Source organism: Burkholderia sp. LS-044, assembly GCF_004803625.1.
Taxonomy (GTDB): domain Bacteria; phylum Pseudomonadota; class Gammaproteobacteria; order Burkholderiales; family Burkholderiaceae; genus Burkholderia; species Burkholderia cepacia.
Window position 1 is genome coordinate 342,967 of sequence record NZ_SSWO01000001.1, and the last position, 57,006, is coordinate 399,972.

Here is a 57,006-nt window from a genome sequence, read left to right on the forward strand (position 1 = left end):
CTCGCCACGATCCGCACGCTGGCCGCCAGCGCGCACGTCGGGGATCTCGTGTTCATCCGCGTGCCGGCGAGCGCGCCGCGCGACGCAGCGGGCACGATGGGCACGACGGGCACGTGGGCCAATCGCTTCGGCATCGTCGTCGATACGTCGGGCGACGAGCCCGTGATCGCCGAATCCGGGTTTGCGTGGACGAAACTCACGCCGCTGTCGCGCTTCGTCGCCCGTACCGACGGCGGGCGCATCGCGCTGGCACGCCGCGTCGCGGCACCGACCGCCGACGCGCAGCGCCGGGTGCATGCAACGGCGGAACAGCGGATCGACGCGCTGCTCGGCAACCGCTTCAACCTGCGGACGCGGCGTGCGTTCTGCGCGGACTACGTGAACGACGTGCTCGGCGCCGACCGGGACGCGACACCTGCGGCACTGCTGCGCGGCGGCACGCTGTCACTCGAATTCGACGGGATCGTGTTCGATCCCGGCCGCCAGTCATGACGGGCGCGCTCAGGGAGGCCGGATAACAACAAGAACGAAAACACAAAAAGCAGCGACGGGCTGGCTGGAGGGCCGTGCACGGGGTCGTCACCGACGACGCGAAGCCCGATCGCTTTTTCCGCCGGACAGGCATCCTGTCCGGCGGAATTTTCATTGGCGCGTCGAACATAACGAACGGTTATGCGATTCGCGAAAAAAGGTCATTTTGCATAACTTTCCGGATTGGCTAAAGTCCTGCCATCCACTTCGCGAAATACCTATCAGGAGACGCCCGATGGATTCCCCCACGATCCTCACGCCGCGCGACTGGCCGTCGCATCCGGCCTATATCCACCCCGAGTACCGTTCGTCCGTGAAGCGCGGCCCGACCCGCCCGCTGATCCCGCTGAAGGAAAAACTGCGCGACCAGTACGCGCCCGTCTACGGCGCCGAGGATCTCGGCGCGCTCGACCACGACCTGACGAAGAACGCCGTGAAGAACGGCGAGCCGCTCGGTGAGCGCATGGTCGTCACGGGCCGCGTGCTCGACGAAGGCGGCAAGCCCGTGCGCAACACGCTCGTCGAGGTGTGGCAGGCGAACGCGGCCGGCCGCTACGTGCACAAGGTCGACCAGCACGATGCGCCGCTCGACCCGAACTTCCTCGGCGCGGGCCGCTGCCTGACCGACAACGAAGGCCGCTACCGCTTCCTGACGATCAAGCCCGGCGCGTATCCGTGGGGCAACCATCCGAACGCGTGGCGCCCGAATCACATCCATTTCTCGCTGTTCGGCGATTACTTCGGTTCGCGTCTCGTCACGCAGATGTACTTCCCCGGCGACCCGCTGCTCGCGTACGACCCGATCTTCCAGGGCACGCCCGAGGCCGCGCGCGACCGCCTGATCTCGCGCTTCTCGATGGACATCACCGAAGAAGGCTATGCGCTCGGCTACGAATTCGACATCGTGCTGCGCGGCCGCGACGCTACCCCGATGGAGCGCTGAACCATGACGACGCTGAAGCAAACCCCTTCGCAGACGGTCGGCCCGTACTTCGCGTACGGCCTGTGCCCGCAGCAATACGACTACGACCTGAAGAGCCTGTTCACGCCGACGATCGCCGCGGCACACGCCGAAGGCGAGCACGTGCTGCTCGTCGGCCAGGTGTTCGACGGCGACGGCAACGTCGTTGGCGACGCGGTGCTCGAATTCACGCAGGTGGACAGCGCGGGCCGCTACCCCGCGTCGCGCGACGACATCGCGAAATCCGGCTTCACGGGCTTCGCGCGGGTCGGCACCGGCACCGACGCACAGCAGCGCTTCGTCGTCGAGACGGTGAAGCCGGGCCGCATCACCGCCGGCGAGGCGCCGCACATCAACGTGACCGTGATGATGCGCGGGATCCTCACCCATGCGTTCACGCGCGTGTATTTCGACGACGAAGCCGCCGCGAACGCCGCCGACCCGGTGCTGAACGCGGTGCCCGCCGAGCGTCGCGCGACGCTCGTCGCGAAACGCGACGCGCAACCGGGCCGCCCGGTCGTCTACCGCTTCGACATCCGCATGCAGGGGCCCGACGAAACGGTGTTCTTCGACGTGTGACGCGCGAACCGGCGCACGCCGGCTTCGCCCGCTACCGCAAACCGCAACGCCGCGTGGCGCGATACCGACAGGCATCGCGCTACGCGGCGTTTTTCGTGCTGCGGCGCCATCATTTGATGCTGCATCGCAGCACACCAGGCCGCGGGCATCGATGCCCGGTGCCAGGGGCTGCCGCCCCCGCATCGAACGCGCGATTGAAACGCATGCTGCGACTGCACATGAATCATCGCCCCGGCAGGATATCGTTTGCGCGTTATGCGGCGTATCCTGCGTTATCCGCAACGTTCAAACGGAATTAAATCAGGATCGGCAACAATTACGCATGTCATGCGCGACATCGACCCGCCGGGCCGTGCGCGCATTTTTTCTGACCGAGTGCCTTTAAGCGCGTCTGACCGAAGTTGGCAGACGCGTATTTTTTTGCGGCGACCGGCACATCGGCGTAGTGCGCTCGGACGCCTTCCGGTCAGCGCCGAATCTCCAGATAGCGGCTCGGCGTATCGCCCAGAATGCGGCGAAACGCCGACGTGAACGCGCTGGCGCTCGCGTACCCGAGATCGAGCGCGACACGCGTGACCGGCTGCCCGTCGCTCAGGCGGGCGATCGCCGCGAGCATGCACACCTGCTGGCGCCATGCGGCAAAACTCACGCCCGTCTGCGCGCGAAACTGCCGCGTGAACGTGCGCCGGCTCACGCCGGCATCGGCGGCCACCTGGTCGAGATCGGCCGCGATCGACGGCGACGCGAGCAGGTGCCGGCACACCTTCGCCAGCCTCGCGTCGGCCGGCAGCGGCGCATGCAGCGACAGGCGCGGCATCGTCGCGATTTCCGCGACCAGCAGCGCCATCAGCTTGCCCGCGCGCCCGTCGACGTCGTACAGGGCCGGCAGGTCGATCGCATCGTCGATCAGTTGCCGCAGCAGCGCCGATACGCCATAGACGCCGCACTGCTCGGGCAGGCCCGCCTCGAGCGCGGCGTCGCCGGACACGAACGTGTTGAGCATCGTGACCGGCCCGGTCATCGTCATCTCGTGCCGCACGCCGGCCGGCACCCAGCACGCGCGCTGCGGCGGCACCAGCCAGCGCCCGTGCGGCGTCGACACGCTGATCGTGCCGCGCGACGCGAACGCGAATTGCCCGCGCACGTGCGCGTGTTCCGGAAACGTCGTACCCGCCGCGTAGTCGTTCGCGGTCACGACCACGCTTCGCGGAATGTGTTCGTAGGGATCTAGCAGCGTATTTCTCACGGCCCGAATTCCATCATCAATGACCCGATATCGAAGGCGGGTCTCCTTCGCGCGATCTACGATCCGCTCCACCCCTTGCGCGACCTCGCGGCCGCAAGACCCGTCGGCCTGATCGGCCGGATTACCACTGCATCGGAGCGGACATGCCGAATACGTTTCATCGCGTGGGGGACGGCCCCCACCCTGTTCTTGTACTGCCCGGCTGGTTCGGCGACGCCCACGCGTTCGAACCCGTCGAAGCGTGGCTGTCGCGTGAGCGTTTCAGCTATGTGTTCATGGACTACCGAGGTTACGGCCGCATGCGCGACACAGCCGGCGACTACACGATCGACGAGATCGCCGCCGACGCGCTCGCGCTTGCCGACACGCTCGAATTCCCGACCTTCAGCGTCGTCGGCCACTCGATGGGGGCGATGGCGGCCGAGAAAATCGCCGTCATCGCGCCCGACCGGGTGCGCGCGCTCGTGCCGGTCACGCCCGTGCCTTGCGGCGGCCTGCCGTTCGACGCGGAGAAACGCGCGCTATTCGAGCGGGCCGCCGACCACGTCGCCGATCGCCGGACCATCATCGATCGCAGCACCGGCGGCCGGCTGCCCGCCGCCTGGGTCGCGTGGAAAGCCGCGTATTCGGCAGCCCGTTCGTCGCCGCCGGCGTTCGGCGCGTACTTCCGCGCGTGGGCCGATACGGATTTCAGCCACGAGATCGCCGGCACCCATCCGGTGAAAGTGCTGATCGGCGAGCACGATCCGGCGTTCGACGCGGCGCTGATGGCCCGCACTTACCTGCGGCGCTACCCGCGCGCCACCGTCGACGTGTTGCGCAATGCGGGCCACTATCCGATGAACGAGACGCCGCTCGCGCTGGTCGCGGCCATGGAAACGTTCCTGCTTGCCGTGACAGCGAGCCCTGCAGCCGCCCATTGACCGGTCGCACGCCGGCGACATCGCCGCGGCACGCATCACCGCAGCATGAACGACATCGCAGACAGGCTGTTCAACGTGCGCACCACGTGCTCGACCGAAGGCCCGTCGAAGCGCAGCGTCACCGCATCGACGCGCTCCAGCGACGGCAGCACGCAGAACAGGTCGGCCAGCGCTGCCGTCTGCACACGCAACGTGCAGGCGGCCGGCGCGGGCCGACGGGTGCCGGCGCGCACGCCTGCCGACAGTGCCTGTACGACCGTCTCGCGCGCAGCGGCTGCGATCCGCGCACACGATGCGGACGGCGTGAGCGTATCGCCGCTCGATGCGCCGCCGGCCGTCTTGACCGTCTCGAAATGCGCATCCGGAAACAGCGGCTGCGTTTCTTCCGCGAACACGTCGTCGCCGGTGGCCAGCGCGACGTGCGCGCCATATTCGCGGGCCAGCGCGCCGTACAGCCCGGCTTCGCCGAGCTCGACGCCGTTCAGCCACACCTGCGTGAACGCGAAGCTGTTGATCGTGTGCGCGAGGATGCCGCGCGTCTGCGATTTCGCGTGATAGCCGATCATGAACACGAGGTCGGGCTGCTGTTCGAGGCCCGTCATCATCCCGAGCGTGCGCGGCTTGCCGAGCACGACGCGCGCACGCGCATCGAGCCCGTCGGGCAGCAGGTTGCGGAAACCGCCGTGCGAATCGTTGACCCACACGGCCTGCGCGCCGCCCATGAACGCGCCTTCGATCGCCGCATTCGCCTCGGCGGTCATCCAGCGCCGCGCGCGTTCGTATTCCGGATTGCCGGCACGCGTCTGCTCGGTGGCGAACACGCCGGCGACGCCTTCGATGTCGGTCGAAATCAGGATCTTCATGACTGGGCAATACGTCCTTCGTGACTTTCGTTGAACAGGCGATCGAGATCGGGCACCGCATCGCGCAGCGATTGCCGCACGTGGCCGTCGCGCCCGGCCACCGTCACGGCCTGCAGCAACGCATCGGCGATGGCGTGCTCGACGCTTTCGGCGGCAGCCATGAACAGCGGATCGAGCGCCGCATCGGCGACGAGGGCCGGTAGCGCGATGGTCGACGCGTCGTGCGCGATCGTATAGGCGGTGGAGAAGGCGAGCGCGATGTCGCCGCTGCCGTGCCCGTAGACCGAGCCCGTGCGGGCCAGCCCCGCGCCCGCACGGCGCGCGAGCCGCGACAGTTGCCGCGCGTCGAGCGGCGCATCGGTGGCCAGCAACAGGATGATCGAGCCCTGTTCGGGTGGCACCGCGTGCGCGGCCTCGGCCGCCCGCCGTTGCGCGACGATGCGCCCGAGCGGCACGCCGCCGAGCGTCAGCATCGGCAGCCGGCCGAAATTCGCGAGCACGAGCGCGCCGACCGTATAGGGCCGGCCGGCCGCGACGGCAACGCGCGACGCCGAACCGATCCCGCCCTTCAGGTCGAAGCACGACATCCCGCGCCCGGCCCCCACCGCGCCGCGCGCGACGTCACGCGACGCCGCGCGGCACGCGTCGTCGTAATGCGCGGCCGTGACCGCGAACGCCTGGATATCGTTCAGATAACCGTCGTTGCACTCGAACACGAGCGGGTTGACGGTCGGCCAGTCGCGGCCGATCTGCGGATTCGCGGCGATCGCCGCGCGGATCTGCGCGTGCGCGAGCACGCCGACGCCGAACGTATTGGTCAACGCGATCGGCGTCTCGAGCGTGCCGAGCTCGTCGATCTGCACGAGCCCGACGCTCTTGCCGAAGCCGTTGATCACGGCGGCCCCCGCCGGCACCTTGCTGCGGTACACGTCGCCCGGATGCGGCTTCACGACGGTCACGCCCGTCTGCACGTTGCCGGCATCGAGCGTGCAATGGCCGACCGTCACGCCCGGCACGTCGGCGATCGTGCCGCGCGGCCCGGCCGGCAGCGTCGCCGGCCACATCGGTGCGATGCGCATCAGCGGCGCTCCAGCTTCGGATCGAGCGCGTCGCGCAGCCCGTCGCCGAGCAGGTTGAACGCGAGCACGGTCAGGAAGATCGCGAGGCTCGGGAAGATCGCGATGTGCGGCGCCGTCACCATGTCCGCGCGCGCCTCGTTGAGCATCGCGCCCCACTCCGGCGTCGGCGGCTGCGCACCGAGCCCGAGGAACGACAGGCTCGCGGCCGTGATGATCGACGTGCCGATCCGCATCGTGAAGTAGACGACGACCGACGACACGGTGCCCGGCAGGATGTGCCGCATGATGATCGTCCAGTCCGATGCGCCGATGCTGCGCGCGGCCTCGACATAGGTCATGTGCTTGAGCATCAGCGTGTTGCCGCGCACGAGCCGCGCGAACGCCGGGATGCTGAAGATCGCGACCGCGCAGATCACGTTGACCATCCCGTTGCCGAGGATCGCGACCACGCCGATCGCGAGCAGGATGCCCGGGAACGCGAACAGCACGTCGGCCACGCGCATCGTGATGCGGTCCCACCAGCCTTCGTAGTAGCCGGCGAGCAGCCCGAAGAACGTGCCGATCACCGCGCCGAGCGCGACGGAGAAGAAACCGGCCGCGAGCGAGATGCGCGTGCCCGTGATGATCCGGCTGAAGATGTCGCGGCCGAGCGAATCGACGCCGAACCAGTGCACGGCCGACGGCCCCGCGTTCAGTGCGTCGTAGTCGAAATAGTTCTCCGGATCGAACGGCACGACGTGCGGGCCGACGAACGCCAGCACGACGAGCGCCAGCACGAAGCCGCCCGCGACGAGCGCGACGGTCTGCTTGCGGAACTTGCGCCAGAATTCGCGCCACGGCGTGCGGATCGCGGTCGGTGCGGCCGGCGCCGCGGTCTGGACAGTCGCGTTCATGCGCGCCTCACTTGAACCGGATGGTCGGGTTGATGACCGCATACAGCACGTCGACGGTCAGGTTGATCAGGATGAATTCGAGCGAAAACAGCAACACGATCGCCTGGATCACGGGGTAGTCGCGCATCGTCACGGCATCGACGAGCAGGCGCCCGAGCCCCGGCCAGTTGAACACGACCTCGACGACGATCGAGCCGCCGAGCAGGAAGCCGAACTGCAGCCCCATCATCGTGACGACCGGGATCATCGCGTTGCGCAGGCAGTGCTTGAGCACCACCATCGGCTCGTGCACGCCTTTCGCGCGCGCGGTGCGCACGAAATCCTCGTTCAGCACCTCGACGAACGACGCGCGCGTGAAGCGCGCCATCACAGCCGCGACCGCGGCGCCGAGCGTCAGCGACGGCAGCACGTAGCTTCGCCACGAACCGTCCGGCACGACGGGCAGCCAGCCGAGCTTCACCGAGAAAATTTCCATCAGCAGCATGCCGAGCGCGAACGCGGGAAACGAGATGCCCGACACCGCGAGCGTCATGCCGAGGCGGTCCGGCCAGCGGTTGCGCCACACCGCCGACGCGATGCCGATCGCCATGCCGAAGGCCGTCGCCCACGCCATGCTGACGAGCGTCAGCATCAGCGTCGGCATGAAGCGCTCGCCGATCTCGGTCGAAACCGGCCGCTTGCTGCGGGTCGACAGGCCGAAATCGCCGTGCGCGATCTTCACGAAGAAGTTCACGAACTGCGCGGGCAGCGGCTGGTCGAGGCCGAGATCGGTGCGCACCAGCGCGACCGTCGCGTCGTCGGCTTCGGGCCCGGCCGCGAGCCGCGCCGGATCGCCCGGCAGCAGGTGGACGAACAGGAACACCAGCACCGCGACGATCGCGAGCGTGGGCAGCAGGCCGAACAGGCGTTTGACGAGAAAATTCAGCATGGGGCACCGATCGAATCAGCGTGCCGGCGGCTTGCGCCGCCGGCACCGCGTGGCGGACGAACCGCCGTCATCACCACTGTCATTTCAGCGAGATTTCGTCGAAGTTGAACGAGCCGTCCGGCATCACGTACGCACCCTGAAGCCGCTTGCTGCGCGCATACACGATCTTCTCCTGCACGAGGAAGATCCACGGCGCATCGGCCCAGATCTGCTTCTGCGCATCGGCGTAGAGCTCGGCCTTCTTCGTGCGGTCGACCGTCTCCAGTGCCTTCGAGAGATCGCCGTCGACCGTGTCGTTCTTGTAGTACGCGGTATTCAGGAGCTTCGGCGGCGCCGACGAGCCGGCGAGCAACGGCGTGATCGCCCAGTTCGCCTCGCCGGTCGACGACGACCAGCCGATGTAGTACATCCGCACCGGCGCCTTCGCCGGATCCGGCGCGCTCTCGACCTTCGCGACGCGCTCGCCGGCTTCCAGCGCCTGCACCTGCACCTTCACGCCGACCTGCGCGAGCTGCTGCTGCACGAACTGGATCGCCTTCTGCGACGTCGAGTTGTTATAGGCGGACCACAGCGTCGTCTCGAAGCCGTTCGGGTAACCGGCCTCCTTCAGCAGCGCGCGCGCCTTCGCCGGGTCGTACGGCCACGGGCCCGGCTTCGTCGCGTAGTCGACGCCCTGCGGCACCACGCCGGTGGACGGCGTCGCGAAGCCGGCGAACGCGACCTTCGCGAGCGCTTCCTTGTTCACCGCATAGTTCAGCGCCTGGCGCACCTTCGGGTTGTCGAACGGCTTCTGCTGCAGGTTCAGCGACACGTAGCGCTGCACGATCGACGGCCGCTCCACGACGTCGACCTTCGGGTTGCCCTTCAGGTCGGCAGCCTGCTCGAACGGAATGCGGAACGCGAAATCGGCCTCGCCCGTCTTGATCAGCGCCGCGCGCGTGTTGTTGTCGACCACCGGCTTCCAGTCGATCGCGTCGATCTTCGGGTAGCCCTTCTTCCAGTAGCCGGCGAACTTCTTCACCTTCAGGTCGTCGGTCTGCTTCCATTCGACGAACTCGAACGGCCCCGTGCCGACCGGATGCAGCGCGATGTCGCGGCCCCACTTCTTCAGCGCGGCCGGCGAGATCATCACGGCCGACGGGTGCGCGAGCGTGTTGATCAGCGCGGAGAACGGCTCGCGCAGCGTGATCTTCACCGTGTACGGATCGACCACTTCGGTCTTCTCGATCACGCGGAACATGTTGTAGCGCTTCAGGTGGTTCGCGGGATCGGTCACGCGGTCGAAGTTCGCCTTCACGGCCGCCGCGTTGAAATCGGTGCCGTCGTGGAACTTCACGCCCTGGCGCAGCTTGATCGTGTAGGTCTTCGCATCCGGGCTCGCGTCGTAGCCGGTTGCCAGCACGTTGACGAGCTTCATGTCCTTGTCGAAGCCGAACAGCCCCTGGTAGAACGACTTGACGACGGCCTGCGACACCGTGTCGTTCGCGTCGTACGGGTCCATCGTCGTGAACGTCGAATCCACCGCCATCACCGCGGTCTGCTGCGCGAACGCGGGCACCGCGGCCGACAGCGCGAGCGCGCCGGCACCCGCTGCGAGCAGTGCGCGTGGACGGAACATCGGGAACGAATACGGCTTGTTCATCTTGCTGGGCTCCTGTGGGTGATTCGATAACGCGTGGTGAGAGTCGCGGCGGGACGGCGCCCGCTCGGGGAAAATGCGTCGTTGCCTCGCTCGTGCGCAGCTGCGGTCCATGGCAACCTGCGCGCGTTCAGTACGCGCCGCCGACGCGGTGCGTCGCGACGTAGTGATCCGGGCCGACCGCGACGAGCGGCGCGACGACCGGCTCGTCGCCGGCCGCGCGGATCGGGCTCGGGATTTCGTCCGCCGCGAGCTGGCGCGGGGCGTGCCGGCGCGCGGGGTCGGCCACCGGCACCGCGCTCATCAGCTTCTTCGTGTACGGATGCTGCGGCGCCTCGAACACCGCGCGGCGCGGGCCGATCTCGACGATCTGGCCGAGATACATCACCGCGACGCGATGGCTGATGCGCTCGACGACGGCCATGTCGTGCGAGATGAACAGGTACGCGACGCCGAGTTCGCGCTGCAGGTCGAGCATCAGGTTGACGATCTGCGCCTGCACCGACACGTCGAGCGCCGACACCGATTCGTCGGCGATCACGACCTTCGGGTTCAGCGCGAGCGCACGCGCGATCGCGATCCGCTGGCGCTGGCCGCCCGAGAATTCATGCGGATAACGACGCGCGGCCTCGGGCGGCAGGCCGACCTTGTCGAGCAGCCAGTCGACCCGCGCCTGCGCTTCGCGGCCGCTCGCGACACCGTGCACGAGCAGCGGCTCCATGATCGAGAAACCCACGGTCAGGCGCGGGTTCAGCGATGCGAACGGGTCCTGGAAGATGAACTGGATGTTCCGGCGCAGCGCCTGCAGGTCGGGGCCTTTCAGCGCGCTGATGTCGCGGCCGTCGAACTCGATCGAGCCGCTCTGCGATTCGACGAGGCGCAGCAGCGAGCGGCCGGTGGTCGACTTGCCGCAGCCCGATTCGCCGACCAGCGCGAGCGTCTCGCCCGCGCGCAACTCGAAGCTCACACGCTCGACCGCATGCACGTATTGCGATACACGGCCGAACACGCCGCTCTTCACCGGGAAGCGCGTCACGAGATCGCGCACGCGCAGGATCGGCGACGCGGATTGATCGAAGCCCGGCTGCGCACCGTCGTTCGCCGCCGATGCGGGTGCCGGCGATGCCGCCGGTGCTGCCGTGTTTGCACCCTCCACCTTCAGCAGCGGGAATTTCTCGGGCGCGTCGGTGCCCTGCATCGAGCCGAGCTTCGGCACGGCCGCGAGCAACGCACGCGTGTAGCGATGCGCGGGCGCCGCGAAGATGCGATCCGATTCGCCCTCCTCGACCTTCTCGCCGCGATACATCACGAGCACACGGTCGGCCACTTCGGCCACCACGCCCATGTCGTGCGTGATGAAGATCACGCCCATGTTCATTTCGTCCTGCAGCCCGCGCACCAGTTGCAGGATCTGCGCCTGGATCGTCACGTCGAGCGCGGTCGTCGGCTCGTCGGCGATCAGCAGCGCGGGCCGGCACGACAGCGCCATCGCGATCATCACGCGCTGCCGCATCCCGCCCGACAACTGGTGCGGATAGCGCGCGAACACGCGGCGCGCCTCCGGAATGCGCACGAGTTCGAGCAGCCGCAGCGTCTCCGCGCGCGCTTCCGATGCACTCTTCGACTGATGCAGCGCGATCGCCTCGCTGATCTGGTCGCCGACCGTAAACACCGGGTTCAGCGACGTCATCGGCTCCTGGAAGATCATCGCGATGTCCGCGCCGCGAATGCCGCGCATCGTCGCACCGCTTGCCTGCGCAAGATCGACGAGCGCGCCGCCGCGCCGGCGGAACGCGATCCGGCCGTTCGTGATCGCGCCGCCGCCGTGCTCGACGAGCCGCATCAGCGCGAGCGACGTGACCGACTTGCCCGAGCCCGATTCGCCGACGATCGCGAGCGTCTCGCCGCGATCGACGTGAAACGACACGTTGCGCACCGCGTCGAACGTCGCGCCTTCGCGGCGGAACGTGACCGACAGGTCGTCGACGGCCACCACGCGCTGCTCGGGCAGCACCAGGCCGGACGGGTTACGGCTCGAAGTCATCGTGGATTTCCTCTTCGTGCTGGCCGGGATCAGGCCGTGTCGTCGTCGCGGTAGATGCCGACCACCGGCGCTTCACCGACGCGCGCGTAACCGCGGTACATCCCTTCGGTGTTGAACGGCATCGCGACGTTGCCCTGCGCGTCGACCGCGATGATCCCGCCGCGGCCCGCGAGGCGCGGCAGCTTGTTCATCACGACGTCGTGCGCGGCATCGGCGAGCGACGCGCCGCGATACGCGATCTGCGCGGCAACGTCATGCGCGGTCGCGAGCCGGATGAACATTTCGCCGGTGCCCGTCGACGACACTGCGCAGGTCGCGTCGTCCGCATAGCAGCCTGCGCCGATGATCGGCGAATCGCCGACGCGCCCCGGCTGCTTGTTCGTGATGCCGCCCGTCGACGTCGCCGCCGCGATGTGGCCGTGCCGGTCGCACGCGACCGCGCCGACCGTGCCGTGCTTGCGGTCCGGATCGAGCGGCTCGGCCGGCTGCGATTGCGACTGTGATTTGCCGAACGCGAACGTCGCCGCGTCATGGTCGAGCATCGCGCCGGCTGCCGTGCGCGCCTTGACCCACTGCGCGTGACGCGCTTCGGTGTCGAAATAGCCGGGCTCCGCGAGTTCGAGCCCCTGTGCGGCCGCGAACGCATCGGCCCCCGCGCCGGCGAACAGCACGTGTTCGCTCGCCTCCATCACGCGCCGCGCGGCGAGCACCGGATTGCGCACGCGCGTCGCGCAGCAGATCGCACCCGCGCCGAGCGTCGCGCCATCCATGACCGCCGCGTCGAGTTCGTGCTTGCCTTCGGCCGTATAGACGGCACCGCGCCCGGCGTTGAACAACGGACAGTCCTCGAGCATCCGCACCGCGACGGTGACGGCGTCGAGCGCGCTGCCGCCGTCGGCCAGCACCTGCTGGGCGGCCGTCAGGATCGCGGTCAGCTCGGCACGGTACTGACGTTCGGTATCGGAATCCATCGCATCGCGCAGGATCGTGCCTGCGCCGCCGTGAATCGCAACGATCGCGGGTGAAGTCATGTTTTTTTCGGACGGTGGGAAGAAGGGTTGGCGGCCGGCTGCGTCGCTTGCGGCTGCATGAGCCACGGCAGCAGGAATTCGGTCATCTCGGCGGCGGATTTCGCGGACCGGTGCGTGCGCAGCGCGACCGCGTCGATCAGCGCCTCGATCATCGTGAGCACGGCGGCTTCCGACGTGGCCGCGAAGCGCCGTTCGGCCTTGACGTACAGGTTCAGCGACGCGATCGGCGACAGCGGCGATTGCGGGCCGTCGGAGATACCGAGTACGCGTGCACCGCGCGCCGCCGCGCGGCGGGCCAGTTCGATCGTGTCCTTCACGTAGCGCGGAAACGCGAGCGCGATCACGAGATCGCGCGAGTCGGCCGTATAGAGCCGCCGTGCCGCGTGCGACGGGCCGCCGAGCAGCGCGAGCGACTGCACGTTGTCGTGGCAGACGGACAGCCCGTGCTCCATCAGCCCGGCGAGGAACGCGCTCGACCCCGCGCCGAGGATCAACACGCGCCGCGCGCCGACGATCGCCTCGACCGCGGCCTCGACGTCGGCCGCGTCCAGTTGCGCGCGCGTGTTCTCGATGTTCGCGACGGCCTGGTCGAATACCGCGTCGATCCATGCCGCACCGCGCACCCCGGACTCCTGCTCCTGCGCGGAACGCAGCCGCTCGACCGGCCCGAGCGTCGCTTCGAAGCCGCGCACGAGCGCCGCGCGCATCGCCGGATAGCCGTCGAAACCGAGCGCCTTCGCGAAACGGTTCGCGGTCGCGATCGACGCATTCACGGCCTGCGCGAGTTCGTCGATGCGCATCGTCGCCGCGCGGAACGGATTCGCGAGCACGAACTCGCCCATGCGCCGGTGGATCGGCGTCATCAACGGCATCGCCGACGCGATCCGTTCGGCGATCGCGGGTTCGTCGTGACTGGCATCGTGCGGAGCGAGAGGCGTCATGCGAAGGGTTGTTGAAAGAATGATGGAAATGAATTTACACAATCCCAATTACGAAAAGAAATAAATTTTCATCCGGGTTGTGACGTCCCGTTCCCCCGCCCCGCGATCGCCCGACGCCCGCACAGCCCCGCCGCACGGGCCTTTGGCATGTGATCGCCGCGGGTCCGCACGTGCGTCGCCTGCGCCCGCCCATGGGGAAAACCCCAAGCAAGTTCGTTCGAATGCAATTTCGCGTTGACCGGATTCGAATTCGAACATAGGATGTTCGAAAATGATCAGTCGTCCGATAACTTCAGCCTCCGAGAACGGCGAAGTGTTCGCTTGAACGCCATCATTCCGCGTCAAACCGGGAAAACTGGCACCCATCAAGATCGGACATCGTACGAATAAAGCGAAACAGGCCATCCCGAACGGATGGTCGTCATGGATCGGTCCGGCGCCGCGCGCCGGCCCTGCCCGACAGGAGACAGCAGTGAAGACAGTCAAGGCGTTGCGCTGGTGGATCATCGTGCTCGTATGTCTCGGCACGATCCTCAACTACCTCGCACGGAATTCCCTCGCGGTGCTCGCCCCCGAGCTGAAGCACGTGTTCGCGATCTCGACGCAGCAGTATTCGTACATCGTCGGCGCGTTCCAGATCGGTTACACGATCATGCAGCCCGTGTGCGGTTTCATCGTCGACCTGATCGGCCTGCGCCTCGGGTTCGCGCTGTTCGCGATGCTGTGGTCGGTGGTCGGCGTCGCGCACGGCTTCGCATCGGGCTGGCTGTCGCTCGGCATCCTGCGCGGCCTCCTGGGCCTGTTCGAAGCCGCCGCGATTCCGTCGGGGATGAAGGCGGTTGCGGAATGGTTTCCCGATCGCGAAAAATCCGTCGCGGTCGGCTATTTCAACGCGGGCACGTCGCTCGGCGCCGCGATCGCGCCGCCGCTCGTCGTGTTCCTGTCGATGCGGTTCGGCTGGCAGGCCGCGTTCATGGCCACCGGCGCGCTCGGTTTCCTGTGGGCCGCGCTCTGGTACACGCAATACCGGTCGCCCGCCGACCATCCACGCATCACGCCGCAGGAGCGCGCGCTGATCCGCGACGGCCAGGCGACGATGCCGCCCGTGTCGAAGCGCCGCATTCGCGACGTCGTCACCGCGCGGCGCTTCTGGGCCATCGCGCTGCCGCGCTTCTTCGCCGAGCCTGCGTGGCAGACCTTCAGCTTCTGGATTCCGCTGTACCTCGCGACCGAGCGCCACATGCCGCTCACGCAGATCGCGATCTTCGCGTGGATGCCGTTTCTCGCGGCCGACGCCGGCGGCATCGCGGGCGGCTACCTGTCGCCGTATCTCGCGAAGCGGTTCAGGCTGCCGCTCGTGTGGTCGCGCGTCGCCGGCGTCGCGCTCGGCGCGGTGCTGATGCTCGGGCCCGCGATGATCGGGCTCGTGTCGTCGCCGTACACGGCCATCGCGCTGTTCTGCGTCGGCGGCTTCGCGCACCAGATGATCTCCGCGCTCGTCAACACGCTGTCGGCCGACGTGTTCGATTCCGAGGAAGTCGGCACCGCGAGCGGCTTCGCCGGGATGGCCGCGTGGATCGGCGGGCTCGGTTTCTCGCTGCTGGTCGGCGCGCTCGCCGACAAGATCGGCTATGCGCCGCTGTTCGCGTGCCTCGGCCTGTTCGACATCATCGGCGTCACGCTGCTCGCGGTGCTGATCCGCGGGCAGTCGAAGCAGGAACGCCTTCTCGCACGGCACGCCTGACCTTCGCCCCTAACTGGAACCGCATTCATGACTTCGCTTCTTCATCCGCCCGTGTTCCGCGTCGCCGGCCAGCACGCGAACCGTGTGCTGCTCGCGTCCGATACGGGCGCGACCCTCGAGATCTTCGTGCTCGAGGACGACATCGTGCGGGTACGCGTGCTGCCCGATGCGACGGCGCGCAACCCGCGCACGTGGACGATCGCACCGGGCCTCGACGACGTGCCGCTCGAAGGGCGCGACCGCCTCGACCTGAGCGGCTTCGCGCTGCCCTCCCATACGCTCCTGGAAGACGACGACGGCGTGTACATCGAAACCGCGCAGATCCGCCTCGCCGTGAGCCGGCAAGGCGGCCACTGCACGTGGTCGATGCGCGGCGCCGACGGCGCGTGGCGAGTCGCGCTTGCCGACCGCCCGACGCAGGCCTACAACTTCGGCTGGTGGGACGACCGCGCATATCACTACGTCGCGCGCGAACGCGGCGACAAGGTATTCGGCCTCGGCGAACGCGCGGGCGAACTCGACCGCACCGGCGCGCGCTTCGAGATGCGCAACATCGACGCGATGGGCTACAGCGCGAAGCACACGGACCCGCTGTACAAGCACATCCCGTTCTACATCACGTGGTCGCCCGATGCGTGCCAGGGGTTCGGGCTGTTCTACGACACGCTGTCGGACTGCGCGTTCGACATGGGCCGCGAGCTCGACAACTATCACGGCCCGTACCGCTACTTCGTCGCCGAGCATGGCGATCTCGACTACTACTTCATCGCGTCGCCCGACACGCCGCTCGCGGCCGCGCGGCGCTTCACGTGGCTCACGGGGCGCCCCGCGCGCACGCCGAAATGGGGGCTCGGCTACTCGGGCTCGACGATGAGCTACACCGATGCGCCGGACGCGCAGCAGCAGATGAACCAGTTCGTCGAACAGTGCGACACGCACGACATCCTGTGCGATTCGTTCCACCTGTCGTCGGGCTATACGTCGATCGGCGCGAAGCGCTACGTGTTCAACTGGAACCGCGACAAGTTTCCCGACGCGAAGGGCTTCGTGCAGCATTACCGCGACCACGGCATCCGCCTGTGCGCGAACATCAAGCCGTGCCTGCTGCGCGACCATCCCGCCTTCGCAGACGCCGCAACGCGCGGGCTGCTGATCCGCTCGGCGTCCGGCGAGCCGGCCTGGGTGCAGTTCTGGGACGAGGTCGGCGCGTATCTCGACTTCACGCAGCCGGACGCGTACCGCTGGTGGCGCGAGCAGGTCACGTCGGCGCTGCTCGAATACGGAATCGAGTCGACCTGGAACGACAACAACGAATACGAGATCTGGTCGCCCGACGCGATCGCGCACGGCTTCGGCCAGCCGTTTCCCGCGCGCGAGGCGAAGGTGCTGCAGACGATGCTGATGATGCGCGCGTCGCGCGAAGCGCAGCGTGCGCATGCACCGGCGCAGCGCCCGTTCCTCGTGTCGCGCTCCGGCGGCGCCGGCATGCAGCGTTATGTGCAGACCTGGTCCGGCGACAACTACACGTCGTGGGAAACGCTGCGCTACAACCTGAAGATGGGCCTCGGGCTCGCGCTGTCGGGCGTGTCGAACATCGGCCACGACATCGGCGGCTTCTCCGGGCCCGCGCCGTCGCCCGAACTGCTGTTGCGCTGGGTGCAGTTCGGCATCTTCATGCCGCGCTTCAGCATCCATTCGTGGAACGACGACGGCACCGTCAACGAACCGTGGATGTACCCGGAGATCACCGCGCAGGTCGCATCGCTGATCAAGCAGCGCTACCGCCTGCTGCCCTACCTCTATCACCTGCTGTGGCTGTCGACGACGCGCTACGAGCCCGTGCTGCGGCCGACCTTCGCCGATTTCACCGGCGACGCGCGCTGCTACGACGCATGCGACGACATGATGCTCGGCGACGCCCTGCTCGTCGCGCCGGTCGTCGATCCGGGCCTGACGGAGCGCACCGTCTACCTGCCGTCGGGCGCGCGCTGGATGTGCTGTGCGAGCGCGCAGTCGTTCGACGGCGGCGCGAGCGTAACGCTGCCCGCCCCGCTCGACACGCCGGTGATGCTGCTGCGCGAGGGCCGCGTGCTGCCGCTGAACGTCGCGGAACAGCATTTCGGCGCACGTGCCGACACGCGCGGCTTCGTCGTCGCGCCGCGCGTCGAGGACGGCGTCGCGTACGGCGAATGCATCGAAGACGACGGCGAGACGGAAGCATGGCGCGACGGCGAATACGGGCTGTGGCGCGTCGAAACCGGCCGCGAGGCGTCGGGCGTGCTCGGCGTGTCGGTGCGCTGGGACGGCCGCCCGGCACGCCCGGCCGACCGCGTCGAGATCCTGCTGCCCGCGTCGGTGCAAGGCGCGGTCGCCGTGCGCGGCGCACGCGTCGAACAGGATGCGCAGAGCGGTACCTGGCGCCGAATCGTCGTCGCCTTCGACAACTGAAGCAAACCCGATCGGGCGGGCCGTTCATGCGGCCCGCCGCCCGCCACAGAGGAGGCAATCGAGCCTCCCGCCCACCTTGAAAAGATGAAGATACCTGGAGATCGACAGTGAAAGCACCCGTCAACCGCTATGCAATCCTGATTTTGTCGACCGCATCGCTCGGCGCGACCGCCGCCCATGCGCAGAGCAGCGTGACGCTGTACGGCGTCGTCGACGATTCGCTCGCGTACGTGAACAACCAGCAGGGCCATTCGAACCTCTACATGCGCGACGGCAACCTGTATGCGTCGAAGTTCGGGCTGCGCGGCGACGAGGATCTGGGCGGCGGCACGCATGCGATCTTCGACCTGCAGTCCGGCTTCAACCTGAACAACGGCACGCAATCCGCCGCCGGCCTGATATTCAATCGCCAGGCCTTCGTCGGCCTGCGCAACGATCGCTACGGCACGATGACGGCCGGCCGCCAGTACACGCCCTACTTCCTGTTCGTCGGCCCGTACGCGTCGAGCAGCTGGCTGACCGGTGCGACGGGCGCGCACCCGGGCGACATCGACGGCCTCGACACGACGATCCGCGTGAACAATTCGGTTACCTATACGTCGCCGACCTTCGCCGGACTGACCGCGAGCGCGATGTACGCATTCGGCGGCATTGCCGGTGCGACCGGCAAGGGCAACACGTTCAGCGCCGCACTGCGTTATGCGAACGGGCCGATCGGCGTCGCGGCCGGCTACCTGCGCATCAACAGCTCGGGCTCGTCGGCAGGCTTCCTGAATCCGGCGACCGCCGCGTCGGGCAGCTTCGCGGTGTCCGTGCTGAACCAGGGCTACCTGACCGCGAAGGCCGTCGAGCAGGTCGCGGCGGCCGGCAACTACACGCTCGGCAACCTGACGATGGGCGTCAACTATTCGAACGTGAAGTACCTGCCCGGCAACGGCTCCGCGTTCACGGACACGGCCGTGTTCAACACCTACGGCGCGCTCGCCGCATACCGCTTCACGCCGGCATTCTCGGTGGCCGGCGCGTTCGCGTACACGCTCGCGTCGAAGGCGAACGGCATCGACAGCGCGGCCCGCTACCAGCAGTATTCGCTGAAGGAGTCGTACAGCCTGTCGAAGCGCACGACACTCTATGCGCTGCAGGCGTACACGCATTCGAGCGGCCGGACGCTCGGTGCGCAAGGTGCCGGCCACGTGATCGACGCGGCGCCGATCGTCGGCGATTCGCAGCAGCTCACGCCTTCGACGACGCACGGCCAGTTCGTCGGCATGGCCGGCATCGCCGTCACGTTCTGAGCCATCGCGGCAGCGCCTTCGGCGCGCTGCCCCTGCCCCGGGCGACACGCATTGCTCGGATGCCTCGCGTGCTGTCCGGGCACCCGATACGCAGCCGCTTCGGGGCGTTTTCGGCGCCCCGTCCGCGCGCCGCGCAAACTGCACGGGTTTTCTCGATCCCCTCGATACCTTACAATTCGTCAGGTTCAACCCTCCTGCATACCCCTTCTTGCAGTCCTGACACCGCGGTACACTCGACGCACGCCGTATCAGGGTCCGACGCACGACACGCGCGCCGGGCGGCGTCGCGCCTCGTTGCGCCCACAACTGGATGCCAGCCATGCCAGATTCCCGTCCCTCGCCCCGCACGACATTCAAGCCGCAGGTCGTCCTGCCCGCGCTCGCGGTCATCGGCGCACTGCTCGTCGTGTGCGCACTGCTCCCGAGCGAAGCCGGCACGCTGTTCTCCGCCGGCCAGCAATGGGTCGTCGCGCGCTTCGACTGGTTCTACGTGCTCGCCGTCACCGGCTTCCTGGTGTTTCTCGTGCTGATCGCCGCGAGCGATTTCGGCAACATCCGGCTCGGCCCCGACGATGCCGAACCCGAATTCAGCTTCGTGTCGTGGACAGCGATGCTGTTCGCGGCCGGCATGGGCATCGGCCTCATGTACTTCGGCGTCGGCGAGCCGATGCAGCACTTCCTGAAGCCGCCGACCGTCGCCCCCGGCACGCCCGCCGCTGCCCGCGAGGCAATGCTGATGACCTTCTTCCACTGGGGCTTCCACGCGTGGGCAATCTACGGGCTGATGGGGCTCGTGCTCGCGTACTTCGGCTTCCGCTACAACCTGCCGCTGACGCTCCGCTCGGGGCTGTATCCGGTGCTGCGCGAGCGCATCAACGGCTGGATCGGCCACACGGTCGACGCGTTCGCGCTGGTCGGCACGGTCGCCGGCATCGCGACGACGCTCGGCTACGGGGTGATGCAGATCAGCGCGGGCCTGCATACGGTCGCCGGCTGGGATACGGGTAGCAACGCATTTCGCGTCGGGCTCGTCGCGCTCGTCGTGATCCTCGCGGGGCTGTCGGCCGCAAGCGGCCTCGACAAGGGTGTGCGGCGGCTGTCCGAACTGAACCTGCTGCTCGCGTTCCTGCTGCTCGCGTTCGTGGCCGTCACGGGCCCGACGGCGTTCCTGTTGCGCGCGCTCGGCGACAACATCGGCCAGTACCTGTCGAGCCTCGTCGACCTGTCGTTCCGCACGTACGCGTATGCGTCGCCGCGCGAGGAAGGCTGGTTCGGCGGCTGGACGATCCTCTACTGGGCATGGTGGGTGTCGTGGTCGCCGTTCGTCGGCATGTTCATCGCACGCATCTCGCGCGGCCGCACGATCCGCCAGTTCGTGATCGGCGTGCTGCTCGTGCCGACCGCGTTCAACCTCGTGTGGATGACCGTGTTCGGCAACAGCGCGATCTGGCTCGATACGCACGGCGCGGCCGGCGCGCTCGCGCAGACGGCCACCAATGTCGACGCGCTGCTGTTCCGCTTCTTCGATTTCCTGCCACTGTCGCAAGGGCTGTCGATCGCCGCGATCGTGCTGATCGCGGTGTTCTTCGTCACGTCCGCCGATTCGGGCGCGTTCGTGATCGACCAGATCGCGACGCGCGGCCACGCGCACTCGCCCGTCTGGCAACGGCTGTTCTGGGCCGCGCTGCTCGGCGTGACGGCCGCGGTGCTGCTCGTCGCAGGCGGGCTCGGCGCATTGCAGGCGATGACGCTGATCGCCGCGCTGCCGGTCGCGATCATCATGATCGCGCTCTGCTACGGGCTGTGGCGCGGGCTCGCGGCCGACCGCGTGCACTATTCGCAGGACGTCGCGCCCGCGACGAGCTTCTGGACCGGCCAGCACTGGCGCCACCGCCTGACGCACATCCTGCGGCAGACGACCGAAGCCGAAGCACGCCAGTTCGTCGCCGAAACGGTCGAGCCGGCGCTGCGCAAAGTCGCCGACGAGTTGCGCGCTGGCGGCGTCGATGCGCACGTGCAGCGCGACAGCGACGACGCCGTGCGCCTGACCGTGCCGACCGCCGACCACCGCGATTTCGTGTACGGCGTGCGCGTGACGGTGAAATCGGCGGCCGCGTTCCTCGTGCGCGAGACGGCCGGGCCGGAAGCGGCACGGGCCCACGTGTACGGGATCGTCACGTTCTTCGAGGACGGGCGGCTCGGCTACGACGTCGAATACCTGCGCGGCGACGAAGTGATTGCCGACGTGTTGCGCCAGTACGAACGCTACGTGTCGCTCGCGGCCGACAAGCGCACGCATCTGCTGAGCCGCGCGCCGGGGCATGCGACGGAGGCCGAATGACCCTGCCCGCCGTCTTTGCCGCGCCGTGGCGGCCTGCCACGCCCGACGGAGCCGCACGATGACCGGGCTCCTGCAAAGCCGCGCCTCCGACGTCATCGCGCTCGGCACGCTCGCCGTGCTCTATCTCGGCGGAGCCGGCATCGCGCTGTGGCGGATCCGCGCCGCGGCGCCGCGCGGCAAGGTCTACTGGATCGTCTGCGCGGCGCTGCTCGCCGGCGGCGCCGTCGCGATGGGCATCAACCTGTCGCCGATGCCGGACACCGGGCACATGCCGCCCGGGTTCGCGCTCGGCGTCGAAGCCGTCCTGCTCGGTCTCGCATTGGTCGCCGGCGGTTGTGCGTGGCTGATGCTGCGCGCGCGGCGACGCTGACGTGCGTATGTCATGCGGCCCGGCCACGTCCCGCGCGAACGGCAACGCGCGGGGCGAAGCGGCCGCCCCTTCCCCGATCCGCTTCCTCGCCACAACGTGTCACACGGACGGTGCACGCGCCGTCACGAGCCAGCATGCCGCATCGAAGCGCACTTCCGCGCCGTCGACGTAAGGCTCGAATGCGGCACGCATCGTGTCGACCACGCGCCGCCGCGTTGCGTCGTCCACTTCCAGCAACGCCAGCCCGACCGGGCCCAGCCGGGTGATGTAGTCGTCCAGCGCGGACGCGGGCAGCGCGCACGCCAGTTCGACCGGCTCGATCGCCACGTCCGCCCAGCCGCTGTCCGCCAGCACCGACGCGATCCGCTGCCGGTCGCCGAAGCCGAACTGCCCCGGCGCGCCGGGCCGCCGTGCGGGCAGGTTCGGCAGCAACGGCGCCGCGGCCCGCTCGGCGATCGTCATGAACGGATTGTCTGCCGCGCTGCGCCATGCGACGAACCGCATCCGCGCATCCGGCCGCGCCGCCTGCCGCAGATTCGCGAACGCGCGAACCGGATCGTCGAAGAACATCACGCCGAGGCGCGACACGATCAGGTCGACGCTCGCGGGCTCGAACGCGTGCGTCTGCACATCGGCACGCACGAAGCGGGCGCGGACGCCGCTGCGTTCGGCTCGCGCCTGCGCGGCGTCGATCATCCGGGCCGAGATATCGATACCCGTGCATTGCGCATGCGCGCCGAGCCGCCGCGCGATCGCAACCGTGACCGCGCCCGTGCCGCAGCCGACGTCGAGCACGCTGCGCGCGGACGACGCGGCAACCGCCTCCACGAGCAACCGCTCCAACGGCTCGAACATCCGGTCGATCAGCGCCTGCGTCTGGACCCAGGCGCGGCCCGACGGGCCGTTCCAAAGCGCGGATTGTTCGTCATTGGGCCGTCTGGTTTCCATCGTCGATTCCCTTTCCGGTTCATTGATCGTGCATCGCACTTTGCTGCTTCAAGCCGGCTTGAAGTCAAGCCCCCGTGGCCGCGACCCGCCGCAACGTCGACACCCGGCCCGCGTGCGAACCCTCCGTCGCGCCCCGTTTTTTCATATTTCTTACATTCATGTTGCGTATCGTCGACGACTTTCCCACGGTGCCTCCCATGCGACGACTCCTCCCGCGCGCCCTGCTCGTCCGCTGCGCTCCCCTTGTTGCTTTCGCCGCGCTGTCCGCGTGCTCGAACCACATCGATTCGCCGGACGATCCGGCGAGTGCGTCGGTCAACGTCCAGGCCGCATGGGTCGAGATTGGCGATACGAACCAGGCGATCGCGCGCGTCATCACGAACTACACCCCCGCGTCGGCCAACGATCCGTTGTGCCCGCAACTGAGCGTCGACGGCAAGCTGTCGCGCATGTCCCTGCGCGCGGGCGCCGCGACCATCGCCCAGCGGCCGACCGCCAGCGATCCGTCCGATTCGAAGCCGTCGAGCTTCCCGGTGTCCGTCTGCGAGGCGACGCTGCCGGCCGGCGCGCTGGCGGCGAGCGTCGCGGGCCGCACGCTGCCGCTGCCGAAGGCGCAGCCGCAACGCATCGCGATCATCGCCGACACCGGCTGCCGCATGAAGAAGGCCGACAACGCATGGCAGGCGTGCAACGACGCGACGGTCTGGCCGCTCGACACGATCGCGGCCAGCGTCGCGAAGCTGTCGCCCGACCTGGTGATGCACATCGGCGACTACCACTACCGCGAAAACGCATGCCCGCCGGACATCGCCGGCTGCAAGGACAGCCCGTGGGGCTACGGCTGGGATACGTGGCAGGCCGACCTGTTCCGCCCGGCCGCGCCGTTGCTCGCGAAGGCCCCGTGGGTCGTCGTGCGCGGCAACCACGAGGAATGCGCACGCGCGGGCCAGGGCTGGTTCCGCTTCCTCGATCCGCGCCCGTATTCGGCCGCGCGCTCGTGCGACGATCCGGCCAACGACAACAACGCGAACTATTCGGAACCCTATGCGGTATCGCTCGGCGGCGGCTCGCAGGTGATCGTGTTCGACACCGCGAAGGTCGGCCGCACGCCGCTCAAGACGACCGACGCGCAGTTCGGCATCTACCAGAAGCAGTTCCAGACGGTCGCCGCGCTCGCGTCGACGGCCGGCATGACGACGACGATCTTCACGAACCACCATCCGATCCTCGCGTTCGCACCGATCGCCGGCAGCACGCCCGCGCCCGGCAACCTCGCGCTGCAGTCGGTGATGTCGAGCCTCAACGCCCAGGCGTACTACCCGCCCGGCGTGCACGTGGCGCTGCACGGGCACGTGCACGATTTCCAGGCGATCAACTTCTCGTCCGGGCACCCGGCGACGATCGTGTCCGGCAACGGCGGCGACAATCTCGACGTCGCGCTGCCCGACCCGTTCCCGGCCGGCCTGACACCGGCACCGGGCGCCGTGATCGAGCGGCTGTCGCACAACAACAGCTTCGGTTTCCTGATGATGGAACGCCGGGCCGCCCCGGCGACCGGCTGGGTCTTCCACGCGTATTCGGCGGCCGGCAAGCTGCTCGCGTCGTGCAACCAGTCGGGCAGGACGCTCGCCTGCGACAAGACGGGGTTCATCGCGCCGTGAGTGAAGGAGTTCGATGTGCCGGCCGCCATGCGCGCGGCCGGCAAACGCTGCGCACGCTGGCCGCTGCCGTGCTCGCCGGCCTGACGCTCGCGGCGCACGCCGCGCCGGCCGAAACCGTCCTGCTTCCCGGTGCGCCGCCGTCGCGAGTCGTCGACACGGTCGGCAACGGCACGCCGCAGGTGACGGGCAAGGTCGATGCGGCGACCGCGCGCTTCGCGCCCGACCCGACGCTCGTCGCGCTCGGCCGCCGGATCTTCTTCGATTCACGGCTGTCCGAGCCGCGCGGCATGTCGTGCGCGGGCTGCCACGACCCGGGCCGCGCGTTCGCGCCGACGCTGTCGGCCGCCTCGCTCGCGGGGCCCGGCGTGCCGGAAGGCAGCCGTCCCGGGCGTTTCAGCCAGCGCAACGCGCCGTCGCTGCTCTATGTGCGCTACGTGCCGCGCCGCCACTTCTACCAGGACGACGACGCGCCCGCACCGTCGCCGTTCGGCGGCCTGTTCAGCGACGGCCGCGCGGATACGCTCGCCGAGCAGATCCGCGGGCCGCTGTTCGATCCGAACGAGATGAACAACCGGTCGCCGGCCGCGCTGCTGCGCAAGGTGGACGCAACCGAACTCGCGCCCGATCTCGCCGCGCGCTTCGGCGCGTCGGTGCGGCGCGATCCCGGGCAACTGGTGCGGGCGCTGGGCCTGGCCGTCGAGGCCTATCTGCAGAGCGACGAGATGGCGCCGTTCACGTCGCGTTTCGACGCGTTCCTGCGCACGCGCAAGCCGCTCGCGCCGGCCGAGATGCGCGGCCTCGCGCTGTTCCGGAATCCGGACAAGGGTAACTGCACGAGCTGCCACACGCTGTCGGAGACGTCGAGCCGACCGGAGCGTTCGCTCTTCACCGATTTCGGCTACGACGCGATCGCGGTGCCGCGCAACCGCGCGCTGCCGGCGAACCGCGATCCGCGCCATTTCGACAACGGGCTGTGCGACACCGCCCGGCGGCTGCGCTGGCCCGAGCCGACGCAATGGTGCGGCTACCTGCGCACACCGGGGCTGCGCAACGTCGCGCTCAAGCAGACGTTCATGCACAACGGCGTGTTCACGACGCTGCGCGACGCGGTCGCGTTCTACAACACGCGCTCGACCGACCCGGGCTTCTGGTATCACGGGGCCGGAACGTTCGACGATGTGCCGGCCGCCTATCGCGGCAACATCAACGTCAACTCGACGCCGATGAACCGCCGGCCCGGCACGCCGCCCGCGCTGACCGACGCGGAGATCGACGACATCGTCGCGTTCCTCGGCACGCTGACCGACGCGCGCTATACGGGGGGCACCGCCTCCGCGGCGCCCGCTGCCCCGGTCACCCCTGCGGCCGCTGTTGCCCGGGTCACGCGCACCGCCGCGCCGGCTCGCTGATCCTGGCCGAACGGCCAGCCGCGCGTGCACCCGCTTGCGGTCGCCCAAAACACTGGTTATATTTACAGCACTGTATTTATGAACAGTGAGGTGCGTGATGGAACAACTCGTTCGTATCGTCAACGACGCCGATCGCCAGGTGCTGGCATGGCTCCGCGCCCAGGTCGGCGACGCCCGCGTCGAGCGCGCGGCTCGCCAGCTCGGGCATACACGCAAGCCCTTCCCGTCCGCCGTTTGCCGTTATCTGGGCATGAGCGCACCGGCCACGCTGCGCCAGGCCGAACGGCCGCGCGCCGCGCGCGATTTCTCGGTCGGCGATCGTTACCTGTCGCTGATCCGCCAGCACCTCGCCACACACTCGGCCAGCCGATGAAATGGCGGCGGCTGGCTGCATCGATGGCCCGGAAAGCCAGTGCGCTTGCGGTTTCGCAAGCCCGGCCGGCGGCCACCGCGCCTACCTGGGCGCCATGGCTTCCCGCACGAGGCGGCCGAGCGTTTCGAACGCCGCTTCGTGCGCCGCATCGAACACGCGCGTGCAAGCGAGCCGGATATAGCCGTCGAAGCGGTCGGAATTCGAGAAGATCGCCCCGGGCGCGATCCTGACCCCGTGCGCCAGCGCGGCATCGAACAGCGCCTCGGAGCGCACGCCGTCCGGCAACGCGATCCACAGCAGCATCCCGCCCGGCGGCTGGTTCATCCGGGTTCCGGCCGGGAAATGCCGTGCAATCGCGTCAATCGTCACGTCGCGCTGCACGCGCAGCTGTTCGCGGAACCGGCGCAGATGGCGATCGAACGCGCCCGAACCGACGAATTCGGCCGCAACAGCCTGCAGCAACGCGGCGTTGTGCCGGCTGTGCGCGAATTTCAGCATCTTCACGCGCGCGTGCCAGCGCCCCGCGCTTATCCAGCCGAGCCGCATCCCGGGGGCCAGCACCTTGTTGAACGACGGGCAGTAGATCACCGTGCCGTCGCGGTCCCATGCCTTGACCGGCTTGACCGTCTGCGGCGCCTCGACGAGTTCGCGATAAGGCTCGTCCTCGATCACGGCCACGCCGTGGCGCGAACAGAGCGAGACGAGCGCGGCCTTGCGCCCGTCGGGCATCACGCAGCCGAGCGGGTTCTGCAGGTTCGGCACGACCACCACGGCACGAATGTCCGGATACGCGGTCAGCGCCACTTCGAGCGCCTCGATCGACAGGCCGGTCGTCGGGCTGGCCGGGATTTCGAGGGCGCGCAAGCCGAGGCTTTCGAGCAACTGGATCAGGCCGAAGAACGCGGGCGATTCGATCGCGATCGTGTCGCCGGGGCGTGCGACCGCACGCAACGCGAGATTCACGGCATCGACGCCGCCGCTCGTCGACATCACGTCGTCCGGCGTCAACGTCACACCATAAGACAGCGCGCGCTTGGCCATCGTCTGCCGGAACTCGGGCGAACCGCCGACGGGCCCCGCATCGGTCAGCAAGGTAGGCTTGCGCCGCAACAACCGGATCGCGAGCGCCTGCAGGGGCTCGGCCGGATACAGCGTGGCCAGCGCAGACGCGCCGCCGAGATTCAGCGCATCGGGCGTCGCGTTGGCGCGGTCGATCACACGCGACACGCGTTCGTGCAGGCCCGCGAACGGCGGCTCGACGCTCAGCGGCGGCCCGTCGCTTTCCGGCAGCGTTTCGAGCGCGACAGCCGCGCGGCGCCGCACGAAGTAGCCGGAGCGCGGCTTCGCCTCGCACCAGCCCGTATCCTCGAGCCGCCGGAACGCCTGAATCGCGGTCGACAGACTCACGCCGTGCTGTGCCATGAACGCCCGCACCGACGGCATCCGGTCGCCGGGCGACAGCGTGCCGGCCGCGATGATGCGGCGGTAATGCTCGGCGAGCCGCTCGTAAAGCGGCTCGCCGTCCATCGGCAACGGTGGGCGGGATGAATCGGTGAAAGGCGTCATGCAGGCGATCGTGCCCGCGCGGCCGATGGCACGCCAGATACAGATTCCGGGGAAACCCACCGATACAGCGGCGCAAAATCGTCGTCTGCACCGCAACAGATTCCCGTCCCCTGAATCTGTCGTGCCGGTGCCCGTTTCCCTAACCTGACTGCACGCTGTCGCCTCGCCGTCGCGAGGCCGCGCAACCGCAAAGGGAATCGCCATGCGCACGCATCACATCCGGCTCGACGCCGGGCAAAGCCACTTTGCGTGGTTCGACAAGGGCAGCCAGTTGATCGTGCTGGACGGCGCGCTTGCGGTCACGCTGCGCCACGGCGGGCTCGACTGGCTGCCCGACGCGCCGCGGCACATCCGCCGCTTGCTCGACGAAGGGGAATGCCTGACGCTCGAGACGGCCGGCCACGTGGCGCTGTCGGCCCGCGGCGGGGGCGCGGTCAGCACGGCCGTCGTGGAACCGGCAAGCCGAAGCGGCTGGCTCGTGGCATGTCGCGCGATCCTGCGCCGGCTGTCCGGGAGGATGCGCGGCGGCCGTCGTGTACACGAGCATTCGTGAAATGGAAACTTGCCGTGGTGTCATGGAAGAGCGTCACGCCGCGCCGCATCAGCCGATGGAGATCCGGCACGACCCGGTAGGGCCGTGCTCATGCGGATCGACCGACCTTGACCACCGGCGCAACCGCCGCAGTGCGCCTCCGGCATGCGGCGGTCACGGCATCACCGCACGCTTCTGCGCCGTTCGAACCACTCGAATACCGCCATCCCGGCCAGCATCGCGACGACGAACCCGATCCCCTTCGCCGACCCGAAGCCGATCGACACGATCGCGGGCCCCGGGCAGAACCCGGCGATCCCCCAGCCGATGCCGAACACGGCACTTCCGGCAACCAGGCGCACGGTGATCGCCCGCAGGGCCGGCAACCGCATCGGCAGGCCGAGCCATGACCGCGTCCGGCGCTTCGCCCATGCGAACGCGAACACGGCCACCCCGGTCGCGCCGGCCATCACGAACGCGAGCGATGGATCCCAGCGGCCCGCCAGGTCGAGAAAACCGAGCACCTTCTGCGGATTGGCCATACCCGACACGATGAGGCCGACGCCGAACAGCAGCCCAGCCAGAAACGCGAATCCTGCCTGCATGTCAGCCTCCCAGCACGTGCCGTCGCACGAATACGGTCGCGAAGCCCGCGACCATGAAGACCGCCGTCGCGACCACCGAACGCAGCGCGCCGCGCGACATCCCGCACACGCCGTGGCCGCTCGTGCAGCCTCCCGCGTACCGCGTGCCGATCCCGACCAGCAGCCCGGCCGCCACCAGTTCGAACCAGCCCGCATCGACCTGCGGCGTCAGGCTGTTCCCGGCGACGCGCATCGCAAGTGGTGCCGCGACCAGCCCGGCAACGAACGCGGCGCGCCAGCCGCGTTCGCCGGCGCGTGCCGTGAGCAATCCGCCGACGATGCCGCTGATGCCCGCGATCCGGCCGTTGAACGCGACGAACCACGCGGCGGCGAGCCCGATCAGCACGCCGCCGGCCAGCGACAGCCACGGCGTGAAATGAAGCGCATCAAGCTGCATCGCGCCGCCCCTTCGCGGCCGGGCCGCAGAACTGTTCGTACAGCACGCCCATCACCGCGATCGCGGCGGGGCTGTCGAGCGAGTAGTGGATGTTCTTGCCGTCGCGGCGCGTGCGGACCAGCGCGTTGTCGCGCAACACGCCGAGCTGCTGGGACAGCGTCGGCTGGCGGATGTCCAGCGCTGCCTCGAGATCGCTCACGCAGCGCTCACCCTGGGACAGCTCGCAGAGCAGCATCAACCGGTCGGGATTCGACAGCACCTTGAGCAGCGCGCAGGCCGATTCGGCGGCCGCGCGCATCTGGTCGGGTTCCGGAAACCCGGCGGAAAGATCGTCGTTCATCGGCACTGGGAGACAATTAAAAAATCAATATTATATTGATTTATATAATGTTGCATCTCCCCGTCTGCCGACGGACGGCCTGGCGCCCTCCTTCGCTCAGGCCCGTTCGCCCGCCATCGTCTTCGCGGCGGGCACGCGCGCCGCGCCGGCACGAACCGCACCGAGCGCGAGCACCGCGATCGCGGCGATCACGCACGGTGCCGCGACGACCGCAAACGCGGTCGACAACGGCACGCCCATCGCCAGCATCGCACCGCCCGCCATCGATCCGACGACCGAACCGCCACGGCCGATCCCGTTCGCCCAGCTCACACCGGTGGTGCGGCACTCGGTCGGATAGAACGCGGCCGACAGCGCATTGGCGCCGACCTGTGAACCCGACACGCAGAAACCGGCCGCGAACACGGCGAGCGCGGCGCCCCATGGCGACGCGGCAACCACGCCGATCGCGGCGACGAACACGCCGGCCGCCGCGTAGCTGCAGGCCAGGACGCGATGCGGGTCGAAACGGTCCATCAGCCAGCCGAGAATGATCGCGCCGAGCGTGCCGCCGACCTGGAACATCGCGGTCACGTGCGCGGCCGTCCGCAGCGTCGCGCCGGTCGTGCGCAGCAGCGTCGGCAGCCAGCTGGACAGCAGGTAGATGACGAGCAGGCTCATGAAGAACGTGAGCCACAGCAGCAGCGTGCCGCGCAACAGGTCGGGGCCGAACAGGCGGCCAAGGGGCGATCCGGCCGGCTTGCCGGCGGGCGCGGTGAACGACGCGTTCGAAAGCCGGGGATCCGGCGCGATGCGGCCCAGCATCGCCGCGATCCGCGCGGAAGGTGCGTGCCGATCGACGAGATAGCGCACCGATTCCGGCAGCCGCCATGCGAGCACCGGCAGGAGCAGCAGCGGCGCCGCGCCGCCGACGACGAGCACCGCGCGCCAGCCGTGGTGCTCGATCAGCGCGGCGGCCGCGAGCCCGCCGAGCGCGGAGCCGATCGTAAAGCCGCAGAACATCGTCGTCACCAGCAGCGAACGGCGCCGGGCCGGGCAGTACTCGGACGTCAGCGTGATCGCATTGGGCATCGCGCCGCCGAGCCCGAGCCCGGTCACGAAACGCCACGCGATCAGCTCGGTCAGGCCGCCCGCGCTCGCCGACGCGGCACTCGCGATGCCGAAGCACGCGACGCATGCGAGCAGCAGGCGCTTGCGGCCGAACCGGTCGCCGAACGGCCCGAACACGAGCGCGCCGGCCATCAGCCCCGCGAGCCCCGCGCCGAACACCGGGGCGAGCTGCGTGGGCGACAGGCCCCATTCCGCGCGAATGACGGGGGCGATGAAACCGATCGAAGCGGTATCGAAACCGTCGATCGCGACGATCAGGAAGCACAGGACGACGATCGCGGCCTGAAACGGCGCAACGCGATGCCGGTCGATCCATTCGCTGACGTCGATGGACAGCGTGTCGGTCATGGTGATGTCTCCTCCAGGAAGGCGGTCGCGCGTCGTGTCGTTGAATTGCGCGCCGCCGGAATCGGGCTCGCCGAGCTGCGTCACGCAGCCGGCGTCAGGCAGTCCTCCGCGCGCCAGCCGTGCAGCCAGTCGAGCGCGTCGTAGAACTGCGCCTGCGTACGGCCGACCCAGAGCCCGTTGCGCACCAGCCGCTCGACGCCCTTCGCGTGATAGATCCGCCCCATCTCGCGCGCCGAATACAGCACGCGCGCGGTGCGCGGAATCCGCACGCGTTCGTACAGCGCGAACGCGGCCTCGAAATCGCCGTCGGCCCGCGCGACGGCCGCGCCGAGCGTCACCGCGTCCTCGAGCGCCTGGCACGCGCCCTGCGCAATGTATTGCGTCATCGGATGCGCGGCGTCGCCGAGCACCGTCGCGCGGCCCTCGCTCCAGCGCTCGACCGGATCGCGGTCCGCGGTCGCCCAGCGCTTCCACGACGTCGGCCGGTCGAGCATCTGCTTCGGCAGCGGATGAATGCCGTCGAAGTACGACAGCACCTCTTCCTTGCTGCCCTCGCGCACGCCCCAGGTTTCCTGCTCGCGGCTGTGGAACGTGACGACGAGGTTGTACTGCCGCCCGCCGCGCAGCGGATAGTGGACGAGATGGCAATGCGGGCCGGCCCACACGACCGGCGCATTGATCTGCAGATCCTTCGGCATGTTGTCGACATCGACCACCGCGCGATACACGACGTGGCCCGTCACGCGATGCGCATCGCCGATCAGCGCCTGGCGGATCGCGGATTTCACGCCGTCGCAGCCGATCACCGCATCGGCGCGATAACGTTCGCCGTGCTGGTCGGTCACGGTCACGCCGTTGCCGTCCTGCTCGAACCCGCACACCTGCGTGCTCGTCCGGAACTCGATCAGCGGATGGTCCTTGACCGCCTCGTAGATCGACAGGTGAATGTCCGCTCGATGAATCACCGCATACGGATTGCCGAAGCGCTCGCGGTACGCGGCGCCCGTATCGATGCGCGCAACCTCGCGCGCATCGATCGCATCCATCAGTTGCAGCCAGTCGGTGAACACGGCCCGGCTGCGCGCGGCCTCGCCGACACCCAGCGCATCGAGCGCGTTGAACGCATTCGCGGCGAGCTGAATCCCCGCGCCGATCTCGCCGATCTGCTCCGCCTGTTCGAGCAGCTTCACGCGGATGCCCTGGCGCGCGAGCGCGAGCGCTGCCGCGAGCCCGCCGATGCCGCCGCCAATCACCAGCACGCGCCGGCCGTTGTCTTGTGTCTCGCCCATCTTTGTCTCCTGCTTCGTGTTACGCGACGTAATCCGGTTGCCGCTGCGGCTGCGCCGCGTCGAACGCCGGCTCGTGCCGTGCGTATTCGTACACCGCGAGGCTGCGGGGATACGCGCTCAGGTCGCAATCCATCCGCAGCGCGTTCGCGACCTGCGGCACGAGGCACACGTCGGCCAGCGTCGGCGCGTCGCCGAAGCACCACGGGCCCTCGTCCGCGCGCGCCAGCAGCCGCTCGACGCCGGCCATCCCTTCCGCGACCCAGTGCCGGTACCACGCGGTCTTCTGCTGGGCCGTGACCTTCAGCTCGCTGTCGAGATAGCGCAGCACGCGCAGGTTGTTGACCGGATGGATGTCGCAGGCGATCAGCGCCGCGAGTTCCAGCACGCGCGCACGATGCCGCAGTTCGAGCGGAATCAGTCGCGGCGTCGGCTGGATCTGGTCGAGGTAATCGAGGATCGCGAGCGACTGGCCGAGGCCGAAATCGCCGTCGACCAGCGCCGGCACCGCTGCGGACGGGTTCACGTTCGCGACGTAGGCCGCGTCGCGATGCTCGCCGGTGCGGATGTTCACCGGCAGCGTGTCGTACGGCAGCCCTTTCAGCGCGAGCGCGATGCGCACCCGGTAGGAGGTCGAGCTGTTGAAGAAGCTATGCAGTTGCACGATGTCGCCTTTCGGGGAAGATGCGTCAGACCACGCGCACGGCCAGTTCGCCGAGCCGTTCGACGCCGACCTTCATCACGTCGCCCGCCACCACCGCGCCGACACCCTCCGGCGTGCCCGTGAAGATCACGTCGCCCGGTTCGAGGCGGAAGAACCTCGACAGGTCGGCCACCGTTTCCGCGACCGACCAGATCAGATGCGACACGTCGCTCTTCTGCTTCGTCGTGCCGTTGACGGTCAGCCACAGGCCGCCCTGTTCGAAATGACCGACGTCGCTCGCCGGATGCACGGGGCCGATCGGCGCCGAGCGGTCGAACGCCTTGCCGATCTCCCACGGCCGGCCCATTTCGCGCATCTTCATCTGCAGGTCGCGGCGCGTCATGTCGAGGCCGACCGCATAGCCCCACACGTGTTCGAGCGCGCGTTCGAGCGGAATGTCCGCCCCGCCCTTGCCGATCACCGCGACGAGTTCGGCTTCGTAGTGATAGTTCTGCGTCTGCGACGGATACGCGAGATCGAGCGTTTCGCCGTACGCGACCGGCACGATCGAATCGGCCGGCTTGCAGAAGAAGAACGGCGGCTCGCGATCGGGATCGAAGCCCATTTCACGCGCGTGGGCCGCGTAGTTGCGGCCGACGCAATAAACGCGGCGTACCGCGAACCGGGCATCGCTGCCGACGACGGGGAGCGCCACGGGCGCTTCGGGCGGAAAAACGAAAGTCATCAATGGCTCCAGCCAAACGTGAATGAAGGAGGCGCGCCGCGGCGGCGGCGCGCGGAAAACGGAATCCTTGAACGCCGCCGGCGTCAGTCGCGCGCTTCGCGCAGCAGGTTCAGCGCGGACAGCACGGGCCGGTCGGAATAGCTGAACAGCACGCTGTCGGACGACGCCGACAGCCGCACCGGCGCCCACGACGGCACGACGAAGATGTCGAGCGGCTCGAATTCGAATGCGTTGCCGCCGATGAACGCGGTGCCGCTGCCCTCGACGACGCAGTAGATCGTCGCGTCGGTGCTGCGGTACGTGCGGCCGTCGAAACCGGCGGGCAGGAACTGCATGAAGGTGGCGATCGTCGGCATCGGCCAGCCGCCCGTCGCGGGGTTCACATAGCGCAGCTTCACGCCGTCCCACGCATCGAGCTCGCCGTTCCGGTACAGCACGTCGAGCGCCTCGCGGGTGCGTGCGTACGGATAGCTGAACACCGGCGACGTCGGATCGCTCGCGCGATGCCGCACCGGCACCATGTTGTGACCGAAGCGGGCGAGGCTGTCGCCTTCCGGGCGATTCACGAGCTGCACGGCTTCCGGGTAGTTCTCCGCGAAGCCCGCGTCGAGGTGCGCGACGAGCGGAATGTCGAGCCCGTCGAGCCACACGACCGGCTCGCCGCCCGCTTCCGCCGACGGGTTGCCGTGGTCGTGCCATGCCCACGACGGCGTGATGATGAAGTCGCCCGGATGCATCGTCGTGCGCTCGCCGTTCACGGCCGTCCACGCGCCGCGCCCTTCGACGATGAAGCGCAGCGCCGACTGCGTATGCCGGTGGCTCGGCGCGATCTCGCCGGGCAGGATCAGCTGCAGCCCCGCGTACAGGCTCGGCGTCATGCTCGACTTGCCGGGCAGCCCGGGGTTCTCCAGCACCAGCACGCGGCGCACGGCTTCTTCCGCGCTGATCACGCTGCCGGCCTGCATCACGAGGTCGCGCACCTGCGCGTACTTCCAGATCGCGGCCTGCGCGGCCGGCTGCGGGGATTTCGGCACGAGGTTGTGCAGCGATTCCCACAGCGGCGCCAGGCGTTGCTCGGCGATCCGTGCGTAGTAGGCGGCGCGCGACGCGTCCGGATGGGTCGTCATGATGTCTCCTGGGAGTCGGCCGATCGGCGTCGGCGCTATGTCGGGTCGGGGACCGTGCTGCAGTCCGTCAGCAGATTTATATTCGACCCAGGCATACCCGGTAAAATGGTCAAATCATCTAATCCATATAATTTTGGATATACCTTCTCGCGACGAGGCATGCGATGGACTGGACCCACCGGCTGCGACTGCGGCATCTGCAGGTACTGTTGAGCCTTGCCGGCACCGGCAACCTGAGCCAGTCGGCGGTGGCGCTCGCGACCACGCAGCCCGCGCTGTCGAAATGGCTGAAAGAACTGGAAGAGGACGTCGGGCTGCCGCTGTTCGAACGGCATGCGCGCGGGCTGCGGCCGACCGCCTACGGCGAAGCGCTGATCGAGCATGCGCGCCGCGTCGAAGCGCAGCTCGACGTCGCGCGCGACGACATGGCCGCGCTGCGGGAAGGCGGCAGCGGCCTCGTGACGATCGGCACGTCAGGCGTCGCGGCGGCCGACACGGTGCCGCTCGCGGTGTCGCAACTGCTCAAACGGATGCCGCGCGCGCAGGTGCGGCTCACCGAAAGCACGATGAACCAGCTGATGCCGCAGCTCGCGCGCAGCGAACTGGACATCGTCGTGGGCCGCTCGGGGTCGACATCCGTCGATCCGCTGCTGCATGCCGAAGCGCTGTATGTCGATCCGGTCGTGTTCGTCGCGCGGCCCGGCCACGCGCTCGCTGGTGCGGCGTCGGTCGGCTGGGACGACGTGCTCGCCTGTTCGTGGATCGTGTGGCCGTCGGGCACGCCCGTGCACAACGCGCTCGAGACCGCGCTGACGGCCGCCGGCCGCGTTCGGCCGCCCCACTGTGTCGAATCGAATTCGTCGATCCTCAACCTCACGCTGCTGAACAACACCGACCTGCTCGGTGTCGCGTCGTATCGTGCCGCGCAGCGCTTCGAGCAATTGAACGCGATCCGGATCCTGCCGATGCAGCTCGAAGGCCAGGGCGCGGTGTCGATGTACTGGCACCCCGACAGTGCGAATCGCGCGGCGGTGGCCGCGACGATCGAGTGCCTGCGCGCCTGTGCCGCGCCGCAGGTCGGCGGATGGGAGAAAGTGACGGGGGAATGAATGACGCGGCCCGGTGTCAACCGGGCCGCGATGCTGCGATGCTGCGATGCTGCGATGCTGCGATGCTGCGATGCTGCGATGCTGCGATGCTGCGATGCTGCGATGCTGCGATGCCGTGATTCCGCGATGCCGTAATTCCGTGATTCCGTGATTCCGCGATGCCGTGATTCCGCGATGCCGCGATGCGTCACGCGCCGTCGCAGGAAGCCCTACCGTCCAGCATCAGCGTGCCGACCCGCGCGGGCACGAGCGGCGTGCGCGGTACCGGCGGCGTCCAGCCGAACAACGCCTGTGCAGCCGCACCGCACACGCGGCCCTGGCATGCGCCCATCCCGCAACGCGACTGCAGTTTCGCCGCCGTCCAGCCCGGCGCTTGCGCGACTGCCTCGAAACGCACGTCTTCGCAGCGACACAGCAGCGTATCGGGCCGCGCCAGCCGGCGGACCGGCTCGCGGATCGCAAACCGTTCGCGCACGGCGTCCGCGAACGCCTGCCAGTGCGCGCGCCGCGCGACGAGCGCAGCCAGCGGCGCCGTCTGCCCGGTTGCCGCATGGCCGGCAATCTCGCCTTCGACCATCGCCAGTTCGCTGCCGCCGACGCCCGTGCACTCGCCGGCCGCAAACACCCCGTCGCGGCTCGTACGCTGGTGCGCATCGACCGCGACCGCGCCGTTGTCGATCCGGCAGCCGAGATGGCTCGGCAGCACCGTATTCGGCACGAGGCCGAAACCGCACGCGAGCCGGTCGCAGTCGACGTCGAACTCGCGGTCGCCGTGCCGGATCCGCACGCGTTCGAGCCGCTTGTCGCCGAACGCCTCGACGACGTGCGCATCGGCCCGGTACGCAGCCGTGACGAGCTTCGCGGCCTGCGCGAGCTTCGACGGCCAGCGCCACAGCCCGGCGCCGAAGCCGGCCACATCGCCCCAGCCCGCCTGTTCGAGCACGTGCGACACGCGCGCACCGGCCTGGCGGGCCGTCGCCGCGCTCGCCAGCAGCAGCGGCCCGCTGCCCGCGATCACCGTGCGCTGCCCGCGCACGTCGAGGCCGTACTTGACCAGCGCCTGCAGGCCGCCCGCACCGGTGACGCCCGGCAGCGTCCAGCCCGGAAACGGCAGCAGCAGTTCGCGTGCGCCGCAGCAGAGAATCAGCGTCCGGAAATCGAGCAGCAGCCCGCGTTCGTCGTCTTCGAGCAGCAGCGTGCCCGGCTGCGTTTCGGCGACGATGCGCGTCGCCGCGAGATGCGTGACGTTCGGCTGCCGCAATACGGCGAGCCGCTCGGCGGCGACCGGCGCGGGCGTGGCCGCTGCGCCCTGTCGCCAGATCTGCCCGCCCGCGCGCGGGTTGTCGTCGACGATCGCCACCGTCGCACCGCTTCGCGCGGCGGCCCGCGCGGCCGACAGCCCGGCCGGGCCCGCGCCGACGATCGCGATGTCGACGCTCAGTCGTTCCTGTTTCATCGCGTACGCTCCACCTGCATCCCGTCGCGGCACAACGTCTGGCAAGCCAGCCGGCGCCGCCCGTCGATCGTCATCCGGCACTCCTGGCAGATGCCCATCCCGCAAAACGGCGCGCGCGCCGCGCCCGTGCACGACACGCGCGTCGTGTCGTCGCCGCTCGCCGCAATGGCGGCCGCGACGGTCGCGCCGTCGGCCACCGTCAGCGCGCGGCCGTCCAGATGAATGATCATGTCAGCCTCCGCCGGGCCGCCCCAAGGAGGCTGACCGCCCCCACGGGGGGCAGCGAACGAAGTGAGCGTGGGGGTCGTTTCATATCAGCCTCCGCCGGGCCGCCCCAAGGGGGCTGACGGCCCCCACGGGGGGCAGCGAACGAAGTGAGCGTGGGGGTCGTTTCATATCAGCGCTCCGGCTACAGGGGACGCGGTCAGGAAGCGTCCCGGCAAATACGGTTCGATATCGATGGGCGGCCGCTCGCCGGCCATCAGCGCGGCGACGAGCCGCGCGCTGCCCGGCGCGGTCGTCACGCCGAGCCCTTCATGCCCGACCGCGAGCCATACGCCCGGCCGTGCCGGGTGCTCGCCGAGCAGCGGCAGACCGTCGGGGCTCGCGGAACGGAACCCCGTCCACGCGCGGATGCCGTTCAGATCGGCCAGGTCCGGCAGATAGCCCACCGCGCGACGCAGCATGCGCGCGAGCACGGGCGGCTCGACTTGCGCGTCCTCGGTGTCGAACTGGCGCGACGAGCCGATCAGCAACTGGCCGGTCAGCCGCGGCTGCACGTTGAACGCGACCGACGTGCCGTCGCTCGCATGCGCGCTCGCCGCATAACCCAGCTCGACGAGCTGGTGCGACACCTGGCCCGGATAGCGGTCGGTAATCAGCAGATGGCCCTTTTTCGGGCGCAGCGGCAGTTCGGGCAGCAGCGTGCGCGCCGCAACGCCGTTCGCCACGACCACCCGCTCCGCGCGCAGCGTGTCGCCGCTCGCGAGCGTCACGCTCGGGCCGTCGACCGCGACGGCCCGGTCGCGCCGCAGCGTAATGCGCGGCGCGCGCTGCAGCAGCCAGTTCGCGGTGACGGGCGCGTAGAGGATCGCGTCGCCGGGAATCTTCAGCGCGCCGCCGAGGCCCGCGCGCAACATCGGCTCCAGTTGCGCGAGCGCCGCCGCGTCGATCAGTTCGCCGGCCACGCCGTGCGCGGCGAGCGCCGCCTGCTTCGCGCGAGCGAGATCCATCTCGTGCGCATCGGCCGCGAGCCACAGCGTGCCGCAGTTGCGGTACGCGCAGCCTTCGGGCATCTCGCCGCTCAACGCGCGCCACAGTTCGATCGAGTAATGGCTCAGCGCGAGTTCGGCCGCGTTGTCGTCCATCGCGACGAGGTGCCCCATGCCCGCGCCGGTCGCCCCGCCGCTCGCGTCGTCGACGACGAGCACGCGCAGCCCGCGCTGCGCGAGTTCGTGCGCGCACGCGGCGCCGACGATGCCGGCGCCGATCACGACGACATCCGTCTTCGCGTCGCTCACGGCGCGATACCCCAGCCGAACGGATCGTCTTCCTCGATCAGGAGCGTCGCTTCCGCGCTCAGGTGCGCACTGCCGCGGATCGTCGGCACGATCCCGCCGTCGGCTTCTTCGTAGCTCGCGTGGAACACGCTGCCGATCACGCTCGCCTGCCGCCACACGGCGCCCGGCGCGAGCTTGCCGTCGGCCGCGAGGCACGCGAGCTTCGCGCTCGTGCCGGTGCCGCACGGCGAACGGTCGTACGCGAGGCCCGGGCACAGCACGAAGCTGCGGCTGTCGTGCTCCGGATCGTCGGCGAACAGCTCGATATGGTCGATCTCGCCGCCGTTCGCGCCGGTGATGCCCGCGCGTTCGAGCCCTTCGCGCACGGCCGACGCATACGCGGTGAGCGCCGCGACGTTGTCGCCGGCGACGCGCTGCCCATGGTCGCTGATCAGGAAGAACCAGTTGCCGCCCCACGCGATGTCGCCCTTCACGGGGCCGTAACCCGGCACGTCGAGCGCGACGCCCTTTGCATGGCGATACGCGGGCACGTTGCGCACGCTGACCGACAGGTCGTCGTGCAGCGTCGCCTCGACGGTACCGACCGGCGTTTCGATCCGGTGCACGCCGGGCGCGATGCGCCCCATGTGGTGCAGCGTGCGCACGACGCCGATCGTGCCGTGCCCGCACATCCCGAGATAGCCGCTATTGTTGAAGAAGATCACGCCGGCCGCCGCATCGGGCGACACGGGCTCGCACAGCAGCGCGCCGACCAGCACGTCGCTGCCGCGCGGCTCGAGGATGCATGCGGTGCGGTAGCGGTCGTGCTCGCGCGCGAGCACGTCGCGGCGCTCGGCCATCGTGCCGCTGCCGAGCGCCGGGAAACCGGACACGACGAGCCGAGTGGGTTCGCCGCCCGTGTGCGAATCGATGATCTGGATGCGCTTCATCATGAGCCGTCCGAAGTGGGGAAAGGAGCATAGCTTCCTCCGTCGCGCGTCCGTCCGCTTGTGGCTTTTCGATGAGGACGACGACGAAATCGGCATAGTGCGAAGCGCCCTTCCCGCGCCGTCCGGCCGCTGTGCCGATTTCGTCATTTTGCTCCGCGATACGACTCAAGCGTGATGGGCATTTGCGCGGCGATACTGGTTGCCACACCGACGCCTGTCGGCCGACCGATACAAACACGTAGGAGATTTCAGTGAGCCGCAAAGACATTCAATGGACCGGGGTTTTCCCGGCCGTCAGCACCCAGTTCAAGCCTGACTTTTCCCTCGACATCGACGCCACGCACCGCGTGGTGAAGAACCTGGTGAACGACGGCGTGTCGGGCCTCGTGGTCTGCGGCACGGTCGGCGAGAACACGTCGCTGTCGACGAGCGAGAAGCTCCAGGTGATCGAGGCCGCCCGCGACGCGGCAGGCGGCAAGATTCCGGTGATCGCCGGCATCGCCGAATTCACGACCGAATTCGCGCGCAACACGGTGCGCGAAGCGCAGCGCGTCGGCGTCGACGGCGTGATGGTGATGCCCGCGCTGGTCTACTCGGCCAAGCCGCACGAAACCGCCGCGCACTTCCGCGCGGTCGCGACGAGTACCGACCTGCCGGTGATGGTCTACAACAACCCGCCGATCTACAAGAACGACGTGACGCCCGACGTGCTGATCGCGCTGCAGGACTGCGAGAACATCGTCTGCTTCAAGGATTCGTCGGGCGATACGCGCCGCTTCATCGACCTGCGCAACGCGGTCGGCGATCGCTTCGTGCTGTTCGCGGGCCTCGACGACGTCGTGGTCGAGAGCATCGCCGTCGGCGCCGAAGGCTGGGTGTCGGGCATGTCGAATGCGTTCCCGAAGGAAGGCGAGACGCTGTTCCGCCTCGCGAAGCAAAAGCGTTTCGACGAAGCGCTCGCGCTGTACCGCTGGTTCATGCCGCTGCTGCACCTCGACGCGCGCCCTGACCTCGTGCAGTGCATCAAGCTGTGCGAAGAGCTGGTCGGCCGCGGCAGCGCGATCACGCGCCCGCCGCGCCTCGCGCTGCAGGGCGACACGCTCGCGGAAGTGAAGGCCATCGTCGCGAAGGCGCTCGAAACGCGCCCGGCGCTGCCCGACGTCGGTCTCTGACCGACTCCCCGTGCGGCGGTGCGCCGGCCCTGCGCCTGCGCGCCGCCGTCTCCGGTCCGGCATGGCCTGCGGGCCCGTTCGTACCGGCGCCAACCCGCGCCGCGCGTGAACGCCCCGCCGCCCGCCCCGGTCGTTCGAACCGGGCGACGCCGGCCGGCAGGCCTGCGCCGCTGCTCCGTCGGAGCGCGACGCACCTCGAGCCTGTGCCGATATTCCCCCCAGGAGACAAGCCCATGCCAGGCCAAGGCAACGCACACCCGTCTGTCCCGCTTTCCCGTTCCGCGCACCCCGACGCGGGTCACGGCAAGTTCAAGAAACAGCTGTCGCTGACCGATCTCACGTTCATCGGTCTCGGCGCCATTTTCGGTTCGGGGTGGCTGTTCGCCGCGAGTCACGTCTCGACGATCGCGGGCCCGGCCGGCATCTTCTCGTGGCTGCTCGGCGGCTTCGCGGTACTGCTGCTCGGCATCGTCTACTGCGAACTCGGCGCCGCGCTGCCGCGCGCGGGCGGCGTGGTCCGCTACCCGGTGTTCTCGCACGGCCCGCTGCTCGGCTACCTGATGGGCTTCATCACGCTGATCGCCTTTTCGAGCCTGATCGCGATCGAGGTCGTCGCCGCGCGCCAGTACGCGGCCGCGTGGTTTCCGGGCCTGACGGCCGAAGGATCGAGCGACCCGACGACGCTCGGCTGGCTCGTGCAGGCCGCGCTGCTGTGCTTCTTCTTTTACCTGAACTATTCGAGCGTGAAGACGTTCGCGAAAGCGAACAACATCATCAGCATCTTCAAGTTCATCGTGCCGCTGTCGGTGATCGCGGTGCTGTTCACGTTCTTCAAGCCGGCGAACCTGACCGTGCACGGCTTCGCGCCGTTCGGCATGCCGGGCATCGAGATGGCCGTGTCCGCCGGCGGCATCATCTTCGCGTACCTCGGGCTCACGCCGATCGTGTCGGTCGCGAGCGAGGTGCGTAATCCGCAGCGCACGATCCCGATCGCGCTGATCCTGTCGATCCTGCTGTCGACGCTGATCTACGTGCTGCTGCAGCTCGCGTTCATCGGCAGCATCCCGACCGCGATGCTCGCCGGCGGCTGGCACGACATCAGCAAGGCGTTCACGCTGCCGTATCGCGACATCGCGCTCGCACTCGGCGTCGGCTGGCTCGCGGTGATGGTCGTCGCCGACGCGATGATCTCGCCGAGCGGCTGCGGCAACATCTACATGAACGCGACGCCGCGCGTCGTCTACGGCTGGGCGAAGACGGGCACCTTCTTCAAGGTGTTCACGCGCGTCGACGAAGCGTCGGGCATCCCGCGCGCGGGCCTGTGGCTCACGTTCGGCCTCGCGATCTTCTGGACGATGCCGTTCCCGTCGTGGGAAGCGCTGATCAACATCGTGTCCGCCGCGCTGGTGCTGAGCTATGCGGTCGCGCCGGTCTCGGTCGCCGCACTGCGCCGCACCGCGCCCGACCTGCCGCGGCCGTTCCGCGCGGTGGCGTTCGGCGTCACCGGCCCCGCATCGTTCGTGATCGCCGCGCTGATCGTCTACTGGTCGGGCTGGAGCACCGTGTCCTGGCTGCTCGGCCTGCAGATCGTGATGTTCGTCATCTACCTCGCGTGCCGCCGCTGGGTGCCGACCGCACACCTGAGCCTCGCCGAGCAGGTGCGCTCGTCCGCGTGGCTGATCGCGTTTTATGCCGCGATGATCGTGCTGTCGTATCTCGGCGGCTTCGGCGGCACGGGCCGGCTCGCCCATCCGTACGACACGGTTGTGGTCGCGGCCGTCGCGCTCGTCATCTACTACTGGGGAGCGAATACAGGCGTCCGTTCCGACAAGCTTCAGCTCGACGACGACGAGGACTGACGCGCCCCGCCGTTTCCCATGATCCCTTCGGCCGGGTGCCCCACGCCCGGCCCCTGCTTTTTCCGAGGAAAACCATGCAACTCACAGGTCAGCTCCTGATCGGCCAGTCCGCCGTCGCCGGACAGAACGGCACCCTCCACGCACTCGCCGCCGCCACCGGCGAACGGCTCGAGCCCGCCTTCGGCGGCGCGAGCCTGCACGACCTGGAGACGGCCTGCGCGCTCGCCGACGACGCGTTCGACATCTATCGCGAAACGTCGCTTGAAGCACGGGCAGCGTTTCTCGACGCGATCGGCCGCCACATCATGGCGCTCGGCGACGACCTGATCGAGCGCTGCGTCGTCGAAACGGGCCTGCCGCGCGCCCGCATCGAAGGCGAGCGCGGCCGCACGGTCGGCCAGCTCGCGCTGTTCGCGTCGCTCGTGCGCGACGGCGGCTTTCTCGACGCGCGGATCGATCCGGCGCGCCCCGAACGCAAGCCGCTGCCGCGCGTCGACCTGCGCCTGCGCAACGTCGCGGTCGGGCCCGTCGCCGTGTTCGGCGCGTCGAATTTCCCGCTCGCGTTCTCGGTCGCCGGCGGCGATACGGCGTCGGCGCTCGCGGCCGGCTGCCCTGTGATCGTCAAGGCGCATTCCGCGCACCCCGGCACGTCGGAACTCGTCGGCCGCGCGATCCAGCAGGCCGCGCGCGAATGCGGGATGCCCGCCGGCGTGTTCTCGCTGCTGTTCGACGCATCGCGCGAGATCGGCCAGGCGCTCGTCGCCGATCCGCGCATCAAGGCCGTCGGTTTCACCGGCTCGCGGCGCGGCGGCGTCGCGCTGATGCACATCGCGGCCGCACGCCCCGAGCCGATTCCCGTCTATGCGGAAATGAGCTCGATCAACCCCGTGCTGCTGTTTCCCGCCGCGCTCGACGCGCGCCACGACACGATCGCGCCGCAGTTCGTCGCGTCGCTCACGCTCGGCGCCGGCCAGTTCTGCACGAATCCGGGCCTCGTGCTCGCCGTCGACGGCCCTGCCTTGCGCGCGTTCGAGGAAACGGCCGCCGCCGCGGTGCGTGCAGCGCCCGCGCAAACGATGCTGACGCCGCACATTCACGCCAGCTACGAAGGCGGCGTCGCGGCGCTGCGCGCTCACGCTGCGGTCGAGTTGCTCGCGCAAGGCGCGGAAGGCGACCGGCTGCAGGCCCGCGCCGCCCTCCTGGCGACCTCGGCCGATGCGTTCGTCGCGCATCCCGAGCTGCGCGAAGAAGTCTTCGGCCCCGCTTCGCTGATCGTGCGCTGCCCGGACGCCGACACGCTGCATCGCGTGCTGAAGTCGCTCGAAGGCCAGCTGACGATCGCCGCGCATCTCGCCGACGGCGACGCCGCCCTGTTCACCGCGCTGCGCCCGACCTTCGAGCGCAAGGCCGGCCGCATTCTCGTCAACGGCTTCGGCACGGGCGTCGAGGTCGGCCACGCGATGGTGCACGGCGGCCCGTTCCCGGCGACGTCCGACACGCGCACGACGTCCGTCGGCGCGCGAGCGATCGAGCGCTTCCTGCGCCCGGTGTCGTATCAGGACCTGCCGGATGCGCTGTTGCCGGACGCGATCCGCAACGGCAATCCGCTGAACGTGCCGCAACGCATCGACGGCGTGCCCGCGCCGCGGGAGGCGAACCATGTCTGAGCAAATCGCCGAAGTCGTCCTGTCGCTCGATGAAGTCCACGCGCTCGCGCTGCGCGTGCTGAGGCACCACGGCATGTCCGACGCCCATGCCCGGGCCATCGCCAACGTGATCACGCAGGGTCAGCGCGACGAATGCCATTCGCATGGCGTGTATCGGCTGCTCGTGTGCGTGCGTTCGCTGAAGAAGGGCAAGGTCGATCCGCAAGCCGTGCCGACGCTGCGCCGGCTGTCGTCGTCGATCGTCGCGGTCGACGCGCATCGCGGCTTCTCGCTGCTGAGTTTCGAAACGGGCCTGCCCGTGCTCGTCGAGATGGCGAAACAGCACGGCATCGCCGCGATGACGATCAACCATTGCTACCACTTCTCCGCGCTGTGGCCGGAAGTCGAGGCGATCGCGGCCGAGGGGCTGGTCGGCATCGCGATGAATCCGAGCCATAGCTGGGTCGCGCCGGAAGGCGGCAGGGAGCCCGTGTTCGGCACGAACCCGATCGCGTTCGCGTGGCCGCGCCCGGGCGGCGTGCCGTTCGTGTTCGACTTCGCGACGAGCGCGATCGCACGCGGCGACATCGAGCTGCATGCGAAGCAAGGCAAGGCGATCCCCCCGGAATGGGCGATCGACGCCGATGGCCGGCCGACCACCGATCCGAAGGCCGCGCTGCAGGGCGCGATGCGCACGTTCGGCGGTCACAAGGGGTCGGCGCTCGCGGCGATGGTCGAGTTGCTCGGCGGCGCGCTGATCGGCGACATGACGAGCCGCGAGTCGATGGACTTCGACGAAGGCGTCGGCGCGACGCCGTGCCATGGCGAACTCGTGATCGCCTTCGACCCGAAGGTGTTCCTCGGCGACGATCTCGATACCGGGCTCGCGCGCGGCGAGCGGATGTTCGAATCGATCGTCGCGCAGGGCGCGCGGCTGCCGTCGCAACGGCGCTTCGACGCCCGCGCGCGCAGCATCGCGAACGGCGTGCGGATTCCGAAGGCGCTGTACGACGAGATCCTGACGCTGCTCGACTGATCGCCCGCTCGGGGCCGGATCGCGCGGCGATCACCGATCGATGCGCGGCCCGGTCGGCTTCCCGCCCGGTCGCGCGGCCGTCCCGCGGCCTTCGGCACGTTTTACGCCGGGCACGCCTGCGGCGCCGGTTGCCGGCCCCGCGGGCGCCACGCCCGCGGCGGCTGTGGGATAATCGCCGGGTTTGCCCAGGGCGCAGCTCAAGAGGTTGTTCGCACGGGCGCGAGAGAGGCCCTTATTCCCCGTGCCTCCACCCTTTTCCCGCGATATTTCTTCAGCAACGACAATGCCCACTTACCGTTCCAAAACTTCCACCGCCGGCCGCAACATGGCGGGTGCGCGCTCGCTCTGGCGCGCCACCGGCATGAAAGACGACGATTTCTCGAAGCCGATCATCGCGGTCGTCAACTCGTTCACCCAGTTCGTGCCCGGGCACGTGCACCTGAAGGATCTCGGCCAGCTCGTCGCGCGGGAGATCGAGGCTGCCGGCGGCGTCGCGAAGGAATTCAACACGATCGCGGTCGACGACGGCATCGCAATGGGCCACGACGGCATGCTGTATTCGCTGCCGAGCCGCGACATCATCGCGGATTCGGTCGAATACATGGTGAACGCGCACTGCGCGGACGCGATGGTCTGCATCTCGAACTGCGACAAGATCACGCCGGGGATGCTGATGGCCGCGATGCGCCTGAACATCCCGGTGATCTTCGTGTCTGGCGGCCCGATGGAAGCCGGCAAGACGCGCCTCGCGAACCCGGTCACCAAGACCGTCGAACTGAAGAAGCTCGACCTCGTCGACGCGATGGTGATCGCGGCCGACCCGTCGTATTCGGACGCCGACGTCGCTGAAGTCGAACGCTCGGCCTGCCCGACCTGCGGTTCGTGCTCGGGCATGTTCACCGCGAACTCGATGAACTGCCTGACCGAAGCGCTCGGCCTGTCGCTGCCCGGCAACGGCACGGTGGTGGCCACGCACGCCGATCGCGAGCAGCTGTTCAAGCGCGCCGGCCGCCGGATCGTCGAGCTCGCCCGCCAGCACTACGAGCAGGACGACGAACGCGTGCTGCCGCGCTCGGTGGGCTTCAAGGCGTTCGAGAACGCCATGACGCTCGACATCGCGATGGGCGGTTCGACCAACACGATCCTGCACCTGCTGGCGATCGCGCAGGAAGCCGGCATCGACTTCACGATGAAGGACATCGACCGCCTGTCGCGCGTCGTGCCGCAGCTGTGCAAGGTCGCGCCGAACACGAACAAGTACCACATCGAGGACGTGCACCGCGCAGGCGGCATCATGGCGATCCTCGGCGAGCTCGACCGCGCCGGCAAGCTGCACACCGACGTGCCGACCGTGCATGCGCCGTCGCTGAAGGATGCGCTCGACCAGTGGGACATCGTCCGCACGCAGGACGATGCGGTCCGCACGTTCTACCTGGCCGGCCCGGCCGGTATCCCGACGCAGGTCGCGTTCAGCCAGGACACGCGCTGGCCGAGCCTCGACCTCGACCGCGCGGAAGGCTGCATCCGCTCGTACGAGCATGCGTTCTCGAAGGAAGGCGGCCTCGCCGTGCTGACGGGCAACATCGCGCTCGACGGTTGCGTGGTGAAGACGGCCGGCGTCGACGAGAGCATCCACGTGTTCGAAGGCTCGGCTCACGTGACCGAATCGCAGGATGAAGCGGTCGAGAACATCCTCAACGACAAGGTCAAGGCCGGCGATATCGTGATCGTCCGCTACGAAGGCCCGAAAGGCGGCCCCGGCATGCAGGAGATGCTCTACCCGACCAGCTACATCAAGTCGAAGGGGCTCGGCAAGGCATGCGCGCTGCTGACGGACGGCCGCTTCTCGGGCGGCACGTCGGGCCTGTCGATCGGCCACTGCTCGCCGGAAGCCGCGGCGGGCGGCGCGATCGGCCTCGTGCGTGACGGCGACAAGATCCGCATCGACATCCCGAACCGCACGATCAACGTGCTCGTGTCCGACGAAGAGCTGGCGCGCCGCCGCGAAGAGCAGAACGCGAAGGGCTGGAAGCCTGCGCAGCCGCGTCCGCGCAAGGTGTCCGCGGCGCTGAAGGCCTACGCGAAGCTGGTCATGTCCGCCGACAAGGGTGCCGTGCGCGACCTGTCGTTGCTCGACGACTGACGCGAATAGTACGGCCGGCTGCCCGCCACGCGCAGCCGGTGGGGCTGGGGGCAGGACAACCCGCCCGCGCCGCTGTGGAAGCCGCTCTCCGGAGCGGCTTTTTTTCGTCCGGCGCCCGGGAATCCCCAGCGCCGGCGACATCAGTGACGGAAATCTTCGGGGCCACCGCCTCCGCCACCACCGTGGTTACCGCCACCGTTTCCACCACCTTGCGGCCGCGCATAACCGCCGCCGCCCCCGCCTCCCTGACGCACCGGCGGCGGCATCGGACGCGCGTCGCCTCCCTGGTGCATCGGTGGCGGCATCGGACGCGCCTCGCCTCCCTGGTGCATCGGTGGCGGCATCGGGCGCGCCTCGCCTCCCGGTGCGGGCGGCGGGCGCAGCACGGCCGGCGGCGGGCCGGCCGGACGCGCGTTGCCCGCCCCGCCCGGCATCGGTGAAGGCGCCGGTGCTGCCGGCGGCGGTGTGCGGATCGCGCCGTTCCAGCCGCCGCGTGCAGCCGACGGCCGCGCGTCGTGCACGGGCGGCGGGCCGCCCGGTGCAACCTGCATCGGCCCGCCCGGTTGCGGACGGCCTTGTCCCGGCGGCATGCCCCCGGGGCCGAGCCGCGGTTCCGGACGATGCGCCCAGCGATCGCGGTCGTGATACCACGGACGGTGCCGGTAATAACGATCCCAGTACGCGGCGATCGCGAATCCCGTCACCGGAACCCCGATGATCGCGCCGTATTCGAGCAACGGCACGTAGCTGCCCTGGTACGGATACTCGAGCAACTGCGCATCGATCCAGCCGCGCACGCCCGGCAGCGCGACGTCGCACCACGAGTAGTCGCTCAGGCAGCCGAAGACGTCCAGCGCCGTGTCGGGTGGAATCTGCGCCACCACCGGATAGTCGGGCGCCGGCCCCGCAAACAGTTCGGCCGGCGAGTTCGTGTAGGCGCTGCTCTGCGCGTCGGCGACGCCCGGCGCGGCCGCGAGGCCGAGCAGGACGACGTACAGACTTCGGACAATCGAATTCCTCATGATGCTCTCCCGCGCGGTGCCGCCGCGCGCCGGTCAGTGCCGATGCCCGCCCCAGCCGCCACCCCAGTGGCCGCCGCCCCAGTGGCCGCCACCCCACGGACGATGCCAGTACCCGCCGCGTCCGCGCCAGTAGCCACCGCCCCAGCCGCCCCAGAAGCCGACCGAGATCGCCGGCGCTCCCCAGCCGTACCAGCCCGGGTAATACGCGGGGGCATAGTACGGATACGGATAGGGATACGGCGGCGGATAGGCCGGCGCGACGTAGACGGGAGCCGGGTCGGCCACGGGCGGCGCGACCGCCGTCGAGCCCTGGCTCGATGCGGCGCTACCCGGTGCAGCCGGCGTGACGGGTATCTCGCGCTGCGTCAGCGTGGCCGGCGCCGGCGCGTAATACGGCGCATAGCCGTACGGACTCGTGTAATAACAGCCGCCGAGGGCCAGCGTGGTCAACGCGAATACCGCATACCTCGCGGCAGGAATCGGGGTCATTTCTTGCTCCGGCGGAATCTGCGCTGCGCAGCCAGGCTGCGCGCCTGACTCTAGCTTACGTCCCCTGCAGATTTCCGCCCGGTATGATCGGTTACTTTTTGTTTCCAGCACCAGACGCGCGCGCAGGCACGCCGCATGCTGGCAGGTCTGCCGCGCTCGCGTTGAAGTTCGCGCAAATGCCCTCAACTTGAACGATGTCAGGCTGGCCGGCGCGGACGGGGTTCGCGAGCAACCGGCGGCCCGAAACCGGCGGGCTTCGGCCCGCCCAGACAGGAGCGCGGTTCACGCCGCCATCGACATGACTACGCCACGCCCCACTCCCCGGGCGGACACGCCGCTCGATCCGATCATCCAGTTGCTGGCGCTCGCCGGCGAACAGGGTTATCTGACCCACGCCGACCTCGTCGACGCGCTGCCGCCCGAAAGCGACAGCCCCGACGCGCTCGACGTCGTGCGCGCCGCACTCGCCGACATCGGCATCGCCGTGCTCGACGAGCCGGCCGCGCCTGCGCCGTTCGCCGGTTCGTCGCCGGTCGACGTCGATCGCGATGCGCTCGACGAAGGCCGCGCGATGCTCGGCGACCTCGCACGCGGCACGAGCGCGTCGACCGACCCGCTCGCGCTCTACATGCGGCGCATGCAGGCGGTGCCGCTGCTCACGCGCGAAGGCGAAATCGTGCTTGCCCGCGAACTCGAGACGGGCCGTCACCAGATCCTGCATGCGATCGCCGGCTATCCGGCGGCGGTCGACTCGTTGCTTGCGCGTCACCGCGCGACGGCGACGACCGGCGGCGCCGGGGCTTCCGACGGCGACGCCCCCGACACGCCCGCGCCGGCCAGCTACGACGCACTGCAGACGGCCGTCGCGGCCCTGCGCGGCGCGTTGCACGCGCATGGCGTCCGTTCGGACGAATACCGTGACGCGCGTAACCGCATGGCCGCCCTGCTGGGCTCGATCGCGTGGCTCGCACCGGCGGTCGACGACGCGAGCCGCGTCGTGGGCACGCTCGCGTCCGCGCCGCACGGCACCGAAGCAGGCGAAGCCGCCAGCTTCGACGCGGTCGCGCGGCGGGCACTCGCCGCAGCGCTCGCCGACGGCCAGCAGAAAGTGCGCGAAGCCACGCGCGCGATGCTCGAGGCGAACCTGCGGCTCGTGCTGTCGATCGCGCGCAAGTACATGAACCGCGGCGTCGACCTGCCCGATCTCGTGCAGGACGGCAGCCTCGGCCTGATGCGCGCGATCGAGAAATTCGAATACCGGCGCGGGTTCAAGTTCTCGACCTATGCGACCTGGTGGATCCGCCAGGCGATCGCGCGCGCGGTCGCGGATCGCGCACGCACGATCCGCGTGCCCGTGCACGTGGGCGACCAGTACCAGCGTGTGCAACGGCATGCGCTGCGTTTTCACCAGCGCACGGGGCGCCGGGCGACGCCGGCCGAACTCGCGGCCGAAACCGGCCTCGACGAGGACAAGCTGCGTGCGGTGCTCGCGCTGCCTGCCGAGCCCGTGTCGCTCGATGCGCCGCTGCCCGACGCGGACACCGGCCTCGTGGAGCTGATCGAGGACCAGGCGTCGGCCAGCCCGTTCGAGCAACTGGCGGACACGCGCATGCGCGAGTGTGTGCGGTCGCTGCTCCGGTCGGTCACGCCGGCCGAGGCCGACGTGCTGCGCCGGCGGTTCGGTCTCGGCGGCGCCGAGCCCGACACCTACGATGCGATCGCGCACGACGCCGGCATGTCGCGTGAACGCGTGCGCCAGATCGAGAAACGGGCGCTCGCCGCGTTGCGCACGGCCGCCGAGGCCGAGAACGCGCAGTCGTTTCTCGACGCGTGACCGCATCACGCGACGCACGGTCGTGCCCCTACCGGCACGACCGTGCACCTCGCACCTGTGCTACGTTTGCTATTGACGTGCGTCAAGTTTTCTTCAACGCGTGTCGCGACAATGATGAACAGCCGACCGGCGCATCGTTCGCCGTGTCCATTCCGTTTGTGCTTCCCCGGGTCCCTCGCGATGCAGACGAGCGCCAGCCAAACGTACGAGGAAAACCGGCATATCGCGGCCTGCCTGCGCGAGGCGGCGCAACGGCTGGCTGACCAGGGCGCGAATCCTTACCGGGTCGCCGCGTACCGTGCGTCGGCCGGGACGGTCGAAGCGCTCGACCTCGACATCCGCACGCTGTTCGAATCCGGCGGCGTCGATGCGCTCGGTACGTTGCCCGAGATCGGCACGGGCGTCGCCCAGGCGATTGCCGAACTGCTGGTGACCGGGCGCTGGCGGCAGCTCGACCGGCTGTGCGGCGACGCCGTACGCACCTCCGCATTCGAAGCGGTGCCGGGTATCGGCCACGCGCTCGCGTTACGCATTCACGACCTGCTTCACATCGATACGCTCGAGGAGCTCGAACGCGCGGCCCGCAACGGCCAGCTCGAAACGATCTCGGGCGTCGGCCCGCGGCGTGCAGCCGGCATCCGCACCGCGCTCGACGATGTGCTGAGCCGCCGCCGGCGCTGGCAGGGCCACGTGCAGGACGCCGGCCCCGGCACCGAGCCCCCCGTCGAACTGCTGCTCTACATCGACCGCCTGTACCGCAACAAGGCCGCGGCCGGCGTGTTGCCGACGCTCGCGCACCGGCGCCTGAACGTGGACGGTTACGTGCCGTCGCCCGTCATGCACATGACCAAGGGCGGCTGGCATTTCACGGCGCTGTGCCTGCTTGCCGCGATGCGCACGCCGGAGGCCTCCCGCCCGACCGACTGGGTCTCGCTCTATTTCTACGACGCCGGGCAGCGCGAACACCAGCGCACCGTCTTCACCGAAACGGTCGGCTCGCTCGTCGGCAAGCGCATCGTGCGCGGGCGCGAGCAGGAGTGCCGCGTGTACTACGCGGGCTGAGTCAGTCAGTCGTCGGAGGTTTCGTCGACGTCGAACGCCACGCCGAGCACGGACGCGATCTCGCGACAGGCATGAGTGAGCGCGCGTGTGCGGCGACCGGAATATTCCACCGCGAGATCGAACCAGGTCGAATACGACACGTAATCGGCGCCGCTTTTCCGGTTCGGCACGTCGAACCACAACGTCACCGTGTAGCCGCCCTTCCAGCGTATCGGTATCACCCGCGTGAGCCGCACTCTCGTGATCGCGCCGTGACGGAAGCGGAAGCTGTCGTCGCCCACGCGGAACCCCGACCATGCGCCGTCGTTCGACACGAACACGGTCAGCGTTTGGTCAGGTGGCGCGGCCGGCCCCCCATCCTCGACGGCAAGTTCGGCCATCGACACCATCGACGCGCCCGAATCGCCGTGCCCCGTCTCGACGTCCACATACGATTCGATCGTCCGCTTCGCGTTGTCGTAGAAATAGCGCGCGACGTCGGAGCGCGCGTCGCCAGCCATCGGATCCACTTGCTTGAATCGTGCATGCTCGCCGTATCGAAGCGGTACGTCGGGTGCGTCGTCGGCATCGCCGGCGTCTTCAGCGCCGTCAGCCGGTTCGTCGTCCGGACTGTCGGCCGGTACGGCCTGCGCGGCCGTCTCGGGCTGCCCGATGCCCCCACGCCGTCGCTTCACCCAGGCGGTTCCCCACGTCAGCAGGGCTGTCTGCACCGCCAGCACGGCCGCCATCGTCGCGCACCCCGCGAGAAATCCGTAGTGCGGCCCGACCTTCGATGCCGCGTACGCGGCCGGAAGCACATAAAGCACCAGCAATGGCGCAAGCAATAACGACACGCGTCAACCCCGTTGTTCCTGTTTCGTTTTCGAATTCCGGCCGGGATCGGCACCGCCGCCACCCTGCCGCCGGACTGCTGATGCCACCCGCACGTCGAGCGGGCGCGCAACCTATGCGCCTTCCGCCTTCGCGCGACGCGCCGGATTGCGATGCGCGGCAATGCGCAGCAGCTTCTGGAACGACGGGCATTCGAGATGGTTCGCCGCCGGGCACACGGCCGCGTGCCGCAGCGCATCGCGCACGGCGCCGAGACGGCGGATCGTGCGGTCGAGTTCGTCGGCCTTGCTGTCGAGCTTCGCGCGATCGATCGCAGGCAGGCCGCCCGTGTCCACCATCGCGAGGATGTCGTCGAGCGAAAAACCGGCCTCGCGGCCCAGCGCGATCAGTGCCAGGCGCTCCAGCACCGACTCGTCGTATTGCCGCCGCAGCCCGTGGCGGCCGATCGGGACGATCAGCCCCTTTTCCTCGTAGTAGCGCAGCGTCGATGCGGGCAATCCCGAGCGCCGCGCCACATCCGCAATGTCCAGCCGACTCATGCTTGACCTCAAGTGAACTTGAGGTTGCAAGATAGGCGCTCGACTCCATAAAGACAAGCCCTGACTGCCATGAAACCGCCGAATCCACGCTGTATCCCGCTGCGCCGCGCAGCCGTCGCCCTCCGCGCCGGTGGTCCGCGATGAGCCTGCCCGACGTCCTGCTCAACCTGTTGCTGATCGGCACGGGCGCGACGCTCGTGATGGATCTGTGGGCGCTGTTGCGCCGACGTGCGTTCGGCATTCCGTCGCTCGACCATGCGCTGGCCGGCCGCTGGATCGGTCACATGATGCAAGGCCGGTTCCGGCACGTGTCGATCGCCGCCGCGCCGCCCGTGCCGGGCGAACGCACGCTCGGCTGGATCGCGCATTACGCGATCGGCATCGCGTACGCGGCGCTGCCCGTCGCGATCGCGGGCACGGCATGGATCGGCACACCGACACTGCTCCCCGCGCTCGTCGCCGGCCTCGCCAGCGTGGTCGCGCCGTTCTTCGTGATGCAGCCCGCGTTCGGCCTCGGCATCGCGGCGTCGCGCACGCCGCACCCGGGCGTCGCGCGCCGGCGCAGTGTCATCGCGCATCTGTCGTATGGTGTGGGGCTTTATCTGGCGGCGTTCACGCTGGCAGCGCTGCCCCGTTGAGCACACCGTCTTCGAAGCCTTGACGGGTAGCGCCGGCTCCACGGAGCCGACGTCGACGCCCGCACAAGCGCTTCGTCGAAGTGTGGCGGGCGCTTTGTCCTGCGCGAGCCGAGTGATGGCCGCGCCGACACAACGGCAACGGCGATGGCAGTGCCCATGCCGGCATCCGTGCCAACGTGGCACGCCTGCGCACGGCCACCCGGTATTCCCGTAGCGGTCAACCCGTTCATCCGGCCGGCCCGGATGACGCCGCCCATCACTCCCCGCCGCACTCGATCAGGTTGTGGCGCACGCGCCCGAGCAGCCGCACCAGCGTATCGCGCTCGTCGGGCGTGAAGCCGCGCAAACCGTCGTCGACGACGGTGTCACCCACTTCGAGCATCTGCGGAAAGATCTCGCGCGACTTGTCGGTCAGCCGGATCACGAACGCACGGCGATCGTCGTCGTTCGCGACGCGCTCGATCCAGCCATAACTTTCCATCCGGTCGAGCAACCGGGTAAGCGAGATCGGCGCGATCTCGAGCCATTCCGCGAGCCGCGCCTGATTCATCTCGCCCTTCCACGTCAGGTATGCGAGCACGCGGCTTTGTGCGCGCGTCAGCCCGATGCGCTTCGCGCGCCGGTCGAACAGGCGCCCGTTCAGGCGGGCCACGTCGGAAATCAGGTAGCCGATCCGGTTCTCGTAGGTCTTGTCCATGCCGGGATTATAGGGTCAAGCCGACGGCCACCCATCGCTCGCGGCCAGGCGATAAGCGGATCTATAATAAGCGTGCTTATAATTCCAGCGATACCGGATCGCCGCCCACGGCGACCGCCTCACGGAGACACCCGCTTGAACCCCGCCGCCGACGCCCCCGCCTCGCCCGCCCTGAACCGGCCGATGCTGACCCTGTCGATCATGCTCGCCACGCTGATCCAGACCCTCGACAGCACGATCGCGAACGTCGCGCTGCCGCACATGCAAGGCACGCTGTCCGCGTCGCAGGACGAGATCACGTGGGTGCTGACCTCCTACATCGTCGCGGCGGCGATCGCGACACCGCTCACCGGCTGGCTGTCCGACCGGCTCAGCGTGAAACGGCTGCTGATCGTGTCGATCGCGGGCTTCACGGTCGCATCCGCGCTGTGCGGGCTGTCCGAGACACTCGTGCAGATCGTCGGCGCCCGCCTGCTGCAGGGCGTGTTCGGCGCCGCGCTGGTGCCGCTGTCGCAGTCGATCCTGCTCGACATCAACCCGCGCGAGAAGCAGGGCCAGGCGATGGCGATCTGGGGGATGGGCGTGATGGTCGGCCCGATCCTCGGCCCGACGCTCGGCGGCTGGCTCACCGACAGCTACAACTGGCGCTGGGTGTTCTTCATCAACGTGCCGATCGGCGCATTCGCGCTGGCCGGCGTGATGACCTTCCTGCCCGCCCGCGCGCCGCGCCCGCACGTGAAATTCGACGCGTTCGGCTTCGCGACGCTGGCGCTCGCGATCGGCGCGTTCCAGGCGATGCTCGACCGCGGCGAACAGCTCGACTGGTTCGGCTCGTACGAGATCCGCATCGAGGCGATCGTCGCGGCGCTCAGCTTCGCGTTCTTCCTCGTGCATACCGCGACCGTCGGCAAGGCGTCGTTCTTCAAGTCGGAACTGCTGCGCGACCCGAACTTCGCGACGGGCACGCTGTTCATCTTCGTGGTCGGCGCGGTGCTGTACGCGACGCGCGCGCTGCTGCCGCCGATGCTGCAGAACCTGATGGGCTACCCGGTCGCGACGACGGGCCTCGTCACCGCGCCGAGCGGCGCCGGAACGATGATCGCGATGCTGTTCGTCGGCAGGCTGCTGAAATACGTGGATGCGCGGATGCTGCTGCTCGCGGGGCTGTCGATTTCCGCGCTCGCGCTATGGCAGATGATGCAGTACACGGTCGTGCTATCCGAGGCGGACATCGTGTGGCCGGGCGTGGTGCAGGGCTTCGGGCTGGGGCTCGTGTTCGTGCCGCTGAGCGCGCTGTCGTTCTCGACGTTGCCGCCCGACCTGCGTGCGGACGGCACGGCCACCTACAGCCTGATGCGCAACATCGGCAGCAGTATCGGCATCTCGATCGTGCAGACGCTGATGACGCGCAACACGCAGGTGTCGCACGCCGATCTCGCCGCGCAGATCACGCCGTTCAACCCGGCCGTGCAGGCGATGGCCGGCAGCCGTCTCGACTTCGCGCTGCTCGACCGCACGATCAACCAGCAGGCATCGATGATCGCCTACCTGAACGATTTCAAGCTGATGTTCGTCGCGACGCTGCTGATGATTCCGCTGTTGCTGCTGATCCGCCCGCCGCAGAAAACGGCGAGCGTGGAGATCGCGCATGCGGCGATGGATTGACGATGCGACGGGCGCGCGCCCGTCGCAGGCCGAACCGTCAGGCCTTCATCGTCCCCGTACGCACGTACCGCTCGTGCCACGACAGCGCCTCGGCGAGCAGGTGCGGCGTGTGCTTGCCGAAGCTCTCGCGCGACGCACGCTCGAAGTAATCCTCGAGCATCGGCCGGTAGTCGGGATGCGCGCAGGTCGCGATGACCTTGCGTGCACGCTGCTTCGGCGACAGGCCGCGCAGGTCGGCAAGGCCCTGCTCGGTGACGACCACCGCGACGTCGTGCTCGGTATGGTCGACGTGGCTCGCCATCGGCACGATCCGCGAAATCGCGCCGCCCTTCGCGGTACTCGCCGACATGAAGCACGACAGGTAGCCGTTGCGC

At 68.9% G+C, this 57,006-nt stretch carries 52 protein-coding genes (2 of these 52 cut by a window edge); 23 read left to right on the forward strand and 29 right to left on the reverse strand.

Features of this window, described 5'->3' with window-relative positions:
- The 3 genes from E9536_RS01485 to pcaG all read left to right on the forward strand — a co-directional run.
- Positions 1-492, forward strand: partial view of a YiiX/YebB-like N1pC/P60 family cysteine hydrolase gene (locus E9536_RS01485; protein WP_136469142.1) — the 3' portion only. 84 nt of this gene lie to the left of the window's left edge; only the last 492 of its 576 coding nucleotides appear in the window; its start codon lies off the left edge, out of view; it ends in the stop codon at positions 490-492.
- A gap of 274 nt (positions 493-766) precedes the next feature.
- Positions 767-1,474 (forward strand): protocatechuate 3,4-dioxygenase subunit beta, encoded by a 708-nt coding sequence (gene pcaH, locus E9536_RS01490; RefSeq protein ID WP_021159510.1) that lies wholly within the window; start codon positions 767-769, stop codon positions 1,472-1,474.
- Between the two features lie 3 nt (positions 1,475-1,477).
- The gene (pcaG, locus tag E9536_RS01495) at positions 1,478-2,071 is read left to right on the forward strand and encodes a protocatechuate 3,4-dioxygenase subunit alpha (RefSeq protein WP_060194675.1); all 594 of its coding nucleotides are present in this window, start codon (positions 1,478-1,480) and stop codon (positions 2,069-2,071) included.
- A gap of 466 nt (positions 2,072-2,537) precedes the next feature.
- On the opposite strand, the gene E9536_RS01500 is transcribed toward pcaG, so the two are convergent.
- Positions 2,538-3,317 carry a helix-turn-helix transcriptional regulator gene (locus tag E9536_RS01500; protein ID WP_027791368.1) on the reverse strand — a complete coding sequence of 260 codons (780 nt, stop codon included), beginning with the start codon at positions 3,315-3,317 and terminating at the stop codon, positions 2,538-2,540.
- A gap of 143 nt (positions 3,318-3,460) precedes the next feature.
- Between E9536_RS01500 and E9536_RS01505 the strand changes: the two genes are divergently transcribed.
- Positions 3,461-4,240 carry an alpha/beta hydrolase gene (locus E9536_RS01505; RefSeq protein ID WP_060207515.1) on the forward strand — a complete coding sequence of 260 codons (780 nt, stop codon included), beginning with the start codon at positions 3,461-3,463 and terminating at the stop codon, positions 4,238-4,240.
- 35 nt (positions 4,241-4,275) lie between these two features.
- On the opposite strand, the gene E9536_RS01510 is transcribed toward E9536_RS01505, so the two are convergent.
- The 8 genes from E9536_RS01510 to E9536_RS01545 form a co-directional block, all read right to left on the reverse strand.
- Entirely contained in the window at positions 4,276-5,103 is an 828-nt protein-coding gene (locus E9536_RS01510) for a M55 family metallopeptidase (protein ID WP_060372368.1), read from the reverse strand.
- Entirely contained in the window at positions 5,100-6,182 is a 1,083-nt protein-coding gene (locus E9536_RS01515; RefSeq protein WP_136469143.1) for a P1 family peptidase, read from the reverse strand. The genes E9536_RS01510 and E9536_RS01515 overlap by 4 nt, the downstream gene beginning before the upstream one ends.
- Positions 6,182-7,075, reverse strand: a complete 894-nt coding sequence (gsiD, locus tag E9536_RS01520) for a glutathione ABC transporter permease GsiD (RefSeq protein WP_021156639.1) — start codon at positions 7,073-7,075, stop codon at positions 6,182-6,184. The genes E9536_RS01515 and gsiD overlap by 1 nt, the downstream gene beginning before the upstream one ends.
- A 7-nt stretch (positions 7,076-7,082) precedes the next feature.
- Complete coding sequence (gsiC, locus tag E9536_RS01525; protein WP_042972832.1) at positions 7,083-8,003, reverse strand: glutathione ABC transporter permease GsiC; 921 nt, start codon at positions 8,001-8,003, stop codon at positions 7,083-7,085.
- Between the two features lie 79 nt (positions 8,004-8,082).
- On the reverse strand, positions 8,083-9,645 hold the full coding sequence (gene gsiB, locus E9536_RS01530; protein ID WP_027791363.1) for a glutathione ABC transporter substrate-binding protein GsiB: 1,563 nt from the start codon (positions 9,643-9,645) through the stop codon (positions 8,083-8,085).
- A 127-nt stretch (positions 9,646-9,772) separates the two neighbouring features.
- The gene (locus tag E9536_RS01535; protein WP_136469144.1) at positions 9,773-11,686 is read right to left on the reverse strand and encodes a dipeptide ABC transporter ATP-binding protein; all 1,914 of its coding nucleotides are present in this window, start codon (positions 11,684-11,686) and stop codon (positions 9,773-9,775) included.
- 29 nt (positions 11,687-11,715) lie between these two features.
- The gene (locus E9536_RS01540; RefSeq protein ID WP_136469145.1) at positions 11,716-12,717 is read right to left on the reverse strand and encodes an isoaspartyl peptidase/L-asparaginase; all 1,002 of its coding nucleotides are present in this window, start codon (positions 12,715-12,717) and stop codon (positions 11,716-11,718) included.
- A complete protein-coding gene (locus E9536_RS01545) occupies positions 12,714-13,658 on the reverse strand; it encodes a MurR/RpiR family transcriptional regulator (RefSeq protein ID WP_136469146.1) in 945 nt (314 codons plus the stop codon). The genes E9536_RS01540 and E9536_RS01545 overlap by 4 nt, the downstream gene beginning before the upstream one ends.
- A 472-nt stretch (positions 13,659-14,130) precedes the next feature.
- On the opposite strand from E9536_RS01545, the gene E9536_RS01550 reads away from it, so the two are divergent.
- The 5 genes from E9536_RS01550 to E9536_RS01570 all read left to right on the forward strand — a co-directional run bounded on the left by E9536_RS01550 (position 14,131) and on the right by E9536_RS01570 (position 21,856).
- Positions 14,131-15,402: an MFS transporter gene (locus tag E9536_RS01550; RefSeq protein ID WP_021156644.1), complete on the forward strand. Its 1,272-nt coding sequence runs from the start codon at positions 14,131-14,133 to the stop codon at positions 15,400-15,402.
- 27 nt (positions 15,403-15,429) lie between these two features.
- Positions 15,430-17,850: a glycoside hydrolase family 31 protein gene (locus E9536_RS01555; RefSeq protein WP_136469147.1), complete on the forward strand. Its 2,421-nt coding sequence runs from the start codon at positions 15,430-15,432 to the stop codon at positions 17,848-17,850.
- A gap of 107 nt (positions 17,851-17,957) precedes the next feature.
- The gene (locus tag E9536_RS01560) at positions 17,958-19,145 is read left to right on the forward strand and encodes a porin (protein WP_124814857.1); all 1,188 of its coding nucleotides are present in this window, start codon (positions 17,958-17,960) and stop codon (positions 19,143-19,145) included.
- Between the two features lie 319 nt (positions 19,146-19,464).
- Entirely contained in the window at positions 19,465-21,486 is a 2,022-nt protein-coding gene (locus tag E9536_RS01565) for a BCCT family transporter (RefSeq protein ID WP_136469148.1), read from the forward strand.
- Positions 21,487-21,544: 58 nt separating this feature from the next.
- Positions 21,545-21,856 carry a hypothetical protein gene (locus tag E9536_RS01570; RefSeq protein ID WP_136469149.1) on the forward strand — a complete coding sequence of 104 codons (312 nt, stop codon included), beginning with the start codon at positions 21,545-21,547 and terminating at the stop codon, positions 21,854-21,856.
- 99 nt (positions 21,857-21,955) lie between these two features.
- Here the strand turns inward: E9536_RS01570 and E9536_RS01575 are convergent, their stop codons facing one another.
- The gene (locus E9536_RS01575; protein WP_136469150.1) at positions 21,956-22,804 is read right to left on the reverse strand and encodes a class I SAM-dependent methyltransferase; all 849 of its coding nucleotides are present in this window, start codon (positions 22,802-22,804) and stop codon (positions 21,956-21,958) included.
- A 197-nt stretch (positions 22,805-23,001) separates the two neighbouring features.
- Between E9536_RS01575 and E9536_RS01580 the strand changes: the two genes are divergently transcribed.
- The 3 genes from E9536_RS01580 (at position 23,002) to E9536_RS01590 (ending at position 26,247) form a co-directional block, all read left to right on the forward strand.
- Complete coding sequence (locus E9536_RS01580) at positions 23,002-24,465, forward strand: metallophosphoesterase (RefSeq protein ID WP_124917837.1); 1,464 nt, start codon at positions 23,002-23,004, stop codon at positions 24,463-24,465.
- Positions 24,462-25,874 (forward strand): cytochrome c peroxidase, encoded by a 1,413-nt coding sequence (locus E9536_RS01585; protein WP_136469151.1) that lies wholly within the window; start codon positions 24,462-24,464, stop codon positions 25,872-25,874. The genes E9536_RS01580 and E9536_RS01585 overlap by 4 nt, the downstream gene beginning before the upstream one ends.
- 97 nt (positions 25,875-25,971) lie before the next feature.
- Entirely contained in the window at positions 25,972-26,247 is a 276-nt protein-coding gene (locus E9536_RS01590; RefSeq protein WP_027791352.1) for a hypothetical protein, read from the forward strand.
- Positions 26,248-26,328: 81 nt separating this feature from the next.
- On the opposite strand, the gene E9536_RS01595 is transcribed toward E9536_RS01590, so the two are convergent.
- On the reverse strand, positions 26,329-27,813 hold the full coding sequence (locus tag E9536_RS01595) for a PLP-dependent aminotransferase family protein (RefSeq protein ID WP_060085124.1): 1,485 nt from the start codon (positions 27,811-27,813) through the stop codon (positions 26,329-26,331).
- Between the two features lie 202 nt (positions 27,814-28,015).
- Here E9536_RS01595 and E9536_RS01600 point away from each other — a divergent pair, with 202 nt between their 5' ends.
- Positions 28,016-28,366 carry a hypothetical protein gene (locus tag E9536_RS01600; protein ID WP_136469152.1) on the forward strand — a complete coding sequence of 117 codons (351 nt, stop codon included), beginning with the start codon at positions 28,016-28,018 and terminating at the stop codon, positions 28,364-28,366.
- 161 nt (positions 28,367-28,527) lie between these two features.
- Here the strand turns inward: E9536_RS01600 and E9536_RS01605 are convergent, their stop codons facing one another.
- The 8 genes from E9536_RS01605 to gtdA form a co-directional block, all read right to left on the reverse strand.
- Positions 28,528-28,950 (reverse strand): DUF6691 family protein, encoded by a 423-nt coding sequence (locus tag E9536_RS01605; protein WP_136469153.1) that lies wholly within the window; start codon positions 28,948-28,950, stop codon positions 28,528-28,530.
- 1 nt (position 28,951) lies between these two features.
- The gene (locus E9536_RS01610) at positions 28,952-29,386 is read right to left on the reverse strand and encodes a YeeE/YedE family protein (RefSeq protein WP_136469154.1); all 435 of its coding nucleotides are present in this window, start codon (positions 29,384-29,386) and stop codon (positions 28,952-28,954) included.
- Positions 29,376-29,726 carry a metalloregulator ArsR/SmtB family transcription factor gene (locus E9536_RS01615; protein ID WP_027791347.1) on the reverse strand — a complete coding sequence of 117 codons (351 nt, stop codon included), beginning with the start codon at positions 29,724-29,726 and terminating at the stop codon, positions 29,376-29,378. Before E9536_RS01615 ends, E9536_RS01610 begins: the two co-directional genes overlap by 11 nt.
- Positions 29,727-29,822: 96 nt before the next feature.
- Positions 29,823-31,184 carry an aromatic acid/H+ symport family MFS transporter gene (locus tag E9536_RS01620; RefSeq protein WP_136469155.1) on the reverse strand — a complete coding sequence of 454 codons (1,362 nt, stop codon included), beginning with the start codon at positions 31,182-31,184 and terminating at the stop codon, positions 29,823-29,825.
- An 80-nt stretch (positions 31,185-31,264) separates the two neighbouring features.
- On the reverse strand, positions 31,265-32,473 hold the full coding sequence (locus tag E9536_RS01625) for a 3-hydroxybenzoate 6-monooxygenase (RefSeq protein ID WP_136469156.1): 1,209 nt from the start codon (positions 32,471-32,473) through the stop codon (positions 31,265-31,267).
- A gap of 19 nt (positions 32,474-32,492) precedes the next feature.
- Positions 32,493-33,134 (reverse strand): maleylacetoacetate isomerase, encoded by a 642-nt coding sequence (gene maiA / locus E9536_RS01630; RefSeq protein WP_027791344.1) that lies wholly within the window; start codon positions 33,132-33,134, stop codon positions 32,493-32,495.
- 25 nt (positions 33,135-33,159) lie between these two features.
- Complete coding sequence (locus tag E9536_RS01635; RefSeq protein WP_060085119.1) at positions 33,160-33,858, reverse strand: fumarylacetoacetate hydrolase family protein; 699 nt, start codon at positions 33,856-33,858, stop codon at positions 33,160-33,162.
- A gap of 83 nt (positions 33,859-33,941) precedes the next feature.
- A complete protein-coding gene (gene gtdA, locus E9536_RS01640; protein WP_136469157.1) occupies positions 33,942-34,985 on the reverse strand; it encodes a gentisate 1,2-dioxygenase in 1,044 nt (347 codons plus the stop codon).
- Positions 34,986-35,149: 164 nt separating this feature from the next.
- Between gtdA and E9536_RS01645 the strand changes: the two genes are divergently transcribed.
- Complete coding sequence (locus E9536_RS01645; RefSeq protein WP_060194695.1) at positions 35,150-36,094, forward strand: LysR substrate-binding domain-containing protein; 945 nt, start codon at positions 35,150-35,152, stop codon at positions 36,092-36,094.
- A 187-nt stretch (positions 36,095-36,281) separates the two neighbouring features.
- Here the strand turns inward: E9536_RS01645 and E9536_RS01650 are convergent, their stop codons facing one another.
- The 4 genes from E9536_RS01650 to E9536_RS01665 form a co-directional block, all read right to left on the reverse strand.
- Positions 36,282-37,550 (reverse strand): FAD/NAD(P)-binding oxidoreductase, encoded by a 1,269-nt coding sequence (locus E9536_RS01650; protein ID WP_136469158.1) that lies wholly within the window; start codon positions 37,548-37,550, stop codon positions 36,282-36,284.
- Positions 37,547-37,780, reverse strand: a complete 234-nt coding sequence (locus tag E9536_RS01655; RefSeq protein ID WP_027791339.1) for a 2Fe-2S iron-sulfur cluster-binding protein — start codon at positions 37,778-37,780, stop codon at positions 37,547-37,549. The genes E9536_RS01650 and E9536_RS01655 overlap by 4 nt, the downstream gene beginning before the upstream one ends.
- A gap of 162 nt (positions 37,781-37,942) precedes the next feature.
- Positions 37,943-39,070, reverse strand: coding sequence for an FAD-dependent oxidoreductase (locus E9536_RS01660; RefSeq protein WP_136469159.1), 1,128 nt, complete (start codon positions 39,068-39,070; stop codon positions 37,943-37,945).
- Entirely contained in the window at positions 39,067-39,999 is a 933-nt protein-coding gene (locus E9536_RS01665; protein WP_027791337.1) for a 4-hydroxyproline epimerase, read from the reverse strand. The genes E9536_RS01660 and E9536_RS01665 overlap by 4 nt, the downstream gene beginning before the upstream one ends.
- A gap of 251 nt (positions 40,000-40,250) precedes the next feature.
- Between E9536_RS01665 and E9536_RS01670 the strand changes: the two genes are divergently transcribed.
- The 5 genes from E9536_RS01670 (at position 40,251) to ilvD (ending at position 47,855) form a co-directional block, all read left to right on the forward strand.
- Complete coding sequence (locus E9536_RS01670; RefSeq protein WP_136469160.1) at positions 40,251-41,171, forward strand: dihydrodipicolinate synthase family protein; 921 nt, start codon at positions 40,251-40,253, stop codon at positions 41,169-41,171.
- A gap of 233 nt (positions 41,172-41,404) precedes the next feature.
- Positions 41,405-43,030: an APC family permease gene (locus E9536_RS01675; RefSeq protein ID WP_124531475.1), complete on the forward strand. Its 1,626-nt coding sequence runs from the start codon at positions 41,405-41,407 to the stop codon at positions 43,028-43,030.
- 74 nt (positions 43,031-43,104) lie between these two features.
- The gene (locus E9536_RS01680; protein ID WP_124531477.1) at positions 43,105-44,697 is read left to right on the forward strand and encodes an aldehyde dehydrogenase (NADP(+)); all 1,593 of its coding nucleotides are present in this window, start codon (positions 43,105-43,107) and stop codon (positions 44,695-44,697) included.
- Entirely contained in the window at positions 44,690-45,712 is a 1,023-nt protein-coding gene (locus E9536_RS01685; RefSeq protein ID WP_136469161.1) for an Ldh family oxidoreductase, read from the forward strand. The genes E9536_RS01680 and E9536_RS01685 overlap by 8 nt, the downstream gene beginning before the upstream one ends.
- A 283-nt stretch (positions 45,713-45,995) precedes the next feature.
- Positions 45,996-47,855 carry a dihydroxy-acid dehydratase gene (gene ilvD / locus E9536_RS01690; RefSeq protein ID WP_027791333.1) on the forward strand — a complete coding sequence of 620 codons (1,860 nt, stop codon included), beginning with the start codon at positions 45,996-45,998 and terminating at the stop codon, positions 47,853-47,855.
- A 140-nt stretch (positions 47,856-47,995) separates the two neighbouring features.
- Here the strand turns inward: ilvD and E9536_RS01695 are convergent, their stop codons facing one another.
- Both E9536_RS01695 and E9536_RS01700 read right to left on the reverse strand, forming a co-directional pair.
- Complete coding sequence (locus E9536_RS01695) at positions 47,996-48,877, reverse strand: peptide-binding protein (RefSeq protein WP_136469162.1); 882 nt, start codon at positions 48,875-48,877, stop codon at positions 47,996-47,998.
- A 33-nt stretch (positions 48,878-48,910) separates the two neighbouring features.
- On the reverse strand, positions 48,911-49,366 hold the full coding sequence (locus E9536_RS01700; RefSeq protein WP_060171193.1) for a hypothetical protein: 456 nt from the start codon (positions 49,364-49,366) through the stop codon (positions 48,911-48,913).
- A gap of 298 nt (positions 49,367-49,664) precedes the next feature.
- Between E9536_RS01700 and E9536_RS01705 the strand changes: the two genes are divergently transcribed.
- Positions 49,665-51,200, forward strand: a complete 1,536-nt coding sequence (locus tag E9536_RS01705; RefSeq protein ID WP_136469163.1) for a sigma-70 family RNA polymerase sigma factor — start codon at positions 49,665-49,667, stop codon at positions 51,198-51,200.
- Positions 51,201-51,380: 180 nt separating this feature from the next.
- Positions 51,381-52,262, forward strand: a complete 882-nt coding sequence (locus E9536_RS01710) for a helix-hairpin-helix domain-containing protein (RefSeq protein WP_021162072.1) — start codon at positions 51,381-51,383, stop codon at positions 52,260-52,262.
- 5 nt (positions 52,263-52,267) lie between these two features.
- On the opposite strand, the gene E9536_RS01715 is transcribed toward E9536_RS01710, so the two are convergent.
- Positions 52,268-53,095 carry a hypothetical protein gene (locus E9536_RS01715; protein WP_136469164.1) on the reverse strand — a complete coding sequence of 276 codons (828 nt, stop codon included), beginning with the start codon at positions 53,093-53,095 and terminating at the stop codon, positions 52,268-52,270.
- A gap of 111 nt (positions 53,096-53,206) precedes the next feature.
- Positions 53,207-53,632, reverse strand: a complete 426-nt coding sequence (locus E9536_RS01720) for a helix-turn-helix domain-containing protein (protein ID WP_027791328.1) — start codon at positions 53,630-53,632, stop codon at positions 53,207-53,209.
- Positions 53,633-53,772: 140 nt separating this feature from the next.
- Between E9536_RS01720 and E9536_RS01725 the strand changes: the two genes are divergently transcribed.
- Positions 53,773-54,270 (forward strand): DUF2938 domain-containing protein, encoded by a 498-nt coding sequence (locus tag E9536_RS01725; RefSeq protein ID WP_136469165.1) that lies wholly within the window; start codon positions 53,773-53,775, stop codon positions 54,268-54,270.
- Positions 54,271-54,526: 256 nt separating this feature from the next.
- Here E9536_RS01725 and E9536_RS01730 read toward each other — a convergent pair whose 3' ends face one another.
- A complete protein-coding gene (locus E9536_RS01730) occupies positions 54,527-54,967 on the reverse strand; it encodes a MarR family transcriptional regulator (protein WP_060085107.1) in 441 nt (146 codons plus the stop codon).
- 135 nt (positions 54,968-55,102) lie between these two features.
- Here E9536_RS01730 and E9536_RS01735 point away from each other — a divergent pair, with 135 nt between their 5' ends.
- Positions 55,103-56,632: a DHA2 family efflux MFS transporter permease subunit gene (locus tag E9536_RS01735; RefSeq protein WP_027791326.1), complete on the forward strand. Its 1,530-nt coding sequence runs from the start codon at positions 55,103-55,105 to the stop codon at positions 56,630-56,632.
- Positions 56,633-56,669: 37 nt separating this feature from the next.
- Here the strand turns inward: E9536_RS01735 and E9536_RS01740 are convergent, their stop codons facing one another.
- A protein-coding gene (locus E9536_RS01740) for an acetyl-CoA hydrolase/transferase family protein (protein WP_136469166.1) crosses the window boundary here: on the reverse strand, positions 56,670-57,006 show its final stretch. Its footprint extends 1,178 nt past the window's final position; the window shows 337 of its 1,515 coding nt (coding positions 1,179-1,515); the start codon falls outside the window, past its right edge; it ends in the stop codon at positions 56,670-56,672.

What these genes read in the sequence shown, in the direction of transcription:
- gsiC (WP_042972832.1), bottom strand. Translation starts at nt 8,003, where the DNA reads ATGCTGAATTTTCTCGTCAAACGCCTGTTCGGCCTGCTGCCCACGCTC.
- E9536_RS01710 (WP_021162072.1), top strand. Translation starts at nt 51,381, where the DNA reads ATGCAGACGAGCGCCAGCCAAACGTACGAGGAAAACCGGCATATCGCG.
- E9536_RS01605 (WP_136469153.1), bottom strand. Translation starts at nt 28,950, where the DNA reads ATGCAGGCAGGATTCGCGTTTCTGGCTGGGCTGCTGTTCGGCGTCGGC.
- E9536_RS01540 (WP_136469145.1), bottom strand. Translation starts at nt 12,717, where the DNA reads ATGACTTCACCCGCGATCGTTGCGATTCACGGCGGCGCAGGCACGATC.
- E9536_RS01645 (WP_060194695.1), top strand. Translation starts at nt 35,150, where the DNA reads ATGGACTGGACCCACCGGCTGCGACTGCGGCATCTGCAGGTACTGTTG.
- E9536_RS01650 (WP_136469158.1), bottom strand. Translation starts at nt 37,550, where the DNA reads ATGAAACAGGAACGACTGAGCGTCGACATCGCGATCGTCGGCGCGGGC.
- E9536_RS01680 (WP_124531477.1), top strand. Translation starts at nt 43,105, where the DNA reads ATGCAACTCACAGGTCAGCTCCTGATCGGCCAGTCCGCCGTCGCCGGA.
- E9536_RS01610 (WP_136469154.1), bottom strand. Translation starts at nt 29,386, where the DNA reads ATGCAGCTTGATGCGCTTCATTTCACGCCGTGGCTGTCGCTGGCCGGC.
- ilvD (WP_027791333.1), top strand. Translation starts at nt 45,996, where the DNA reads ATGCCCACTTACCGTTCCAAAACTTCCACCGCCGGCCGCAACATGGCG.
- E9536_RS01725 (WP_136469165.1), top strand. Translation starts at nt 53,773, where the DNA reads ATGAGCCTGCCCGACGTCCTGCTCAACCTGTTGCTGATCGGCACGGGC.
- E9536_RS01615 (WP_027791347.1), bottom strand. Translation starts at nt 29,726, where the DNA reads ATGAACGACGATCTTTCCGCCGGGTTTCCGGAACCCGACCAGATGCGC.
- E9536_RS01730 (WP_060085107.1), bottom strand. Translation starts at nt 54,967, where the DNA reads ATGGACAAGACCTACGAGAACCGGATCGGCTACCTGATTTCCGACGTG.
- E9536_RS01705 (WP_136469163.1), top strand. Translation starts at nt 49,665, where the DNA reads ATGACTACGCCACGCCCCACTCCCCGGGCGGACACGCCGCTCGATCCG.
- gsiB (WP_027791363.1), bottom strand. Translation starts at nt 9,645, where the DNA reads ATGAACAAGCCGTATTCGTTCCCGATGTTCCGTCCACGCGCACTGCTC.
- E9536_RS01600 (WP_136469152.1), top strand. Translation starts at nt 28,016, where the DNA reads ATGCGCACGCATCACATCCGGCTCGACGCCGGGCAAAGCCACTTTGCG.
- E9536_RS01505 (WP_060207515.1), top strand. Translation starts at nt 3,461, where the DNA reads ATGCCGAATACGTTTCATCGCGTGGGGGACGGCCCCCACCCTGTTCTT.
- E9536_RS01665 (WP_027791337.1), bottom strand. Translation starts at nt 39,999, where the DNA reads ATGAAGCGCATCCAGATCATCGATTCGCACACGGGCGGCGAACCCACT.
- E9536_RS01595 (WP_060085124.1), bottom strand. Translation starts at nt 27,813, where the DNA reads ATGACGCCTTTCACCGATTCATCCCGCCCACCGTTGCCGATGGACGGC.
- gsiD (WP_021156639.1), bottom strand. Translation starts at nt 7,075, where the DNA reads ATGAACGCGACTGTCCAGACCGCGGCGCCGGCCGCACCGACCGCGATC.
- E9536_RS01590 (WP_027791352.1), top strand. Translation starts at nt 25,972, where the DNA reads ATGGAACAACTCGTTCGTATCGTCAACGACGCCGATCGCCAGGTGCTG.
- E9536_RS01635 (WP_060085119.1), bottom strand. Translation starts at nt 33,858, where the DNA reads ATGACTTTCGTTTTTCCGCCCGAAGCGCCCGTGGCGCTCCCCGTCGTC.
- E9536_RS01685 (WP_136469161.1), top strand. Translation starts at nt 44,690, where the DNA reads ATGTCTGAGCAAATCGCCGAAGTCGTCCTGTCGCTCGATGAAGTCCAC.
- E9536_RS01580 (WP_124917837.1), top strand. Translation starts at nt 23,002, where the DNA reads ATGCGACGACTCCTCCCGCGCGCCCTGCTCGTCCGCTGCGCTCCCCTT.
- E9536_RS01535 (WP_136469144.1), bottom strand. Translation starts at nt 11,686, where the DNA reads ATGACTTCGAGCCGTAACCCGTCCGGCCTGGTGCTGCCCGAGCAGCGC.
- E9536_RS01575 (WP_136469150.1), bottom strand. Translation starts at nt 22,804, where the DNA reads ATGGAAACCAGACGGCCCAATGACGAACAATCCGCGCTTTGGAACGGC.
- E9536_RS01700 (WP_060171193.1), bottom strand. Translation starts at nt 49,366, where the DNA reads ATGACCCCGATTCCTGCCGCGAGGTATGCGGTATTCGCGTTGACCACG.
- pcaH (WP_021159510.1), top strand. Translation starts at nt 767, where the DNA reads ATGGATTCCCCCACGATCCTCACGCCGCGCGACTGGCCGTCGCATCCG.
- E9536_RS01625 (WP_136469156.1), bottom strand. Translation starts at nt 32,473, where the DNA reads ATGGGCGAGACACAAGACAACGGCCGGCGCGTGCTGGTGATTGGCGGC.
- E9536_RS01675 (WP_124531475.1), top strand. Translation starts at nt 41,405, where the DNA reads ATGCCAGGCCAAGGCAACGCACACCCGTCTGTCCCGCTTTCCCGTTCC.
- pcaG (WP_060194675.1), top strand. Translation starts at nt 1,478, where the DNA reads ATGACGACGCTGAAGCAAACCCCTTCGCAGACGGTCGGCCCGTACTTC.
- E9536_RS01515 (WP_136469143.1), bottom strand. Translation starts at nt 6,182, where the DNA reads ATGCGCATCGCACCGATGTGGCCGGCGACGCTGCCGGCCGGGCCGCGC.
- E9536_RS01655 (WP_027791339.1), bottom strand. Translation starts at nt 37,780, where the DNA reads ATGATCATTCATCTGGACGGCCGCGCGCTGACGGTGGCCGACGGCGCG.
- E9536_RS01555 (WP_136469147.1), top strand. Translation starts at nt 15,430, where the DNA reads ATGACTTCGCTTCTTCATCCGCCCGTGTTCCGCGTCGCCGGCCAGCAC.
- E9536_RS01545 (WP_136469146.1), bottom strand. Translation starts at nt 13,658, where the DNA reads ATGACGCCTCTCGCTCCGCACGATGCCAGTCACGACGAACCCGCGATC.
- E9536_RS01510 (WP_060372368.1), bottom strand. Translation starts at nt 5,103, where the DNA reads ATGAAGATCCTGATTTCGACCGACATCGAAGGCGTCGCCGGCGTGTTC.
- E9536_RS01565 (WP_136469148.1), top strand. Translation starts at nt 19,465, where the DNA reads ATGCCAGATTCCCGTCCCTCGCCCCGCACGACATTCAAGCCGCAGGTC.
- E9536_RS01695 (WP_136469162.1), bottom strand. Translation starts at nt 48,877, where the DNA reads ATGAGGAATTCGATTGTCCGAAGTCTGTACGTCGTCCTGCTCGGCCTC.
- E9536_RS01570 (WP_136469149.1), top strand. Translation starts at nt 21,545, where the DNA reads ATGACCGGGCTCCTGCAAAGCCGCGCCTCCGACGTCATCGCGCTCGGC.
- E9536_RS01720 (WP_027791328.1), bottom strand. Translation starts at nt 53,632, where the DNA reads ATGAGTCGGCTGGACATTGCGGATGTGGCGCGGCGCTCGGGATTGCCC.
- gtdA (WP_136469157.1), bottom strand. Translation starts at nt 34,985, where the DNA reads ATGACGACCCATCCGGACGCGTCGCGCGCCGCCTACTACGCACGGATC.
- E9536_RS01620 (WP_136469155.1), bottom strand. Translation starts at nt 31,184, where the DNA reads ATGACCGACACGCTGTCCATCGACGTCAGCGAATGGATCGACCGGCAT.